Annotated in this window: 35 protein-coding genes and 1 pseudogene (1 of these 36 running past the window's edge); 24 read left to right on the plus strand and 12 right to left on the minus strand. The window is 72.8% G+C overall.

Annotated elements, in window-relative coordinates:
* Positions 1-4377 (minus strand): annotated as a pseudogene (locus tag ABGB16_RS15825) (hypothetical protein); the annotation flags it as partial.
* A gap of 737 nt (positions 4378-5114) precedes the next feature.
* Between ABGB16_RS15825 and ABGB16_RS15830 the strand changes: the two are divergent.
* Positions 5115-5294 (plus strand): hypothetical protein, encoded by a 180-nt coding sequence (locus ABGB16_RS15830; RefSeq protein ID WP_347668811.1) that lies wholly within the window; start codon positions 5115-5117, stop codon positions 5292-5294.
* Between the two features lie 872 nt (positions 5295-6166).
* On the opposite strand, the gene ABGB16_RS15835 is transcribed toward ABGB16_RS15830, so the two are convergent.
* The 6 genes from ABGB16_RS15835 to ABGB16_RS15860 form a co-directional block, all read right to left on the minus strand.
* Complete coding sequence (locus ABGB16_RS15835) at positions 6167-7066, minus strand: carbohydrate ABC transporter permease (RefSeq protein ID WP_347668812.1); 900 nt, start codon at positions 7064-7066, stop codon at positions 6167-6169.
* Positions 7063-8046 (minus strand): sugar ABC transporter permease, encoded by a 984-nt coding sequence (locus tag ABGB16_RS15840; RefSeq protein WP_347668813.1) that lies wholly within the window; start codon positions 8044-8046, stop codon positions 7063-7065. Before ABGB16_RS15840 ends, ABGB16_RS15835 begins: the two co-directional genes overlap by 4 nt.
* 73 nt (positions 8047-8119) lie before the next feature.
* Positions 8120-9406 (minus strand): extracellular solute-binding protein, encoded by a 1287-nt coding sequence (locus ABGB16_RS15845; protein WP_347668814.1) that lies wholly within the window; start codon positions 9404-9406, stop codon positions 8120-8122.
* A 745-nt stretch (positions 9407-10151) separates the two neighbouring features.
* Positions 10152-11528, minus strand: a complete 1377-nt coding sequence (locus ABGB16_RS15850) for an MFS transporter (protein WP_347668815.1) — start codon at positions 11526-11528, stop codon at positions 10152-10154.
* A gap of 174 nt (positions 11529-11702) precedes the next feature.
* Positions 11703-13199, minus strand: coding sequence for an NAD-dependent succinate-semialdehyde dehydrogenase (locus ABGB16_RS15855; RefSeq protein ID WP_347668816.1), 1497 nt, complete (start codon positions 13197-13199; stop codon positions 11703-11705).
* Complete coding sequence (locus ABGB16_RS15860; RefSeq protein ID WP_347668817.1) at positions 13196-14317, minus strand: alcohol dehydrogenase catalytic domain-containing protein; 1122 nt, start codon at positions 14315-14317, stop codon at positions 13196-13198. The genes ABGB16_RS15855 and ABGB16_RS15860 overlap by 4 nt, the downstream gene beginning before the upstream one ends.
* A gap of 473 nt (positions 14318-14790) precedes the next feature.
* On the opposite strand from ABGB16_RS15860, the gene ABGB16_RS15865 reads away from it, so the two are divergent.
* A complete protein-coding gene (locus ABGB16_RS15865; RefSeq protein WP_347668818.1) occupies positions 14791-16611 on the plus strand; it encodes a GAF domain-containing protein in 1821 nt (606 codons plus the stop codon).
* A gap of 521 nt (positions 16612-17132) precedes the next feature.
* Here the strand turns inward: ABGB16_RS15865 and ABGB16_RS15870 are convergent.
* Complete coding sequence (locus ABGB16_RS15870) at positions 17133-17804, minus strand: class I SAM-dependent methyltransferase (protein WP_347668819.1); 672 nt, start codon at positions 17802-17804, stop codon at positions 17133-17135.
* Positions 17805-17832: 28 nt separating this feature from the next.
* Positions 17833-18867, minus strand: a complete 1035-nt coding sequence (locus ABGB16_RS15875) for a LacI family DNA-binding transcriptional regulator (RefSeq protein ID WP_347668820.1) — start codon at positions 18865-18867, stop codon at positions 17833-17835.
* A 113-nt stretch (positions 18868-18980) separates the two neighbouring features.
* Between ABGB16_RS15875 and ABGB16_RS15880 the strand changes: the two genes are divergently transcribed.
* The 12 genes from ABGB16_RS15880 to ABGB16_RS15935 all read left to right on the plus strand — a co-directional run bounded on the left by ABGB16_RS15880 (position 18981) and on the right by ABGB16_RS15935 (position 31808).
* Complete coding sequence (locus ABGB16_RS15880) at positions 18981-20204, plus strand: amino acid ABC transporter substrate-binding protein (RefSeq protein WP_347668821.1); 1224 nt, start codon at positions 18981-18983, stop codon at positions 20202-20204.
* A gap of 7 nt (positions 20205-20211) precedes the next feature.
* Positions 20212-21099, plus strand: coding sequence for a branched-chain amino acid ABC transporter permease (locus ABGB16_RS15885; protein WP_347668822.1), 888 nt, complete (start codon positions 20212-20214; stop codon positions 21097-21099).
* A complete protein-coding gene (locus ABGB16_RS15890; protein WP_347668823.1) occupies positions 21083-22288 on the plus strand; it encodes a branched-chain amino acid ABC transporter permease in 1206 nt (401 codons plus the stop codon). Before ABGB16_RS15885 ends, ABGB16_RS15890 begins: the two co-directional genes overlap by 17 nt.
* Before the next feature lie 76 nt (positions 22289-22364).
* Positions 22365-23105, plus strand: a complete 741-nt coding sequence (locus ABGB16_RS15895; protein ID WP_347668824.1) for an ABC transporter ATP-binding protein — start codon at positions 22365-22367, stop codon at positions 23103-23105.
* A complete protein-coding gene (locus tag ABGB16_RS15900) occupies positions 23095-23844 on the plus strand; it encodes an ABC transporter ATP-binding protein (protein ID WP_347668825.1) in 750 nt (249 codons plus the stop codon). Before ABGB16_RS15895 ends, ABGB16_RS15900 begins: the two co-directional genes overlap by 11 nt.
* Positions 23845-23947: 103 nt before the next feature.
* Entirely contained in the window at positions 23948-24901 is a 954-nt protein-coding gene (locus ABGB16_RS15905; RefSeq protein WP_347668826.1) for a LamG-like jellyroll fold domain-containing protein, read from the plus strand.
* 37 nt (positions 24902-24938) lie between these two features.
* On the plus strand, positions 24939-27035 hold the full coding sequence (locus ABGB16_RS15910; RefSeq protein ID WP_347668827.1) for a PQQ-dependent sugar dehydrogenase: 2097 nt from the start codon (positions 24939-24941) through the stop codon (positions 27033-27035).
* A gap of 139 nt (positions 27036-27174) precedes the next feature.
* Complete coding sequence (locus ABGB16_RS15915; RefSeq protein ID WP_347668828.1) at positions 27175-28335, plus strand: Gfo/Idh/MocA family oxidoreductase; 1161 nt, start codon at positions 27175-27177, stop codon at positions 28333-28335.
* Positions 28332-29483 (plus strand): dihydrodipicolinate synthase family protein, encoded by a 1152-nt coding sequence (locus ABGB16_RS15920; protein ID WP_347668829.1) that lies wholly within the window; start codon positions 28332-28334, stop codon positions 29481-29483. The genes ABGB16_RS15915 and ABGB16_RS15920 overlap by 4 nt, the downstream gene beginning before the upstream one ends.
* Entirely contained in the window at positions 29480-30283 is an 804-nt protein-coding gene (locus tag ABGB16_RS15925) for a sugar phosphate isomerase/epimerase family protein (protein ID WP_347668830.1), read from the plus strand. Before ABGB16_RS15920 ends, ABGB16_RS15925 begins: the two co-directional genes overlap by 4 nt.
* Positions 30284-30450: 167 nt before the next feature.
* Entirely contained in the window at positions 30451-31287 is an 837-nt protein-coding gene (locus ABGB16_RS15930; RefSeq protein ID WP_347668831.1) for a transposase, read from the plus strand.
* Positions 31284-31808, plus strand: coding sequence for an MFS transporter (locus ABGB16_RS15935; RefSeq protein WP_347668832.1), 525 nt, complete (start codon positions 31284-31286; stop codon positions 31806-31808). Before ABGB16_RS15930 ends, ABGB16_RS15935 begins: the two co-directional genes overlap by 4 nt.
* A 63-nt stretch (positions 31809-31871) precedes the next feature.
* Here the strand turns inward: ABGB16_RS15935 and ABGB16_RS15940 are convergent, their stop codons facing one another.
* Positions 31872-33098: a helix-turn-helix domain-containing protein gene (locus tag ABGB16_RS15940; RefSeq protein WP_347668863.1), complete on the minus strand. Its 1227-nt coding sequence runs from the start codon at positions 33096-33098 to the stop codon at positions 31872-31874.
* Between the two features lie 85 nt (positions 33099-33183).
* Here ABGB16_RS15940 and ABGB16_RS15945 point away from each other — a divergent pair, with 85 nt between their 5' ends.
* Positions 33184-34275, plus strand: coding sequence for a ferredoxin reductase (locus ABGB16_RS15945; protein WP_347668833.1), 1092 nt, complete (start codon positions 33184-33186; stop codon positions 34273-34275).
* A gap of 14 nt (positions 34276-34289) precedes the next feature.
* Positions 34290-35432: an acyl-CoA desaturase gene (locus ABGB16_RS15950; protein ID WP_347668834.1), complete on the plus strand. Its 1143-nt coding sequence runs from the start codon at positions 34290-34292 to the stop codon at positions 35430-35432.
* Between the two features lie 53 nt (positions 35433-35485).
* On the opposite strand, the gene ABGB16_RS15955 is transcribed toward ABGB16_RS15950, so the two are convergent.
* Positions 35486-36193 carry a spermidine synthase gene (locus tag ABGB16_RS15955; RefSeq protein WP_347668835.1) on the minus strand — a complete coding sequence of 236 codons (708 nt, stop codon included), beginning with the start codon at positions 36191-36193 and terminating at the stop codon, positions 35486-35488.
* Positions 36194-36442: 249 nt separating this feature from the next.
* On the opposite strand from ABGB16_RS15955, the gene eccB reads away from it, so the two are divergent.
* Entirely contained in the window at positions 36443-37834 is a 1392-nt protein-coding gene (gene eccB, locus ABGB16_RS15960) for a type VII secretion protein EccB (protein WP_347668836.1), read from the plus strand.
* A gap of 88 nt (positions 37835-37922) precedes the next feature.
* On the opposite strand, the gene ABGB16_RS15965 is transcribed toward eccB, so the two are convergent.
* Entirely contained in the window at positions 37923-38531 is a 609-nt protein-coding gene (locus tag ABGB16_RS15965) for a class I SAM-dependent methyltransferase (RefSeq protein WP_347668837.1), read from the minus strand.
* 145 nt (positions 38532-38676) lie between these two features.
* Here ABGB16_RS15965 and ABGB16_RS15970 point away from each other — a divergent pair, with 145 nt between their 5' ends.
* From ABGB16_RS15970 to ABGB16_RS16000, 7 genes are all read left to right on the plus strand, one after another.
* A complete protein-coding gene (locus tag ABGB16_RS15970) occupies positions 38677-39075 on the plus strand; it encodes a DUF2267 domain-containing protein (protein WP_347668838.1) in 399 nt (132 codons plus the stop codon).
* Positions 39076-39407: 332 nt separating this feature from the next.
* Positions 39408-42884: an AMP-binding protein gene (locus tag ABGB16_RS15975; protein ID WP_347668839.1), complete on the plus strand. Its 3477-nt coding sequence runs from the start codon at positions 39408-39410 to the stop codon at positions 42882-42884.
* Complete coding sequence (locus ABGB16_RS15980) at positions 42881-46018, plus strand: thioesterase domain-containing protein (RefSeq protein ID WP_347668840.1); 3138 nt, start codon at positions 42881-42883, stop codon at positions 46016-46018. The genes ABGB16_RS15975 and ABGB16_RS15980 overlap by 4 nt, the downstream gene beginning before the upstream one ends.
* Complete coding sequence (locus tag ABGB16_RS15985) at positions 46000-48324, plus strand: lantibiotic dehydratase (protein WP_347668841.1); 2325 nt, start codon at positions 46000-46002, stop codon at positions 48322-48324. The genes ABGB16_RS15980 and ABGB16_RS15985 overlap by 19 nt, the downstream gene beginning before the upstream one ends.
* Positions 48325-48329: 5 nt before the next feature.
* Positions 48330-51830, plus strand: coding sequence for an amino acid adenylation domain-containing protein (locus ABGB16_RS15990; protein WP_347668864.1), 3501 nt, complete (start codon positions 48330-48332; stop codon positions 51828-51830).
* Between the two features lie 45 nt (positions 51831-51875).
* A complete protein-coding gene (locus tag ABGB16_RS15995; protein WP_347668842.1) occupies positions 51876-57383 on the plus strand; it encodes an SDR family NAD(P)-dependent oxidoreductase in 5508 nt (1835 codons plus the stop codon).
* A 25-nt stretch (positions 57384-57408) separates the two neighbouring features.
* Positions 57409-57671, plus strand: partial view of a TauD/TfdA family dioxygenase gene (locus tag ABGB16_RS16000; protein WP_347668843.1) — the beginning only. The gene runs 691 nt beyond the window's last position; only the first 263 of its 954 coding nucleotides appear in the window; it begins with the start codon at positions 57409-57411; its stop codon lies beyond the right edge, outside the window.

Raw genomic sequence — 57671 nt, forward strand, 5'->3', positions numbered from 1 at the left:
GTCCCGCACCAACACCGGATCAGCGACAACGAACGCCGACAACACGCAATACCCATCAGCCGGCACCGCGAACTCCAACACCGGCCGGCCAACCCCATCCACACCTTCCAGATCCAGAACCAGATCCGGGTCCGGGTCCAGAACCAGATCCGGGTCCGGGTCCAGAACCAGATCCGGGTCCAGGTCCAGATCCGGGTCCGGGTCCGGGTCCGGGTCCGGGGCCGGGGCCGGGTCCGGCATCCATAGATCCTGCGTGAATGCCGGGTTAAGAAGCGCCGGGTCAACAGAAGACAGGCCGTGATCTTCCGTATCCCGATCGTCCGGCGCGGTCACGTCGTCCCCCACCACCGACGGCCACGCAACACCCACCCCTGACACCCCAGACAGCGGGTACAAGGAATCGACCTGATCGCCCCCCGGCTCCCAGCCCTCATCGAGCGTCGGCGTACTACCCATTCGATCCAGATGACCCGGGTCCGGGTCCGGGTCCGGGCCCAGGTCCGGCATCCGCAGATCCTCCACGAATGCCGGGTCAAGAAGCGCCGGGTCAAGATAAGACGGGTCGTGGTCTTCCGCATCCCACTGTTGCGGGACCGCCGCGGTCGCGTTGTCCCCCCCCACCGACGGCGCCCACGCGACATCCACCTCCGGCACCCCAGACGGCGGGTACAAAGAATCGACCTGTTCGGTGCCGTCCGGTGGCGTCCACCCCCAGCCGGGCGGCAGTGCCGACAGTTCCACCCCTCCCGGACCTGGACCCACACCCAGGTCCAGGTCCGGGTCCGGGTCCGGGTCCGGGTCCAGGTACGGCATCCACAGATCCTCCACGAATGCCGGGTCAAGAAGTTTCGGGTCAAGATGAGACAGGTCGTGGTCTCCCGCATCCCGCTGTTGCGGGACCGCCACGGTCGCGTTGTCCCCCACCCCCAACGGCACCCACGCGACACCCATCCCTGGCATTTCGGACAGCGGGGACTGGACCTGTTCGGTGTCCTGCGGCGGCTCCCACTCGTCGAGCTTTGGTGTGTCCAGATCCATCCCATCCAGATCCGGGTCCCATACGTTCTGGAATTCCTGATCACCAGACGCCAGGCCAGACGGATCGCCGTTGCCCGCTTGACCGGATGGCAGTCCGCCGCTTGAAGAGTCGGCCGGGTCGGTGGAGGTGGTGAGCATCGCGTGGGACGGGCCGCGTGGCGGGCTGGTGGAGGCGAGCAGGAACGCGCTGGTGTCGGTGTCGGTCGTGGTTGTCGGTTGCGGGTGGCCGGTGGTCTGGCCGAGCAGGTCGGTGATGGTGGCGGGCCGGCCGTTCCCGTCGAACGCGGCCACCCGGGTGCTGGATGCGAACAGGTGTCGCAGCCACGGATCGCGTATCGGATCGTTCGGCTCGGGTCGGTCGGCGGCGTCGGGCAGTAGAGGGTCCCGCACCTGGATTCTCGGCGGCCCGGATTTTTGTGGCTGGCTGTGGAGGGCGAACACGTGCTGCGGTTCGTTCGGTGGCGCGGCCCTGACCACGACCATCGACCCCGGCGCCGCCTTCAGCGCGGCCAGCACGTCCTGTCCCGCGACCCCGTCGGGGTGGGCGACGCGCTCGGGTACCGTGTCGAGGATCTCCATCAGTTGCGGCCAGCCCATGGTGGGCGCGAGCCGGCCGTCCGGTCCGATGATCCGGTCGTCGAACACCGCCCGGTTGCCCAACCGTTTGTACACGGTGTGGAACACATCGAGAGTGGCCGCCACGCACCACCACAGGTTGCCGCTGCTGCCGGCACGCACCTGCTCCGCAGCGGCCCAGTTGGCGACCCGCTGCCCGGACTCGAACATCCCGACGGCCTGCCCAGTTGCCGCAACGGCCTGCCCGGTTGCCGCGACAGCCGGCTCGCCGTGTCTGCCGGGGTCGCCACTGACCGGTTCATCCCGCGACGAATCCGCGTCGCTGAGACCGTGCTTACCGGGCACCCCACCAAGCGACTCGTCCGGCGAGGACACGTCACTGATCGAAATTGTGTCGCTGGTGTCGAGGTTGCTGAACACGCCGTCGCTGGAGACAGACATGCCACTGGCGCTGTCACTGTCGCTGTCGTTGGCGTTGGCGTTGGCGTTGGTGTTGGTGTTGGTGTTGTGGTGGATCGGCGTGTCATCGGCGCGGGAGGCAGCGCCAGCCGGCACCGTGCTACGGGCGCTGGCCGCGTCCGGCGTCCCAGCCGTGCCCGGCGTGCCCGGCGTGCCGGGGGTGGCGCTGCCGGCGGCCTGGGCGAGGACCTGGTGGTATCCGTTGACCCAGTCCCGTTGGAAGGATCCGTGGCGGGCCGGCTTGACGCCGTACTGGTGGGCCAGGTCGGTGAACTGCTCTACTGCCTGGCGGGTCGCGGCTGCGGTGTGCTGCTCGGGCGTTATCGGCACGGTCGGCGCGCCGGCGCGCCCGCTTTCTTGAACGTCGACGGTAGCCAAGTTGGCGGCCGGTGCGGGGGCGCCGGGGATGGTCGCGGCCGTGAAACGGGCGGGCAGGTCGGTGACCGCCTGCCGGACCACGTTCACCACGGCACTCACCTGCGCGGCGTCGGGACCGGCCACCACAGCGGGCAGCACGGGTGCGGAGGTACCGAGGATCGCATCGAGGCTTCGGTCCACCCGGTCCCGCACGGCGCTCTTGACCGCCTCGATCGCGGCGGCGGACGGCACCGCCGCCCCGGCACCTGCCGGCACGCCGGCGCCTGTCGGCGTGCCAACGGCCCACGAGGTGCCAGCGGCCGTCGGTAGGCCGGCGGCGAGGTACCGGTCGATGTGGTGTTCGGCGGCCAGGTGCGCGATCGCGCGCAACGCCTCCAGGTCGAACGCCGCCGGCAGCGCCGCGACAACCTGCTCCGACCACACCTCGGCCGGGATCTGCTCACCCGCGGACGCCAACGCCTCGGCCATCCGGGCCACCGCCCGCTCCCGGACACCCGTCAGATACCCCTCGGTGAGCGCGGTACCCGGCAGACCGACCGCAGACAGGAAAGCCAGAACAGCCGGATCACCCTGCCGGGCGTCGACCCACCCGGCGAAAACCCGCTCGATCGGCACGGCAAGCGCAGCCATGCTCTTGCCCGCCCGAGCCACCCCGGCCAGCAGCCCACCGTAGCGGTCCACCAGATCCTGCTGGAACCGATACCACTGCTCGACCACCGGCACACCAGCTGCCACAACCCACTGCGGCGCCGGCGCAGCCGGCACCGACAGCGACGGCACCGACCACGACGGCACCGACGGGTCCGGGTTCGGCGTGGGCAACTCCAGGCTCAGCGGCGTGGGCGGCGGCGTGGGCAGGTTCGACGCCGGCCGCGGCGGCAGGGTGGGCGGCGGCGTGGGCGGCGCGGCCTGCGTGCCGGCACCCACAGCCGTCGGATCATCGACCCCAGTCTGGTAGCCCGCGGACGTGTCCCCACCAACCGGTGTCGCCCCCACCGGCAGGACCGGCCTACCGTCCGGCGTGAAATCGATACGAGGCACCTGCACCCGGGGCTGCATCACGGCGCGACTCAACACGAACCCGAGCCCGCTCGCGGCCGACCCCCCCGCCCCCGACAGCGCCCCGGCAACAAAATCCGCACCACTGACGGCGAAGTACCCGCCGACCATCAGGCCGGAAAGCCCACCGAAGAGCCCCTCCATACCGGTCTCCAACACGGGCCGCGTCAGCAGATCGGTCAACAGAATCCTGGTGGCATCCGACACGCCCAGCTTGCTGACAGCGCCGGCGACAGCGCCAGCGACCTTACCCAACGCCGGCCCCGCCACCGTGCCGAGGAACGCCACCGCCCCCGCGAACGCCGCCTGCTGACCGACCGCCGACCAGTTCACCCCGGACTGCAGACCATCGGTCATCATCGACACCTCGGCCAGCAGCGCAGAACCCGGCATGAACAACATCTGCATAGCCGTGCCGCTCGCCGCCGAGCGGACCAACGCCGAACGCAGGACCGCCTGGATGACGGACCGTGTCTGGGCGACGTGTGCCGCCGCCCCCACCGGATTCCAGAACCACATCGCGGCGGCGACGGCGAACTCGGCCTGCATGAAACTGAACATGGCCACCGCCAGACGCTTGCCCTTCTCCGTCTCGAGGAAGAACTTCTTCTCCGCCTCGATCACGGCGAGCAGCAGGTCAGCCGTCTCGGCCAACTTCCTCACGAACGGAACGGTCTGGGCCACGAACCGGTCGAAGACCTCGCCCTCACCCGCCTCCCCGACCGCCCTGATCGTCTGCTCCAGCAACGGACCAAGCACCGTACGCACCCGATGCTCCAGCACCTCGGCCGTGCCGATGTCACCCCACAACAACGGCAGCTTCGCCCGGGACAACTTGAACCCGGTGAACCCTTCCAAAACCCGCATCGAGCTCTCGTCGAGCTCAACGGTCGGAACGGCGGCGGCCAACGCGCAACGCTCCCTTCCCCGCCCCGGATCAGGGGCACCCAGTGCGGATCAGTCAACCGCGCTGACCGCCACCCAGCCCCCGACCACCTCGTCGGCGATGACCTCGGCACTGCCCCCACCCGGCGGCCGAGGCCCCAACTCCCCGCCCCGCAACCCGACCGACGCCTCCACCGCCACCCAAGATGTCGATCACCGAGAGCCACGCACCCCTCACCGTAAAGTGACGGTAGTCGACATCGGCGACACGAGCCATCCCCACCCACACGTGAACCACCACACATCCAGGCCAGCCGGCCGCCTGACCGCCCACCACACCACTCACACCGGCTCACGGCGCAGGTCACGGCCGGTTCTGTCAGCACACCCGCCGCCGCGACAGCCCCGGCCGGCCCGGCGGCGACCATCTGACCGCGAGCCGCCCTCCGCCCCTTCCGTCAGGGCTTCACCACGCCTTCACCACCGCGCACCCCGGAGCAGCACGCCAGGGCGCCGCCCGGTCGGCTCACAGCGCAGGTCAACGGCCGTCTGACAGACCCGGCCGACCAGGTCGCGAAAGCCAGACTCCCTCCCTGTGGGAGGGGGATCTCTCCTTCTCTCCCCATCGCGATCTACTGGCCGTGGTCGATCCCATGCCCCGTGGCGCTCCTTCCTCGTTGAACCGGTTCCAGGCCAGGGCGCGAAGGGAGTGCGAGAGCGTGGCGGCGGGCGAGGACCACCACGGCGGGCTGCCAGGCGGCGACGAGCCGATCAACGCCGGCCGGGGCTGGAAACGGCAGGGCCGCAACGACAACGGGTACCCGCGGCCATACGTCCTGCCGGTCAGTTCCCGGCTGCGCGGCAACCAGGGCCGCTTCCCGCGCGCCCGGCGTGGTTGAACGGCAGCGGTCCGCCCGGCCGGGACACGCCGGCGCGGCCCCCGCCGCGACGGCCGCTGATCTGGACGCCGAACTGGAACAGCTGCGAGCCAGGGCCGCACGCATCGCCAGCCAGATCGCCGCCCTCAACCGGCGAATGAGCGAACTGCGACGGCAGATCGAGGCCCACCAGCGACACCGCCACGGCTGACCACGGAAGGCGGTCACACCAAGGCATCGCGACCAAGCGGTCCAGCAGCCCCGCCGAGCTGTTCGATCCTGGCCGCAATGTCGGCCGGTCCCGGCCGCCGTGTCCGCCCAGGTTACGGCCGCTGGCTGCCTTGTACGCGGCACACCCTCTTGCATTCTCGGCCCGACCGCTAGGGGAGGGGCACGCGGTGCGGGGCGTGAGCTTCGAGGTGCGCGGCCAGCGTCGCGACGAAGAAGTTGTCGACCAGCGTTGCCAGGGCGTTGCCAACAGCCTGACGTGCCGCAGCGCGCCGACCGGCCCGGCGATTTACGGAAGCTCCCGAGGAACCTTCCGGGGCAGCTCTCGGGGAACCACCCGGGGACCGTTGCGCCGGGTGTCGCGTCCGGCTCAACGTTGCGGATGATCAGGCGGTGACCAACGGTCCGCAAGGCAGGTCCGGACGCTGGCGGGCCGAAGTGTCCGGACCTACGTTGCAGTTCTCCGACTCAGGTTCGCCGGCTGCGAACAGGCCCGTCCGAGAATGTCCTGGTCATCGCGTCGGCCCGCAATGTAGGCCCGGACTCCGCAAGGTCATCCGCAAGGTAAATCCGGACTCCGCAATGTTCGCGTGGACGCGACACCGGGAGTTGCTACCCCCCCCGGGCCCGTCGAGCATCGGTGGGCCCGGGGGAGGCGTCCCTCGTCAGCCCTTGACGGCGCCGCCCACGATGCCGCGGACGAAGTAGCGCTGCAGGAGGAAGAAGACCCCCAGCGGCAGGGCCATCGACACGAACGCCGCCGCGCCGAGCAGGTACCAGCCGCCGCCGAGGGAGTTGACGAGGTTGGCGATCGCCGCTGTCATCGGCAGGTTGTCCGAGTTCGCGAGCCCGATGTAGATCAGCGCGACGAGCAGGTCGTTCCATACGAACAGGAACTGGAAGATCGCCAGCGCGGCGAAGGCCGGCACGCTCATCGGCACCGCGAGCCGGAAGAACGCCGTGACGTGGGAGGCGCCGTCCATGTACGCCGACTCGAAGACGGCGCGCGGCAGGGAGCCCATGAAGTTGCGCAGCAGGTACACCGCGAACGGCAGGCCGTACCCGGTGTGGGCCAGCCAGACGGACAGGAACTGGCCGGTGAGCCCCCACTCGGCGAACAGCTTGAGCACGGGGATGAGGGTGGTCTGGAGCGGGACGACCAGCAGCCCGACGACCACCACGAAGAGCAGGTCGCGGCCGGGGAACTCCATCCAGCTGAACGCGTACGCGGCGAACGCGGCGACGAACAGCGGGATGATGGTCGCCGGGATCGCGATGAACAGGCTGTTGACGAACGCCTCGCCGATCCCGCTCTGCTGGAAGACGTCCCGGTAGTTGTCCATCGTGAAGTGGTACGGCGGGGCGAACGCCGTCCACCAGCCGGAGGTGGACAGCTCCGACTGCGGCCGGAACGAGCTGACCAGCAGCCCGACCGTCGGCACCGCCCAGAGGACCATCAGGGCGACGACCGCCAGGTGCAGCGCGAGGCGGCGGCGGGGGCGGGCCGGCCGGCGGGCACCCGCCCGAGCCGTGCCGGACGCTTTGGGCGTGGCGACTGCGGTCAACGGATCGACTCCTGGGTCCGGAACTTACGGATGTTGAACGCCATGATCGGCACGATCGCCAGCAGCAGGACGACGGCGACCGCGCTGGCCCGGCCGAAGTCCCCGAACGTGAACATCTGCTTGATCATGAGGTTGGCGACGACCTCGGTGTCGTAGTTGCCGCTGGTCAGCGTGTAGACGATGTCGAACATCTTGAGCGAGGTGATGATCATGGTGGTGGAGACCACCGCCAGGGTCGGCCCCAGCAGCGGGAGCGTCACCCGCCGGAAGACCTGCCACTCGCTCGCGCCGTCCACCCGAGCCGCCTCGAGCAGTTCGGGGTCGATCCCCTTGAGCGCGGCGGAGATGATGACCATCGCGAACCCGGTCCACATCCACACCATGACCGCGATCAGCGCGAACGTGCTGAGCCGGAACCCGGGCGACTGGAGCCACCCGACCGGCCCCAGCCCGAGCGTGCCGATCAGCGCGTTGACCGTGCCGGTCTGCGTCGAGCCCGGCGGCTTGTAGTCGTACATGAACTTCCAGATCACGCCCGCCGCGACCATGCTGATCGCCAGCGGCAGGAAGATGATGCTCTTGGCCAGGGCCTCGTACCGGACCCGGTCGACCAGCACGGCGACCAGCAGTCCGATCCCGACCGTGAAGGCGGTGAAGAAGACCAGCCACAGAACGTTGTTGAGCAGGGAGCCCAGGGCGTCCGAGTTGGTGAAGAACCAGCGGTAGTTGTCCAGGCCGACGAACTCCTGCTTCAGCTCGTTCTTGCCGTACATGCTCCGCATGATCGTGCGGATCGTCGGGTAGACGAGGAAGAAGCCGAGGAACCCGAGTGCCGGTGCCAGCCACAGCCACGGTCGGACGCGCCGCTGCCAGCGGTTCGAGGTCGCGGCGAGCAACCGCTCGGTGAGCCAGACGTACGCGATCAGCACCGCCGGGACACCCACCACCACCTGGACCGCGGTGATCAGGCGTGAATCCACTCGTACCTCCAGGTCGGAGCGCCGGACGAAAGGGGGGAGTGGGGGCGGTCCCGCCGCCCCCACCCGCGCCGGGTCAGGACTCGTACGCGTCCTTCTGGGCGTTGTCCAGGTCGCCGAGCACCTGGTCGATGTTCTTGCTGCCGTTGGTGAGCGCCACCGTCGCCTTCCAGAACGCGTCGTTCATCGCGGTCGGCATGCTGTCCGAGGCGTCGAACACGAAGGTCTTGGCGTTGGCCAGGATCTCGGCGGACCGCTTGCTGACGTCGTCCGGGTAGCTGGCGGCGTTCTTGTTCGCCGACAGGGCCCCGCCGGCCTTCACCCAGATGTCCTGCGCCTGCGCCGTCACCAGGTACTTCATCAGCGACTTCGCGGCCGGGGTGTCCTTGAACATGCCGAAGAGGTCACCCGCGCCCTCGACCGCGCCCGAGTACTGCGGGTCGATGTCGGGGAACGGCATGAAGTTGTAGTCCGTGCCCGCCTTGTGGGACTTGAACTGGCTGAACCCGGTGATGAAGCTCGCCTGGTGCAGGAACTGGCAGCCGGCCGGGCTGGCGAACAGCGGGTCGCCGGCGTTGCCGAAGTTCGTGGCCACCGCCGTCTTGCCGCCGCCGTAGCCGTTGGCGACGACCTCGTCGACGTACATCTGGAAGGCCCGGCGGATGGCCGGGTCGGACCACTTGACCTTGCCCTCGTACCACTTGACGTAGACCTCCGGGCCCGCGGTGCGCAGCACCAGGTCCTCGATCCAGTCGGTGGCCGGCCAGCCGGACGCGGCGCCGGACTCCAGGCCCAGGCACCAGATGTTCTTCGCCTTGCCCTGGTTGGCCTTCGCCTGGGTGGTCAGGTCGGCCCACGTCTTCGGCGGGTTCGCGCCGTAGTCGTACACCTTCGGGTTGTACCAGATCAGCCCCTTGATGGCGGCCTTGATGAAGACGCCGTGGATCTTGCCCTCGGTCTTGCCCAGCTCGACCAGCGCCGGCGCGGTGTCGGCCCGGTACGTGTCGATGTCCAGCACGTCGTCCAGCGGCAGCAGCTTGCCCGCCTTGGCGTACTCGGCCATCTGGCCGGGGCCGGGCAGCCCCGCGAGGTCGGGCAGGACGCCGGAGGCCACGCCCGTGGTCAGGACGGTGTTGATGTCCCGGGTGCCGGTGTACTTGACCTTGGCGCCGGTCTGCTGCTCCCAGGGCTCGACCATCTTGAGGAAGGCGGCCTGCTCGTCGCCGCCCCACGTGCCGATCACGTTGACGGTCTTGCCCTTGAGGTCGGTGTCGTCGGAGGACGAGCCGTCCCCGGTGGAACAGCCGGTCGCCGCGAGGGCAAGGACGGCCACCGGGACCATCCGTCGCAGCCACGGGTTCATGCGTACTCCTTCTGCTCGCTCGGTGCCTTGACTCCGCGGCCCTGCGGGAGCCGGGAGGGTAGGCCGCCCCGCGTCGCGCGTGGCGGGCACTCCCGGTCACCGGTCACCGTACGTCCCGTAAGGGGCCCAGCGCGTCGGCGTTTGTGCAGGCTGCGGTGGGTGCTGCCGGGATCGGTGCCGCTCGTGGCGGCCGAGAACCCTGAATGCCCGGGAGATTTAATCGAAGGTCACCGGGGTGTGCAAGGGACGCCGGAGCTCCACAGGGGACTGATGCCGGTTCGAGATCATGCTAATGCGCACAAGCCGCAGAAACCGGAGAGGTCCGCACGCGGGACCGCCGGACGCGCGGCGGCTCCGACCGGATCCGGCGGATCACGGTCGGGGCGCGGTGTCCACGTGGGAGTGTGTGAGCCGGTGAGTCGTCCGGCCCGCCACGGTCCTGCCAAAGCCAGGACCGTGGCGGCTCGGTAGGAACCAGACCCGGTCAAGCTGGATCAGCCTGAGCGCGTGATCGAAGCGCTCAAGCTGATCGCTGTTTCGCTTGCGTGGGCGCGGTCAGCGCGGCGGCCAGCCGGTCGCGCGCCGGCTCCGGCAAGGGCGAGGCGTAGGGATGGTGGGCACCCGCACTGCGCGCGACCGTCTCCGAATTCTCCGGAGATGGTGTTCGCCGGGTTACAGAGAGAGAACCGCCCCCGGTGGGAGCCGGAGGTGAGGAGGGCCGTGCTCCCTGGCAGCTTCTGCTCCGTCATGCATGGGCGCCGGCCTTCTCGTCGGCGAGGATCCGTGCGTCGGCCTCGTCGACAGATACGAGCGAGATGCCCTTGGTTTCCCTGGCGACGATGACGGCGACGCCGGTGACCAGGCAGGCGAGCGCCAGGTAGATAGCGATCGGAACGGACGAGTGGTACCTGCTGAGCAGGCTGGCCGCGATGATCGGCGCCAGCGAACCGGCCACGATCGACGTCACCTGGTAGCCGAGGGAGACACCCGAGTACCGCATGCGCGTCGGGAACATCTCGGCCATGATCGCCGGCTGGCCGGCATACATGAGCGCGTGGAACACCAGGCCGATGATGATCGCTGCGAGGATGACTGCGTTGTGCCCGCTGTTCATCATCGGGAAGGCGAAGAAGCCCCAGATGCCTGCGCTCAGTGCGCCGATCATGTAGACGGGACGGCGGCCGATGGTGTCGGAGAGGCGCCCGACGAGCGGGATCACCGCGAAGTGCACGGCGTGCGCGATCAGCATCCACCAGAGGATCTGCGCGGTGTCCGTGTGGACGACCACCTTGAGGTAGGTGATCGAGAAAGTCACCACGAGGTAGTACATGACGTTCTCGCCGAAACGCAGACCCATCGCCGTCAGCACGCCGCGTGGGTAACGCTTGAGCACCTCGAAGACGCTGAACGACGTCTCCTTGACGTGCTCCGCTTCTTTTTGCGCCTGGATGAAGATCGGGGCGTCTGTCACCTTCGTGCGGATGTAATAGCCAACGAGGACGATCACGGCCGACAGCCAGAACGCCACGCGCCAGCCCCAGCCGAGGAACGCCGAATCGGACAGTGTCGTCGTCAGGATCAGCAGGACAGCGGTCGCGACGAGGTTGCCTGCGGGTACGCCGGCCTGCGGCCACGACGCCCAGAAGCCGCGGGACAGGTTCGGGCTGTGCTCGGCCACCAGCAGCACCGCGCCACCCCACTCGCCGCCGACGGCGAATCCCTGGATGAAGCGGAGGGTGACGAGCAGGACGGGGGCCCAGTAGCCGATCTGACCGTAGGTGGGCAGGCAGCCCATCAGGAAGGTGGCCACGCCGACGAGGACGAGACTGAACTGGAGCAGTTGCTTGCGGCCGAACTTGTCGCCGAAGTGACCGAACACGATGCCGCCGAGAGGCCGGGCGACAAAGCCGACGGCGTAGGTTGCGAATGCCGCGATGATCGCGTCGAGTTCGTTGCCTCCGGCCGGGAAGAAGACCTTGCTGAACACAAGCGTCGCCGCGGTTCCGTAGAGGAAGAACTCGTACCATTCGACGACGGTGCCGGCCATGGATGCGCCGACCACCCTCTTTAGACCCGATGGTGGGGCTTCGCTCTCGGGTTTCGGCTTGTTGTCGACGCTCATCGTGGATTCCCTCTCTTTCAAATAGTGACAAACACCGCTACGTTGGACGTGAGTTGTCGTCCGCGTGCGCAGGATCCTGACGCCCAGGACGGGCGACAAAGTGGGTGAATCAGACTGGGGCACACCTGCCCGTCGGATGAACTCTGCGGGCGTGGCCCCTCTACTGGACGTAGGTCATAGTCCAGAGATGCCGACGTACATCGTCTCCAGGTATTCGTTGATTCCATCGCTTCCGCCCTCGCGTCCGATGCCGGAGTGCTTCACTCCACCGAAGGGCGCGGCGGGGTTCGAGATCACACCCGAATTCATGCCCAGCATCCCGGTTTCCAGACGCTCGGGGAGTCGGAGCCCGCGTCCTACGTCACGTGTGTACACGTATGCGACCAGACCGAATGGAGTGGCATTGGCCAATGCAACGGCCTCGTCCTCAGTGCGGAAGGTGACGACCGGTGCTACCGGGCCGAAGATTTCGGTGGACAGAATCTTCGCGTCGCTCGGTACCTCGGTCAGAATGGTCGGCTGGTAGAACCATCCGTCCCCCGGAATTGGGGAGCCGCCGGTCGCGACTTTGGCACCCCGGCTCACTGCATCGTCGACCAGGGCCGAAACCTTGCCGCGGCTCTTCTCGTCGATCAGCGGGCCCAGCTCCACACCTTCCTCGGTGCCGCGGCCTACGCGTTTGGCCTCGAAACGGGCGGCCAGGCGCTGCACGAACTCGCCGGCAACGTCCTCGTGCACATAGAAGCGGTTGGCCGCGGTGCACGCCTGTCCGATGTTGCGTAGCTTCGCCGCGAGCGCGCCTTCGATCGCCGCGTCGATGTCCGCGTCCTCGAAGACCAGGAACGGTGCGTTGCCGCCCAACTCCATCGACGTGCGCAGCACGTTGGCGGATGCCTGTTCGAGCAGTTTCCGGCCGACTGCGGTCGAGCCTGTGAACGACAGCTTCCGCAGCCGCGGATCAGCGATCAGCGGTCCCGCCGCAGCTCCCGCGTGAGTCGTGGGTATCACGTTGATCACGCCTGCGGGCACGCCGACTTCTTCGAGGATCTGTGCGAACAGCGAGGTTGTCAGCGGTGTAAGTTCCGAGGGCTTGACGACCATCGTGCATCCTGCTGCGAGCGCTGGGGCGATCTTGCGTGTCGCCATGGCGAGTGGGAAGTTCCACGGCGTGATCAGCAGGCAGGGCCCCACCGGCTTTTTCAGCACGAGCAGACGTGAATTGCCGTCGGGTGATCTCGTGTAGCGACCGTCGATGCGCACCGCCTCCTCGCTGAACCAGCGGAGGAACTCGGCACCGTAGGCGACTTCACCTTTCGCCTCGGACAGCGACTTTCCCATTTCCATGCAGATGAGGAGCGCGAAGTCGTCAACCCGGGCGAGGACCGCCTCGTACGCCTTGCGGAGTAACTCGCCGCGAACTCGCGGCGGCGTCGCTGCCCATAGCTCCTGTGCCGCCGTGGCCGCGGCGAGCGCGGCGCGTGCGTCGTCCGGTGAGGCGTCGGCAACCGACACCAATACCTGGGCAGTGGAGGGGTCGTCCACCGTGAATCTTGAACCGGTCGACGATTCACGCCATTCGCCGGCGATGAACAGCCCTGTGGGTATTGTCGCGAGAAGTTCCCGCTCGCGTGGTGTCCTCTTTTGTTGATGCCCAACAAGCTGTGCGGTCATGCGGTTACGCCGTTCTCGAACAGGATCACCTGGCGGACGGCGGTGCCGTCAGCAAGGTTGTCCATCGCCTGGTTGATCTCGTCGAGCGTGATCGTCGACGAGACGAGCACCTCGACCGGCAGCCTTCCCTTACGCCACAGTTGGGCGAAGATAGGGATGTCCCGTGAAGGGACGGCCGATCCGAGGTAGCTGCCGACGATGGTGCGCGCTTCCGCGGTTATCCCGAGCGGGGTGATCGTGGCTGTTGCGGTGGGCGCGGGCAAGCCGACAGTGATCGTTTTGCCGCCCGTGCCGGAAACCTGCACCGCAGTTTCGAATGCGCGGGCGTTCCCCGCCGCCTCGATGACGATCGGTGCTTTGAGGCCGGCCTCGATCGCTTCTTGCGGTGTGTACACGGCGGTCGCGCCCAGCTCACGGGCGCGCTCGAGTTTGTCGGCAACAGCGTCGATGCCGATCACCGGGCCGCGCCCGAGCGACACCGCGGTGATCAGTGCGGCCATGCCGACACCACCAAGTCCGACGACGACGACGGTGTCACCTTCCTGTGGATCACCGGCGTTGATGACGGCGCCGCCCCCGGTGAGGACCGCGCAGCCGAGGACGGCCGCAATCTGCGGTGGGATGTCGTCATCCACCGGCACGACAGAACGGCGGTCGACGACCGCATGGTCGGCGAAGCCGGAGACGCCCAAGTGATGATGCACGTCCCCACCGTCGCGGTGTAGTCGGCGGCCTCCTCCGAGCAGTTCGCCGGCGTTGTTCGAGGCCGAACCGGGAGTGCAGGGCAGCCTCCCGTTGGTCCGACAGTTCGCGCACTCGCCGCATCGCGGCAAGAACGCCATCACGACCCGCTGGCCTGGGCGCAGATCGTCCACTCCCGACCCGACCTCGACGACCCGCCCTGCGGCCTCGTGCCCGAGGAGCATGGGGACGGGACGGACCCGGTTGCCGTCCACGACGGACAGGTCGGAGTGGCACAGCCCCGCGGCCTCGATCTTGACCAGAAGCTCTCCAGGTCCGGGCGGATCCAGGTCGAGCTCACAGATGCCGATCGGCCGGGACTCAGCGTAGGGCCGCGACATGCCGATTTCCTCGAGTATGGCTCCGACGATCTTCACGCCGAATCACTCTCCTTGCAGTGGGTTTCTGTGTTGCATGGCCGTTGCAGCGACCGCCGCCAGATGTCGCGAGCGCGCTGGCAACGGATGCCTGGATGTCATCGCCGGCGCGGAGGGGGTGGTCCGCGAAGATCCCTTCGTGAGCGAGAACCGGGCGGCGGTCGCCGGCCAGCTCCCGGTACCGCTCTTCGAGTGCCTCACGCTGACGAACGAGCTTGTGCCGGTGGGCAGCGGTTTCCCTGTCGCCCTGCCTCACTGCCCGCCACGTGTTCGGCATTTGTTCGCGGCTAGGTCCCGGGTCTCCATCGCGCCGGTGGAGAGGACGTGCACCTTCATATCGACCACTGCAACCTCCTTCACTCCTGTGGCGCTTCTCACTCTGGCCGACAATTTTGGCCGCGGATACGGCGCAGAGTGACATATGGCATCCTGTAGAGATGGCAGTAGGTGACACAGGTGGGTTCGGGGGACCGATGCACGTTTCCAGCGATGTTTCGACTGTCGTCGACGTCACGCCACCCCAGACGACCCGGTCGACGCCGGTGCTCACCCCTCCGTCGACGGATGACGTCCGCCGTGCGCTCCGCGAGTGCGCGGAGGACCTCACCAGCGTCCGGGACCGTGGAGTGGTACTGCAGGGAATCCTGCGTCGGGCCCGGACCCTCTTGGCTGCCGATATGGCATATCTCAGCGTCAACGACCTGGACCGCGGCGAGACATGCATCGAAGAGGGCGTCGGCGTGCAGACCGACGCCTTCCGCTCCATCCGCATGCCGCTCGGGACCGGAATCCTCGGAGCCGTCGCTGCGGGGAACAGACCCGTTCAGACCAGTGACTACCTCACGGACCCGAACATGAACCATCTGCCCGGTATCGACGCGATCGTCCGAGGCGAAGGGGTTCGTTCGATCCTCGGGGCGCCGATCCGGGTTGGCGGCCGGGTGGTGGCAGCGCTTCTCGTTGCGTGCCGACGGCCCTGCGAGTTCTCCGAACAGTCGGTCGCCGCCTTGGTTGACATCGCCGCACAGGCTGGTGTCGCCTTCGAACACCTGCGCATCCGGCGAGAGGTCACAGGGTTGCGGACAGCGTTGTCCCAGACCGTGTCGTCGACGGAGCGCCGCCAGCACGAACTGGAGTCACTGCTACTCCTCGACGACCGTCTCATGGCCGCCCTACGCGGCTCCAGCGCCCTGGTGAGCATCATCGACGTGCTCGGTGAGTTCCTCGGCGCACCGGTGAGCATTCATGATCCTGATGGCAATCACGTCGTCGGGCAGGTAATAGCAGCCGACGGGTGGCTGTGCACGCCGGAGCTGCGGACGTCGGTGACAATCTCCCATCGCGAACAGGGCGCAGTTCCCGTCAAAGTCGGTGGCATGCCATTGCTCGTCATGGCGGTATCCGCGGGCGAAGAACATCTCGCGACTCTCGTTGCGAAGGACGGGCGGGGTCGACGCGAGATCATCTCCCGCGCATCGGTTTTCGTGTCCACGGCCTACCTGTTCGAGCGGACGTTGGAGGCCTCGTTCAATCGAGAACAGTTCGAACTGATCGAACTGTTGATGAAGGTGCGCGAACGCACCGAGCCTGCGCTACAACTGCGACTACAATCTTACGGCTTCAACAAGGGTGAAGCTCTCGAAGTGCACGTGTGCGAAGGAACGGCTTCGGTGCAGCAGAGCTCGACGGTCGCGGCGATCAAGACCGCGACGGCCAGCACCCCCGCTGTTGTCGCCGTGCATGAAGGACATATCTGCGTGCTCTGCCCGGCCACCGAATCGCACAAACGAGGCACAACGATCGCGGATACGTTGAAAGCCGCAGGGCTTACCGTCCTGGTCGGCAGTGCGAAAGCGTCCGGCGTTGCCGCAGTGCGAGCCGCGCACGACGAGGCGTGCGCAGTGGTCTCGGCGATGCGAGCACTGGGCCGGTCTCACGGATCTTCCGACGTTATAGACCTCGGTCTGGCAGGAGCGATTTCGGGGGCGCGAGATCAAAAGTGGGTGGCCCGCCTGATCGACCGCTTCCTCGGTCCGCTCATCTCGTACGACCAGGATCGTCACACGCAGTTGTGTGAAACTGCATGGCATTACTTTGAGAACGGTGGACACCTGGCCCGGACGGCCGCGGCACTCCACGTCCACATGAGCACCGTGCGACAACGTATTGACCGTATCGACACCATCCTGGGTGAGAGTTGGCGCCGCGCACCCAGCAGCCTCGACACGCACCTCGCCCTCCGCCTGTGTCGACTCCGCGCCGGGGATGAAGGGATCGATTCTCGGTCGTATTGATATCGATGGTTCATGCGGTGGCACTGCCACGTCGACTGAAAGATGCACCTTCGCCAGAACTGAGGGGACCCGTTTGGTGGTCCCGTCGCTGTGCGGAAGCGCCATGAGTTTAGCAGTTCATCGCGCAGCCTGCCGTTGAACGACTCGATCCAGGTGTCCCCTGCACGATCTTCGACAAATGGCGCATGATCCCGATCATCACGAGCATCGAGAACCCGATGGCGGCACGGGTGACCGACGTGGTCGAGACACTGTTCTGATCGCCCGGCATCGAACGGCGGCTGAGGGGACTGTCTGACCAACGGTGTGCGGGTCCGGCCTGACCGAAAGGACAGGTCGGTATGACGACCAGCGCAACACCTGTGCCGGAGGCCACGTGTGACACGGTGCCGATCAGCGCGACGCGTGACGGCGAGGCCGTGATGCTCGATCCCGTGACTGGAGAACCGATCGACCAGAAGGTGCTCTGGATCAGGTGCGATAGGCGGCCGGGTTGCCGGCGGCCGGCGGGGCGGTGCCGGTCAGCGGATCGCGGCGACCACCCGGTCGTCGAACTCCTGCCAGACCACGTCCACCGCGCTGAAGCCGGCGTCGCGCAGGGCGGCGAGGTGGAACTCCAGCACGGACTCGGGGTGGTCCCGCCCGACCGTGGCGAACCGGCGCTCCCGCTCCGCCGAGACGGCGGCGAGCGCGGGCTCGGCGGCGGCGGCCTCCCAGAACTCCCGCCAGCCGCTCGCCATGTCCTCGCCGAAGGCCGCCACGGCGTGCCGTGCCCGGCGAGCCTCGGCGAGCTGCTGGAAGGCTCCCCGTTCCCGCCCGAACGGGATGTTGTCCGCGTTGAGCAGTACGCCGCCGGGGCGGATCAGCCGGGCCATGCGCCCGTACACGCCGGCGAGCGCGTCGGACGGCAGCCAGTGCAGGGCGGTGCTGCTGAGCACCGCGTCGACCCGCTCCTCGCCGAGTACGTCGGCCAGGTCGGGCCGGCTGACGTCCGCCTCGACGAAGCGCAGCCGGTCGCCCAGCGCGGTGGAGGCGCGCCGGCCGATCTCGACCAGCACCGGGTCCAGGTCCACGGCCACGCACCGGGCCTGCGGGAAGCGCCGCAGCAGCCGGTGGCTGAGCGAGCCGGGGCCGCTGGCCAGGTCCACGGCGACGAAGTCCGCGGGCAGCAGTTCGGCGAGCACGTCGAGCACGGCGTCGATCGGGTATCGGCGGCGTCACTCAGCGGCGCGGCGCGGGGCCGGTGGAGTCCCGTACCACCAGCTCGTGCCCGGTGGAGCGGCGCCGGGGACGCGTGACGCGGGGCTTGAGCGCTAGGGTGAGGGCCATCCGGCCCATGTCGGTCATCGGCAGCCGTACGGTGGTGAGGCTGGGCGCGAGGTCGGCGGCCACGGACACGTCGTCGAAGCCGGCGACCGAGATCCGCTCCGGCACGGGGATGCCCCGGGCGCGCAGCGCCGACAGCACGCCGATGGCCATCGCGTCGTTGAGCGCGACGATCGCCGTCGTCTCCGGGTGCTCGCGCAGGATCCGCTCCGCCGCCACCCGGCCCCCGTCCCGGGTGAAGTCGGAGTGGACCACCGGCAGGCCGTCCAGGGAGAGCCCGTGCTGGCGCAGTGCGGCGGACACCCCGGCGAGCCGGTCGACGACGGTGGTGAGCCCCGGGGTGCCCGCGGCGACCGCGATGCGGCGGTGCCCCAGCGCCAGCAGGTGCTCGGCGAGGGCCCGGCCGCCGGCCTCGTTGTCGGGCAGGACCGCGTCGACGCCGAGCGCGTGCCGCCCGATGACGGCGACGCGGCCGCCCTGGCTCTGGAACGTCGACAGCTCGGTCCGGGCGTCCGCCTCCATGCGCGCGTCGTCGTAGCCCGATCCGGCGATCAGGATGATCCCCACGCGCTGGGCGATGAGGTGGCGCAGCTGCCGCAGCTCGTGCTGCGGGTCGCGGCCGGAGTGGCAGATCTGCACCAGCAGCCCCTCCTCGGCGGCGACCTGGATGACGCCGCCCGCGATCTCGGAGAAGTACGGGTCGTCGACCTGGTGGACGACCAGCCCGACGGTGGGGCTCGCGCCGCCGGCCAGGGTGCGGGCGTAGGGGTTGGCCACGTATCCCAGCTCCCGCGCGATGTCCCGGACGCGGTTGGCCACCTCCTCGCTGACCCCGTCGCGGCCGGACAGGGCGCGCGAGGCTGTCGCCAGGGAGACGCCGGCTCGCTCAGCGACGTCGATCAGGCGCAACCGCGGGCCAGGCTTGGGCATTCGCAACTCCCCAGAAACATCGACGCAACTATTGCCGGTGACGCGAGGCACAGTTTAGTGTACGGAAGCGCTTTCGTAAGCGCTTCCGTCCCCCGGCGAAGGAGTGTTGCGGGATGACGACCCGTTACAGGCGAACGCGATTGATGACGGCCCTCGGCGTGACCGTGACGCTCGCGCTGGGCGCCTGCGGTGGTGACGGCGGCGATTCCGCCGCGAACGACGACCCGATCGTGGTCGGGATCTCGCTCCCGCTGACCGGCGACTTCTCCGAGCCGGGCAAGGGTGTGCAGCGGGGGTACGAGGCCTGGGCCAAGATCACCAACGACAAGGGAGGCCTGCTCGGCCGCAAGGTCGAGCTGAAGATCCTCGACGACCAGTCCAACGCGGACCGGGTGGTCGCGGACTACGAGCAGCTCATCGGGAAAGACGAGGTGGACCTGGTGGTCGGCCCGTTCTCGACCCGGCTCGTGGTGCCCGCCGCCCGCGTCGCCGAGGAGTACGGCATGCTCTTCGTCGAGCCGGCCGGCGCGGCGAGGGAGGTCTTCCAGCAGGGCTTCAAGAACCTGTTCTACGCGGCCCCGGCGGTGGCCGACGACCACTACAACTACCTGGCCGAGTACCTGCTGGCGCTGCCGGCGGACCAGCGGCCGAAGACCGCGGCGTACGCGGCCATGGACGACCCGTTCGCGCAGGGCACGGCGTACGGGCTGAAGGCGAAGCTGGAGGCGGCTGGCGTCCGTACGGTCGTCGACGAGGTGTACCCGCCGAACACCACCGACTTCGGCAGCATCGCCGCCAAGATCGCCACGGCGAAGGCCGACCTCGTGGTGGGCGGCTCGCAGTACCAGGACGGCGTGAACCTGATCGTCGCCCTCCAGCAGTTGCGGTACCAGCCGAAGCTCGCCGCGTTCTCCACCGCGCCGACGAACCCCGAGTTCGCCGCCGCGATCGGGAACAAGACGGAGGGGATCATCGCGCCGACCGGCTACACGCAGAAGGCGCCGTACCCCAGCAACGTCGAGTTCGTCGAGAAGTACACGGCGCAGTTCGGCTCGCCGCCGGAGGAGGACGAGGCCAACGCGTACACGACCGGCCAGGTCGTCGCGGCGGCCGTCGCCGCCGCGGGCTGCGCGGAGCAGGGCGAGTGCCAGAAGAAGCTCGTCGACTGGCTGCGGAAGAACACGGTGGAGACCGTCGTCGGCCCGCTGTCCTGGGACGAGACGGGCAAGCCGAAGGGCGCCCACATGATCCAGCAGTGGGTGGGCGGCGAGATCCAGATCGTGCTGCCCGCGGACGCCCGGGAGACGACGCTCGTGTACCCGAAGCCGGCCTGGTAGGCGCGTCATGCCGTCCGGTGCGCTGCTCCTGCAGAGCGTCATCCTGGGACTGCTGCTCGGCGGGCTCTACGCCCTGCTGGCCGCCGGCCTGACGCTGTACTTCGGCATCATGCGGGTCGTGATGATCGCCCACTCGGCGTTCCTCATCCTGGCCGCCTACCTCGCCTGGTGGTCCCACTCCCGGCTGGGGATCGACCCGCTGCTGTCCATGGTCGTCACCGTGCCGCTGTTCTTCGGCTGCGGCGTGGTGCTGCAACGGGCGCTCCTGGCCCGGCTGCGCCCCGCCACCCTCACGATGATGTCCGTGCTGCTGACGTTCGCCATCGCGGTCGGCGTCGAGGGGCTGCTCGGGTACGCCTTCACCGGCACCCAGCGGCGCATCCAGCTCGGCTACGGCTCGGCGAGCATCGGCTTCTTCGGCGCCCGGATCGCCGTGGTCAAGCTGATCGCGTTCGGCCTCGCCGCCGTCGCGCTGGCGACCCTCTACCTGCTGATGAAGAAGACGACGCTCGGCTGGGCGCTGCGCGCGACGATCCAGCACCGCGACGCCGCGCGGCTCGTCGGCATCGAGACCGAGAAGGTGGCCGGGTACGGCTTCGGCATCGGCCTGGCCACGGCGGCGGTGGGCGGCACGGCGCTCGCGCTCGACACCACCATCTACCCGTCGCTGCACTGGCACTGGATCGGCCCGCTGATGGCCATCATCGTGGTCGGTGGCCTCGGCAGTGTGCCGGGCGCGGCCATGGCCGCGATGGTGCTCGGCCTGCTGCAGAGCCTGCTGCAGATCCCGCTCGGCACGACGTGGGCCCAGACCGTCTTCTACCTCGCCCTGTTCGCCACGCTGGCGTTCCGGCCACAGGGATTCTTCGGAGGTCGCCTTGCCCAGCGCTTCTGACCCCACGGCGACGGCGCCGACCGCCGCGGTGGCGGCCGGCCCGGCGACCGCCGGACCGGCGGCCCCCGCCACCGCCCGCCGGCGGTACGGCCGGATCGCCCAAGCCGTCGCGGTGCTCCTGCTCGCGGCCGCGGTGCTGGCGTTCCCGTCCCTGGCGCCCAACCCCTACGTCCTGTCGGCCGGCATCGTCGTGCTGAACTACGCGGTGCTGTCGACGTCGTGGAACTTCGTCGGCGGGTTCACCGGCTACATCTCGCTCGGCCACGGCGCCCTCGCCGGCCTCGGCGGCTACGGCACGGCCCTGCTCGTCACGCGGGCCGGCCTGCCCAGCTTCGTGGCCCTCGTCGTCGCGGCGCTGCTGGTGGCCGTGCTGGCCGTGCCGATCGGCTTCGCGGCGCTGCGGGTACGCGGCGCCTCGTTCGTGATCGTCTCGATCGCGCTGGTGCTGATCCTGCTGCTGGTCTTCCAGAGCTGGGCGTCGGTCACCGGCGGGTCGCGGGGGCTGGTCGTGCCGCGCCCGTTCCCGGGGCTGCTGCGTCCCGAGCACCACCGCGTCTTCTGGTTCCTGTTCGCCGGGCTGCTGGGGCTCGCCCTGCTGGCCTGGTGGCTCGTCGACCGCTCGCGGTTCGGCCTCGGGCTCAAGGCGATCCGGGAGGACGAGGACAAGGCGGAGGCGCTGGGCACGCCGACGTTCGCGTACAAGCTGGTGGTGTTCGTGGTGTCGGCGGCCTTCACCGCCCTGGCCGGCGGGCTCTACGCCCTCTGGTTCGGTGACCTCGACCCGGTCTTCCAGTTCTCGATCCTGACCGGCTCCTACATGGTGCTGATGGCCCTGCTCGGCGGCGTCCGGCACCTGTTCGGCCCGCTGGTCGGCGCCGTGGTCGTCGGGGTCGCGCTGGAGTATTTCAAGGTGGAGTTCGGCAACACGCCCCTGCACCTGGTGGCCACCGGCGTGCTGCTCGCCCTCGTGGTGCTGTTCCTGCCCGACGGCGTCCTGCCGGCGGTCGGCGCGCTGGCCGACCGGCTGTTCCGGCCGGCGCAGAGTTCCATCCGGGAGGTCACCGCCGCGCAGCTGCGCGACGAGCGCGCCGCCGCGGCGGCGGCATCGCGAGCCGCGGCGGACGGCCCGGGCGCGCCGGCCGCGGCCGCGGTCAGTGGCCGTCCCCAGTCTACGGAGGGTCGGGCATGAGCGAGCGCAGCGAGCGAATCATCGGGCTCAGTGCCGTGGTGGCTCATGACGGCGCGGAGCGAAGCGGAGGGCCGGCATGAGCGAGGTGAGAGGACTGGCCACCGAGGGCCTGACCAAGGCGTTCGGCGGTGTGGTGGCGCTCGACGGCGCCACGGTGACGTTCCGGCACGGCCAGGTCAACGCTCTGATCGGGCCCAACGGCTCGGGCAAGACGACGTTCTTCAACTGCGTCACCGGGATGATCCGGCCCGACGGCGGGCGGACCACGTACCGGGGGCGGGACATCACCCGCAAGCCGGCCCACGCCATCGCCCGCGTCGGTCTGGGCCGCACCTTCCAGCTGTGCCGGGTGTTCCCCCGGATGTCCGCGCTCGACAACGTGCTCGCCGCGGTCCGCCCGGCCGGCCTCGCCGGCCAGTTGCGGGGCGCACGCGCCCGCGCCGAGGTCGACCGGGCCCGGGGCTGGCTCACCCGGCTCGGCATCGAGCACCTCACCGACGTCGAGGCGCGCAACATGTCGTGGGGCCAGCAGAAGCTGCTGGAGCTGGCCGGGGTGCTGATGAGCGACCCGGAGACGGTCCTGCTCGACGAGCCGGCCGGCGGCGTCAACCCGGCGCTGCTCGACCGGATCGGCGCCCTGGTGCGCGAGCTGAACGCCGAGGGGAGGACCTTCGTGATCGTGGAACACAACATGGACCTGGTGATGAGCGTGAGCGACCACATCGTGGTGTTCGACCGCGGACGGCCGATCGCCGAGGGACCGCCGTCGCTCATCCGTTCCGACGAACGCGTGTTGGGGGCCTACCTTGGCGTCTGAGATCGAACTCGTCGACGTCCAGGCCGGGTACGGGCGCGCCGCGCCGGTGCTGCGCGGCCTCACCGTCTCCGTGCCCGCCGGCTCGATCGTCTGCCTCGTCGGGCCCAACGGCGCCGGCAAGTCGACCGTCCTGAAGGTGGCCAGCGGGCTGCTCAAGCCGCGCTCCGGCCGGATCCTCGTCGGCGGCGTGGACGTCACCGGCGCCGGCCCGCAGCGGATGCTCGCCGCCGGCGTGACGCACGTCCTGCAGGGCCACAGCGTCTTCCGCGAGATGACCGTGGCCGAGAACGTGCTGCTCGGCGGCTACACGCTGAAGGACAAGCGGCTGATCGCCGAGCGGACCGAGTTCGTCCGCGAGGTGTTCCCGGTGGTCGCGCAGCGTTGGAACTCCCTCGCCGGGCTGCTCTCCGGCGGCCAGCAGAAGCAGGTGGAGTTCGCCCGGTCGCTCATGGTCAACCCCAAGGTCGTGCTGCTCGACGAGCCGTCCATGGGGCTGGACCCGAAGGCCACGACCACCGTCTTCGAGCAGGTCGTGCGGATGCGCGACGCCGGCACGGCCGTCCTGCTCGTGGAGCAGAACGCCCGGCGGGCGCTGGAGACGGCCGACCTCGGGTGCGTGCTCGACCTCGGGCGCGTGCACATCTCCGGGCCGGCCGGCGACCTGCTGGCCGACCCCCAGCTCGGGGAGCTCTACCTCGGCGGCCGGCCGGCCGAGCCGCCGGTCACCACCAAGCGGTAGCCCACCCCGCGTGCAGCGGCGCGCGGGGACGGGTGCAGGTACGTAAGCGCTTACGGAAGCGGTTGCGTAACCCGACGTGGACACGACGAAAGAGGTGTACGCGATGACCAGAGCAAGACGGGCCGCCGTCCTGACCGCCGCCCTGCTGGCGGTGGGCCTGGCGGCCGGCGCCGCGGTGCCACCCGCGCAGGCGGATCCCGACCACCCCCGGGTGCACCCGGCCCTGCGACCCCACCTGGTCGCCTTCTACGACTTCGACCACCCCGTCGAGGGCGACCCCGCCCTCGAACGCGACCAGGGCCGCTCCGGCACCGAGATCGAACTGGTCAACGGCGGCGCCGCGATGCGCGTACCGGACCACGCGTACCCGGGCAGCGGCGACGCGCTGCAGACCCGGCAGATCAACCCGGCCACGGCCGGCAACGACGACTGGAAGGCCGGCACCTGGTCGGCCAGCGGCGTACGCACCCTGCGGGCGTTCGCCGGGACCGGCGGTACGACGGTGATGGGCTGGTTCAAGCGGGAGATGGACGGTCCGCTGCCCAACTCCACGACGACCAACCCCGACGACCGGTACAACGCGATCGGGCTGGCCGGGGTGCTCACCGGCGACTCCGACGGGCACGGCGTGCGGGCGTTGCTCGAACTGATCGACGTCAACGGCGAGCTGCGCCTGGTCGCGCTCGGCCGGCGGCTCGACGGGGGCAACTCGCAGACGTTCGCCGCCGCCGAGGACTGGCGCACCCTGCTGCCGAAGGGGGAGTGGGTGCACCTCGCCGCCACCTTCGACTTCGCCACGGGCGCCATGGCGTTGTACCGCGACGGCCAGCCCGTGCCCGGCTTCTACACCCGCGACGACGACCCGTGGCGTGTGTCCGGGCCCGGCCCGCACGTCACCACCGCCTCCGACCCCCGCGGCATCAAGATCGGCGGGAGCTTCCCGCAGGACACCCTGGAGCGCAACCCCTGCGACTGCCGCATGGACGGCCTGATGTTCCTCGACACCACCCTCCCTGCGGACGACGTCGCGAAGCAGTACCACCATATGGCTCGCTGAGCATCCTCGGCACCGTCCTACCGAGAAGGAGAACCGCGTGCGCACACCGACGACCCGCCGGGCCCGCCGGCCCGTGCTGACAGCCGGGCTCACAGCCGCCACCCTCGTCCTGTCCACCCTGGGCGCCGCGCCCGTCCGGGCCGTCGACGCCGTCTACGATCCCGTGCCCGACATGCCCACCCAGTCCCGGCTCGGGCTGGTGCTGACCCAGTACGCCAGCTTCCCGCAGTCGACGCCCACCCCGGCGCCGGTCGACCAGCGGCTCATGCGGACCGCCCGGATCAACACGATCATGGAGCTGCCCGACGGCTCCGGCCGCCGGGCCGTGCCGGACCTGAACGGCAACCTCTACCTCGTCGAGGACGGCGTGCCGCACGTCTACCTCGACGTGGCCGCGACCTTCGCGCCGCAGTTCTTCTCCGGCCGGGGCCTCGGCCAGGGCTTCGGCTACGTCGCGTTCCACCCCGAGTTCGGCAGCAACGGGCGCTTCTACACCCTGCACACCGAGCAGGCGTCGGCGACCACGAAGGTGCCCGACTACGCCCAGTCCGGCACCATCTACCACGGCGTCGTCACCGAGTGGACCGCCTCCGACCCGGCCGCGGACACCTTCGCCGGCACCCGCCGCGAGGTCCTGCGCATCGGCTTCGGCGGCCAGATCCACGGCGTCCAGGAGATCAACTTCAACCCCACGGCGAAGCCGGACGACGCCGACTACGGCCTGCTGTACCTGGCCGTGGGCGACGGCGGCCTGGGCGTGCGCAACGGCGACCCGCAGAACCTGGGCATGCCGCACGGCAAGCTGCTGCGCATCGACCCCCGCGGCACCGACTCCGCCAACGGCCGGTACGGCGTCCCGCCGTCGAACCCGTTCGTCGGCCGGGACGGCGCGCTCGGCGAGATCTACGCCGTCGGCTTCCGCGACCCGCACCGGTTCAGCTGGGACCGGGCCACCGGCCGGATGTACCTCGGCCACATCGGCGAGCACGCCGTCGAGGCGATCTACGAGGTCCGCGCCGGCGACAACTTCGGCTGGAGCGAGCGCGAGGGGTCGTACGTCTTCGACAAGACGGCCACCAAGGCCTGCGACAAGCTGCTGCCGCTGCCCGCCGACGACGAGCGGTACGGCTACACGTACCCCGTCGCCGCGTACGACCACGACCCCGCGCCCGGCTGGAACTGCACCTCCGACGTGGGCGTCGCGGTGGCCGGCGGCTTCGTCTACCGGGGACACGACCTGCCCGCCCTGCACGGCAAGTACGTCTTCGGCGACCTCGTCGACGGGCGCGTCCTCTACACCGAGGCGAACGAGATGCGCCGGGGCACCGGCCTCGCCCCGATGCACCGGCTCGCCCTGTTCGACGCCGCCGGCAACGCGGTGCGGATGCAGGACCTCTCCGGCCCCGGCGCGCCCGGCGACCCGAAGCGGGTCGACCTGCGCTTCGGCACCGACGCCGCGGGCGAGCTGTACCTGCTGGCCAAGGCCAACGGGAAGGTCTGGAAGGTCACCGGCACCCGGGTCTTCGCCGACGGCGACGTCGGCCACACGAAGCTGCGCGCCGACGGCGGGGCGGCCGACTGGGCCCCGGTGACGCCGGCGAAGTGGCAGTTCGACCGCCACGAGGTCGTCCTGGCCGAGGCCGGGGTCAGCCGGCCCGGCCCCCGCCGGCCCAACGAGTACGCCGTCCTGAGCGCCGGCCCGGCCTGGTCGTCGATGGAGGTCGAGGCGCGGGTACGGCTCGACACGCCCGTGGAGGTCAGCAACCGGGACGTGATCATCGTCTTCGGCTGGCGCTCGGACACGGAGTTCTACTACGCCCACCTGTCCACCGACAACACGATCTACCCGCACAACGGCATCTTCAAAGTGAACAACGCCGACCGGGAGCGCATCGACCACCAGTGGAACGGCCGCTCCCGCGGCGCGAACCCGGCGGTCACCGACGCCGACTGGCACAAGGTGCGCGTCGTCCACCTGCCGGCCACCGGGGAGATCGCCGTGTACGTCGACGGCAGCAGGGACCCGCTGATGACCGCGAAGGACACCACGTTCGGCTCCGGGCGGGTCGGCTTCGGCTCCTTCGACAACGTCGGGCGGCTGTGTCACCTCACGGTGACCGGCACGCCGGCCTGATCGGCCCGGCGGGGTACGGCGGCACCGGCGCCGCCGTACCCCGCCGGCAGTCGGCACCCGGGACGACCGGGACGAGTTCGCGGCGCCCGGGGAGGCAGTACCGGGCGCCGGAGGAAACCGCTACCTGGAGGGTTGGGCGATGACGGCACGGATCCCGATCGGGATCGTTCTCAACGGCGTGACCGGGCGGATGGGCTACCGGCAGCATCTGGTGCGGTCCCTGCTGGCGATCCGCGAGCAGGGCGGCGTCCCGCTGCGCGACGGCGGCCGGCTCTGGCCGGAACTCGTGCTGGTGGGCCGCAACGAGGCCAAGCTGCGCGAGGTAGCGGACCGGCACGGGCTGACCGAGTGGATGACCGATCTCGGCGTGGCGCTCGCCCGCCCGGACACCTCGATCTACTTCGACGCCCAGGTCACCAGCGAGCGGGAGAAGGCGATCCGGCAGGCGATCGACGCGGGCAAGCACATCTACACCGAGAAGCCCACCGCGACCACGCTGTCCGGCGCGGTCGAGCTGGCCCGCGCCGCCGACGCCGCCGGCGTCCGGCACGGCGTGGTGCAGGACAAGCTGTTCCTGCCGGGCCTGCGCAAGCTGGACCGGCTGGTGCGGGGCGGCTTCTTCGGCCGCATCCTGTCGGTGCGTGGCGAGTTCGGCTACTGGGTGTTCGAGGGCGACTGGCAGCCGGCCCAGCGGCCGAGCTGGAACTACCGGGCCGCCGACGGCGGCGGCATCGTCGTCGACATGTTCCCGCACTGGCACTACGTGCTGGAGCAGATCTTCGCGCCGGTGCGGGCGGTCACCGCGCACGTCACCACCCACGTCCCGCGCCGCTGGGACGAGGGCGGCCAACCCTACGACGCGACCGCCGACGACGCCGCGTACGCCATCTTCGAGCTCGACGGCGGCGTCGTCGCACAGATCAACTCCTCGTGGGCGGTGCGGGTCAACCGGGACGAGCTGGTCGAGTTCCAGGTCGACGGCACCGACGGCAGCGCGGTCGCCGGCCTGCGCCGCTGCCGCGTCCAGCACCGCGCCGGCACCCCCAAGCCGGTCTGGAACCCCGACCTGCCCTCCGGCGACGACTTCCGCGCCCAGTGGCAGGAGGTGCCGGACAACGAGGAGTTCGACAACGGGTTCAAGGCGCAGTGGGAGATGTTCCTGCGGCACGTCGCCGAGGACGCCCCGTACACCTGGGACCTGTGGGCCGGCGCGCGCGGCGTGCAGCTCGCCGAACTGGGGCTGCAATCGGCGCGCGAGGGCCGGCGCGTGGAGATCCCGGAACTCGGGGGCGGCGCGTGAACACCAGGGTCGCCCTGCCCGACGGGGTCCTCGCCCTCTCCGGCCGGGGCCGCGAGCACGCCACCCCCGGCGCCCGGTTCACCAGCCGCGTCGCGTACGCCGCCGCGCACGTCGTCGCCGACCCGCGCGCCGAGAACGTCCCCGGCGCGCCGGCCGTCCTGGACTGGGACGCCACGCTCGCGTTCCGCCGGCACCTGTGGTCGTACGGGTTCGGCGTCGCCGAGGCCATGGACACCGCCCAGCGTGGCATGGGCCTGGACCACGCCACCGCACGGGAGCTGATCCGGCGCTCGGCGGAGGCCGCCCGGGCCGAGGGCGGCGCGATCTGCGCGGGCGTCGCCACCGACCAGCTGCCGCCCGGCCCGGTCACCCTCGACGAGATCCGCAAGGCGTACGCCGAGCAGCTCGCCGACGTGCAGGACGCCGGCGCCCGGCCCGTGCTCATGTGCAGCCGCCACCTCGCCGCGGCGGCCCGCTCGGCCGACGACTACCTCGACGTCTACGGCCGCCTGCTCGACGAGGCGGACCAGCCCGTCGTGCTGCACTGGCTGGGCCCGGCGTTCGACCCGGCGCTGGCCGGCTACTGGGGCCACGCCGACCCGGCGCGGGCCGCCGACACGGTGGTCGCCCTGATCGCCGCGCACGCCGGCCGGGTCGACGGGATCAAGCTGTCGCTGCTCGACGAGGACTTCGAGGTCGCGCTGCGCCGCCGGCTGCCCGCCGGGGTGCGGCTCTACACCGGCGACGACTTCAACTACCCGGTCCTGATCCGCGGCGACGCCGACGGCCACTCCGACGCGCTGCTCGGCGTCCTGGCCGCCATCGCGCCGCCCGCCGCGGCGGCGCTGCGGGCGCTCGACGGCGGCGACGCGGCGGCGTACGACGGGCTGCTCGCGCCGACGCTGCCGCTGGCCCGGCACCTGTTCGCCGCGCCGACCTTCTACTACAAGACGGGCATCGTGTTCCTGGCCTGGCTCGCCGGCCACCAGGACCACTTCACGATGGTCGGTGGCCTGCAGTCCGGGCGTTCGCCGGTGCACCTGGCGCGGCTGCTCCGGCTCGCCGACGCGGCCGGCCTGCTGCCCGACGCCGAGCTGGCCGCCCACCGGGCGCGGGTGTACCTGGCCACGGCGGGGGTCGCGCAGTGAACCGGTTCGCGCTCAACTCGGCCACCACCCGCCGCTGGCCGCTGCCGGACCTGCTCGCCGGCTGCGCCGACGCCGGGGTGGCCAACGTCGGGCTGTGGCGGGAGGACCTGGCGCCGTGCGGCGTCGAGCGGGCCGCCGCGCTGGTGCGCGACCACGGCCTCACCGTCACCTCGCTGTGCCGGGGCGGCTTCTTCGCCGAGCCCGGCTGGTACGACGAGAACCGCCGCGCGATCGACGAGGCGGCCGCGATCGGCGCCCCCGCGCTGGTGCTGGTGTCCGGCGGCCTGCCGCCGGGCAGCCGGGACGTCGACGCCGCCCGGGCCCACGTCGGGGAGGCGATCGGCGCGCTCGTGCCGCACGCGCTCGCCGCCGGGGTGCGGCTGGCGATCGAGCCGCTGCACCCGATGTTCTGCGCCGACCGGTGCGTGGTCGCCACCCTCGGCCAGGCGCTGGACCTGGCGCGGCCGTACCCGCCGGAGGCGGTCGGCGTCGTGGTGGACACGTACCACCTGTGGTGGGACGACCAGGTGTGGGCGCAGCTCGCGCGCGCCGGGCGCGAGGACCGCATCGCCTGCTTCCAGGTCGCCGACTGGGTGACGCCGCTGCCGGCCGGGGTGCTGCTCGGCCGCGGGCTGCCCGGCGCCGGCTGCGTCGAGCTGCGCCGCTTCCGGGAGGCGGTGGACGCCGCCGGGTACACCGGCCCGATCGAGGTGGAGGTCTTCGCCGAGGAGGTGTGGTCCCGCCCGGGCCGCGAGGTGCTGGACGAGACCATCGCCGGCTACCTCGCGCACGTGGCCTGACGGGTCCCGCGTGGTGGTGGTCGCCGGGCGGGGCGGCCACCACCCGGGCCCGCGAGGGCCGACCGGTAGCCTCGGCCCGTGACGGTCGCCACCGGTGCACCGGGCGCGTCCGCCTCGGCGCGGCGCGACCGGCGCTTTCCCGTGTTCTGGTCCGCGCAGATGTCGGCGTGGTCCGGTTCCGCTGGTCCGGGCCGATCCCCGGCGTCGGCCGTGAACCCGGCCGCACCACCGGTGCCCGGCTCGTCAAGGACGCGCTCGGCTGGCACCTCGTGTTCCGTACCGAAGTGGAGGTGGGGACACCAGCGCAGCACCAGGGGCCCGCCGTCGGGATCGACCGGGGCGTCAACGTCGCCCTGGCCCTGTCCGACGGCAACGACCAGCACCACGGACCGTGGTTGCGGCCGAAGGAGGCCGAACGGCTGCTGCGGCTGGAACGCAAGGCCGCCCGGCAGAAGCGGGCCCGCAATCCGTTCGAGCGTACGTCGAAGCGTCTGCACCGCACCTACGACCAGATCGCAGGGTTACGCGCGAGAGCCAAGCGCCGCCGCTACGACTGGCAGCACCAAACCACCACGACTATCGCCGAGAGGTACGGCATCGTGGCGGTGGAAGAACTGCGGGTGAAAAACATGACCCGCTCTGCGAGAGGCACCATCGCCGAGCCGGGCCGCAACGTGCGGCAGAAGGCCGGGCTGAACCGGGTCATGCTCGACGAGGCCCACGCACGCACCGTTGAACTGCTGGCGTACAAGCTGGCCGAGCGGGGCGGGCAACTGCTGAAAGTGCCAGCAGCGTACACGTCGCAAACGTGCTCAACCTGCGGGCACCGTGACCCCCGCTCCCGTAACGGCGTCGCGTTCACCTGTACTTCGTGCAGGCACCTCGACCACGCCGATACCAACGCGGCCCTGAACATTCTCAACGCGGCCGGGCTTGGTCGTGTACGGACGTGGAGCCCGGCACCTGTGGGCTGCGAAGCGTCAACCACCCGGCGTGCCTCATGAGCGCCGCCAGGAATCTGCCCTCTTCAGGGGGCAGAGGAAGTCAACACCTCAAGCACGATCTCGGGCAACCCGACGGCACCGTGGGCCTGGTGCTCACGGCCGGCGCGGCGGGGACGGTGACCGGCTCCCTGCTCGTCGCGCCGCTGCGCCGCCGGTTCGGCTTCGGGGCGTGCTGGATCGGCTCGGTGGCGCTGGCCGGCGTCGCCGTCGCCACCCTGGCGCTGACCGGCCGGCCCACCGAGGTCGGCGCGCTGGTGGTGGTCTGGTTCTGCTGCGTGAGCGTGGGCGGCATCTGCTCGCTGTCGCTGCGCCAGGAGGTGACGCCGGAGCACCTGCTCGGGCGCGTCACCGCGGCGTTCTGGACGATCCACTTCTCGCTCGGCGGCCTCGGCGCGGCGGCGTTCACCTGGCTGGCCCAGGGGCACGGCGCCACGGTGGCGTTCGCGCTGGCCGGAGCGGGCTGCCTGGCCGTCGCCCTCGCCGCCCTGTTCACGGCCGTCCGCCACCCCGCCCCTGCCTGACCCGCCCCGCGCCCCGCCCCCGCCCCCGCGATCTTGCACTTTCTGCCCGGCCGGGTGGCGGGGTCAGGCAGGGGCCGGTCCGGGGAGGACCGCCAGGGCGAGGGTCAGGTCGAGCACCGTCGCCGGGTCGTGCAGCCGGTCGCCGTACAGCTCCCGCACCTTGGCCATCCGGTACCGGACCGTCTGCGGGTGCACGAACAGGTCCGCCGCCACGTCGTCGCGGCGTCCCTGATGCAGCAGCCAGGAGCGCAGGGTCTCGGCCAGCCGGTGGGCGGTGGCCGGCGGCAGCGACGACAGCGGCCGCAGCACCTGCGCGCGCAGGTCGGCCAGGGCGTCGGGGTCCATGCTCAGCAGCAGCCGCGCGAGGTGCTGCTCGGTGTCCAACGGCGCGTCCGGGTCACCGCGGCGCAGCCCCAGCGGCAGCGCCCGGGCCGCCCGCTCGTACGAGGCGGCCACCCGGTGCCACGGCCGGGCCGGCCCCAGCACCGCCCGGTGCCCGTGCAGCACCCGGACGAGCTGCCGCCGCCGGCCGCCGTGCATGTCCGGCACCAGCAGCACGGCCAGCTCCTCGGCCGGGTCCACCCCCGGCATGTCCTCCCCGCTCTCCAGCGTCTGCGGGCTCAGCGCCGCCAGCACGGCCCGCAGGTTGCTGCGGGGCAGCAGCACCACGGTCAACGTCTGCGGCGGGGGCCAGTCCGCCCGCTCGGCGCTGCGGCGCAGCACCTCCTCGGACTCGCCGGCCAGCAGCTGCTTGGTGAGCCGCTCCAGGTACCGTTGGCGGGCGCGGCCCGCGCTGGCCAGCTCGTCGGCGTGCCCCGCCACGCTGGCCGCGGACAGCTCGTCGATGTAGGCGAACATCAGCTCGGCGAACTCGGCGACCGTCCCGGCGGCGAGCCCGCTGCGCACGGTCGTGGCCGAGACCTCCCGCCACGCCACCCGCGCTCCCACCCGGTACGCCGCGAGCAGCGCGTCCATGCTGCGGCCGGAGCGGGCCTCGCCGCTGCCCAGGGCGTATGCGGCCTCCAGCGCGGGGGTGAGCGGGGTGCCCGGGTCGGACCCCTGGGGACGCTCGAGGAGCTGGAGGAACGTGCCCAGCGCGATCCGTACCGCGTTTTCGATCTTGTCCCGCATCTGCCCGGTGAGGGTGCCGGAGTAGGCGGGCACCTCGGCGGTGATCGCGGTGACCGTGCGCTCGGCGACCACGGGCAGCGCGGCGCGGAGTCCGGTTGCGGTCCGCTCGTCCAGTTCGAGGTGGGCGGCCCGGCGGGTGGCGCCCGAGCGATCCGTGATCAATTGTTCTCCCCGAACAAGTACCTGCGGCTTATTCACCTTTGCCGGTCAAGATGTTATGCGATCGCGCCGCCAAGCTGGTGTTATGACCACCACCGTCCCGCGCCCGCCCGGCAAAATCACCTTCCGGGACAGGCTGCTCCGGCTCGCCGAGACGGTCACCACGCCGGTGCTGCCCGGGGACTACCTCGACATGGTCGCGCCGCTGCGCGCCGGGGCCACCCTCCGCGGGCGGATCGTCGACGTCCGCCCGGAGACGCGGGACGCGGCCACCGTGGCCATCCGGCCGGGCCGCGGCTGGCGCGGGCACACCCCCGGGCAGTACGCCCGCCTGGGTGTCGACGTCGACGGGGTGCGGCAGTGGCGGACGTACTCGCTCACCTCGGCCCCCGGCCGCGCCGACGGGCTGATCACGGTCACCGTGAAGGCGATCCCGGACGGCCGGGTCAGCAACCACCTGGTCCGCCGGATCCGGCCGGGCACCCTCGTGCAGCTCGACCAGGCCGAGGGGGACTTCGTCCTGCCCGCCGCGGTCCCGGAGCGGGTCCTGTTCGTCACCGCCGGCAGCGGGATCACCCCGGTCATGGGGATGCTGCGCTCCGGCGCGCTCGCCGCGGCGGACGTCGTGCTGGTGCACTCCGCGCCGACCCCCGACGACGTGATCTTCGCCGAGGAGCTGCGCGGGCTGGCCGCGCGCGGCGCGATCCGCCTGGTGGCGCGGCACACCGAGGCCGACGGCCGGCTGGGCGTGGCCGAGCTGGCCGGCCTGGTGCCCGACCATCTGGAGCGGCAGACCTGGGCGTGCGGGCCCGGTGGCCTGCTGGACGCGGCCGAGCGGCACTGGGCCGCCCACGGGGTGGCCGACCGGCTGCACACCGAGCGGTTCCGGCCGACGGTGATCTCGCCCGGCGCGGGCGGCGCCGTCACGTTCACCCGGGCCGGGGTGACCGTCCAGGCCGACGGCGGCACGGCCCTGCTCGACGCGGGCGAGGACGCCGGGGTGCTCATGCCGTCCGGGTGCCGGATGGGCATCTGCTTCGGCTGCGTGGTGCCGCTGCGCCAGGGCGCGGTCCGGGACCTGCGCAACGGGGAGATCACCACCGCCGTACCCGGCGACGGCGTGCTCGTCCAGACCTGCGTGTCGGCGGCGGCCGGTACCTGCGACATCGACCTCTGACAGGAGAACCGCGCGTGACCGCGATGCAGAAGAAGCGCGTCAACCCGATCGCCCACCTCACCGCCGAGGACATCGAGAACCTGGGCCGGGAGCTGGACGCCATCCGCGAACGGGTGATCGCCAGCCGGGGCGAGCGCGACGCGAGGTACATCCGCCGGGTCATCTCCACCCAGCGCAAGCTGGAGCTGGGCAGCCGGGCGGTGCTGCTGTTCTCGCTCTTCCCGCCGGCCTGGGTGGTCGGCACCGCCGGCCTCGCGGTGGCCAAGATCCTGGAGAACATGGAGATCGGCCACAACGTCCTGCACGGCCAGTGGGACTGGATGCGCGACCCGAAGATCCACTCGACCACCTGGGACTGGGACCACGTCTCCCCGCCCGAGCAGTGGAAGCGCTCGCACAACGAGCTGCACCACCGGTACACCAACGTGCTCGGCAAGGACAACGACCTCGGGTACGGCATCATGCGCGTCGACGAGGACCAGCCGTGGCACCCCGTGCACCTGGGGCAGCCGCTGTGGAACCTCATCAACGCCTGCTTCTTCGAGTACGGCATCGCCGCGTACGACCTGGAACTGGGCGAGAACCTGCGCGACGGCCGGCACAAGCGCCCCGAGTTCCGGGCCCGGGTACGGGCGGTCGGCCGCAAGATCCGTAAGCAGGTGCTCAAGGACTACGTCGTGCACCCGCTGCTGTCCGGCCCGTCGTTCCTCAGCACCCTCGCGGCGACGTTCACCGCCAACCTGATCCGCAACCTGTGGAGCCACTCGGTGATCATGTGCGGGCACTTCCCGGAGGGCGTGGAGACCTTCGAGAAGACGTCCATCGAGGGGGAGACCCGGGGCGAGTGGTACCTGCGGCAGATGCTCGGCTCGGCCAACATCAGCGGCCCCCGGCTCCTGCACATCATGACCGGGAACCTGTCGTTCCAGATCGAGCACCACCTCTTCCCCGACCTGCCGAGCAACCGGTACCAGGAGATCGCGCCGGAGGTACGGGCGCTGTTCGCCAGGTACGGGCTGACGTACGTCACCGGTTCCCTGCCCAGGCAGGTCGCCTCCGCGTGGTGGAAGGTCATCCGGCTGTCGCTGCCCAACCGCTCGACGCCGGCGCCGCGCCCCGCCGACGACCTGCCGGTCCCCGCGCTGGCCGACGCGTAGCGCCCACCGTCCCTTGGGGTGGGCCCCTCCTCTCACAGAGGAGGGGCCCTTCCTCATCGGCGGGCGACGTAGACCGTGTTGGCGCACTCGCGCCGCTGCAGCGGGTTGGGGAACCGGACGACGTGGGCCAGCGACGTCGGGAACACCCCGGTCAGCACCCGCTGGAACTCGGTGTCCGGCGGGTCGTTGGACCACAGCGCGAAGACGCCGTCCGGGTGCAGGTGGTCGGCGAGCCGGCGCAGGCCCTCGGCGGTGTAGAACGGCGCGTGGCCGGGGTGCAGCAGGTGCCGGGGGGAGTGGTCCACGTCCAGCAGGACCGCGTGGAAGCGCCGTCCCGGCTCGTCCGGGTCGAGGCCCGTCCCGTCCTGGACCGCCGCGAAGAAGTCCGCCCGGACGAAGCGGGTGCGCGGGTCGGCGGCCAGCCCGTCCGCGAACGGCAGCAGGCCCCGCCGGTGCCAGTCGATGACGTCCTCGATCGCCTCCACCACCAGCAGGGACCGCACCCGGGGGTCCTCCAGCGCGGTGCGGGCGGTGTACCCGAGGCCGAGGCCGCCGACCACCACGTCGAGGGCCTCGCCGCCCAGCGGCGCCAGCCCCAGCCGGGCCAGCTCGATCTCCGCGACCGGGAAGAGGCTGGACATCAGGAACTCGTCGTCGAGCTTGACCTCGTACACCTCGCGGTCCAGCGCGGGGTCGTGCCGCCGGCGCAGGCTGATCTCCCCGATCGGGGTCTCCCGCCAGGCCAGTTCCTCGAATCGCACGCCCACGGGATCCTCACTTCGGGCCGGGTCCGTGCGGATGTTACCGCCCGCGCCGGCCCGGACGCCGGAACACCGCGCACCCGGTACGCATCCCGCTGCGGTCCGGGGCATCCCGGCCGCGCGCCGCCCCCGTCCCACCCATGATCACCGGGGCGGGGGTGGGGTGGGCTGGGGGTGGTGACGGAGGGTCTTCGGGGGATCGACGGACCGCCTATCCTGTGCCCCGACCGATCCGTCGGAGGGGACCGCATGCCGTCGCGGCAGGACCAGTTGCACTCGTACCAGTTCACCGTCCAGCGGGCCGTCGCCGCCCTGGTGATGCGGGAGACCGACCCGGCCCGGTCGCCGTTCCGCCGGCTCGCCGGCGCGGGGCTGGCCAGCGTGCTGGTCGCCGCGATCGCCCTCGGCGGCTTCGCCCTGTACGGGCTGTTCGCCGGCGGCGGCACCAAGTGGCGCGATCCCGGCGCGGTGATCGTGGAGAGGGAGTCCGGAGCCCGGTTCGTCTACCGGGAGGGCGCGCTGCACCCGGTGCTCAACTACGCCTCCGCGCTGCTGATCATCGGCGCCGAGCAGCCGCGGACCGTGCTGGTCTCCCGCCGCTCGATCGAGGGGGTGCCGCGCGGGCTGCCGCTGGGCATCGCCGACGCGCCGGACTCGCTGCCGGACCGGGGCCGCCTGTCGACCGCGCCGTGGACGGTCTGCTCCGTCGTCACGGGCGAGGGCGGGCGATCAGTACCCCGGTCGGCGCTGCTGATCGGGGTGGCCGCGACCGGCGGACGCGACCCGGGCGACGACGGGTTCCTGCTGCGGCACCCCGACGGCAGCCTGCACCTGGTCTGGCACGGTCGACGCCACCTGCTGCGCGACCCGGGCCGGGTGCTCGCGGCGCTGGCGGCGACCCGGCAGCGCGCGGTGCCGGCCGCGTCGGCCCTGGTCGACAGCTTTCCGGCCGGCGCCGACCTCGCCCCGCTGGACCTGCCCGACCTCGGGCGCCCCGCGGCGCGGGTGTCCGGCGCGGTGATCGGCGAGGTCTTCCTCGTGCGCAACTCCGGTGGCGGCCGGCAGTACGCGGTCGCCCTGGCCGGGGGTCTCGCCGGCATCACCGAGTTGCAGGCCGGCCTGCTGCTCGCCCGCACCGGCCAGGGCGAGCCGGTGGGGATGACCCTCGGCCGGTTCGCCGTCCTGCCCAAGCTGCCCGACCTGGCGCCCACCGGGCCGGCCGCCCCGCCGCCCGGCCCGCCCCGACTGGCCGCTCCGGACGACGGGGCGCTCTGCGCCCGGGTCGGCGACGACGGCGGGGTGCGCGAGGTCCGGCTCGGCGCCGCCGTGCCCGACCTGTCCGGCAGTCCCCGGACGGCGGGGGCGACCGTGCGCGGCGGCACCCTCGCCGACCATGTCGTCGTCGAGCCGGGGCACGGCGCGGTCGTCGAGTCGTCCGCCGCGCCCGGGGCGTCCGGCGGCGCGCTCTCCGTGGTCACCGACCTCGGCCGGCGGTACGTCCTGGCCGACGCCGATGTGCTCGGCATGCTCGGCTACCGGGACGTGCGCCCCCTGCGGCTGCCGGCCAGCCTGGTGGGTCTGGTGCCTGCCGGCAGCCCACTCGATCCGGCGGCAGCCCGCGCGGTCGCCGCCCCGGCGTGAGCGACCTGATCGCCTGCGTGGACAGACTGTCTCGCAGGTGCCAGGCCAGATTCGGCCTCAGCGGCGCGGCGGGCGCGCCCGGTCCAGCTCAGTCGGCGGCCGGGCGGCGCAGGACGGTGACGGCGAAGTCGGCGTCGTCCCGCCAGGGGCGCAGGTCCCAGGTGGCGAAGCGGTGTTCCAGACGTAGCCCGGCGGCCACCGCGTCGGCGTCGAAGTCGGTGAGCGGGTAGCCCCGATCGGTGCCGAACCCGACCGCCACCACGCCGTCCGGGCGCAGGTGGGCGGCGACGCGACGGAGCACCTGCCGTTCCGTGCCGGGTGCGACGAACGCCATCACGTTGCCGGCCACCACGGCCGCGTCGAACGGCTCGGGCTCGCCGGCCGCCGCGAGGTCCAGCTCGGCCAGGTCGCCGACCAGCCAGCGTGCGCCCGGGTGGTCGGCGCGGGCCGCCTCGACCAGCGCCGGGTCGGCGTCCACCCCCACGACCGTGTGACCACGGGCGGCGAGGACGGCGCCGACCCGCCCGGTGCCGCAGCCCGCGTCGAGGATCCGCGAGCCCGGGGCGACCAGCGCGTCCAGCAGCCGGGCCTCGCCGGCCAGGTCGGCGCCCTCGGCCGCCAGCCGCCGGAACCGGTCGATGTACCACTGCGAGTGCTCCGGGCCGGTGTCGGTGGCCCAGCGGGTCGGGTTCGCCATGCGCCCACGCTATCCGCCGTCGGCCGGCGGCTCGGCCGGGCCCGCGGCAAGGCGCCGCGTCCAGCCGGCACCGCTCCGGCGAGCCGGCCGTTTGCCGGTGCCGGGGTCGGGTAAGCGCCGGGCCGGTGTGAGGACGGGAGGACTGGTGCTGTTTCCCCGCTTCGTCGACGCGGTGTCCCGGCGGGCCGGCGTCACCGTGGCCCAGGCCGCCGCGGTGACCGGGGCGGTGCTGCGGACGATGGCCGAGCGGGTCGACGGCGACCCGTCGGGAGAGGACAGCCGGCCGCTGCCCGAGCGGGTCGGCGGCTACCTGGTCGACCCGGCGGAGCCCGCCGGCCCGGCCGGCGCCGCCGACGACGACTTCCTGGCCCGGGTCGGGGCGCGGGCGGGGGTCGACGCGGCGACCGCCCGGGCCGGGACGGAGGCGGTGTTCGCGACGCTGCGCGAGGCGGTCACCGTGCAGGAGTTCCGGCAGCTGGTGGCCCGGGTGCCGCGCGGTGGGACCGGCGCTGGCGGGGCGGACCCGCCACCGTACGATGGCTGACGCGCCCGCCGGGCAGAGTGCTTCCTGAGCTGCCGTTCAACATCGGCTACATAGGAAAAACCCCGGCCGCTGGGCACTTTCGCCGGAAAACTTACTTGACGGTAGCGCCCTAGGTTGAAACTCCTCTAGGCGCTAGGGGGATGATCGGACGATTTTCGCCGTCCGACGTCGGAGGGGTCGTTCGGCTCTTCGGCCCGACCTCCGATCGACGATCTTCCCAGCCAGGGATCCAGCCCTATGCTTCATCCATTGTGAAGTCCTGGGGGGGATCGTGAACACGTTAGACGGATGTCGGGTGCCGGCCGGCGGTGTGGCGTATCCCCTCCCCTGACATGGCGACGCACACGATCATCCATCGATTCGCCGACCTGGCGGCCACGATTCCGCACCGACCGGCCCTGCTCGGCGCGGGCCCCGCGGTCGGCTACGCGGAACTCGCCTCCGCCGCCGGGGGACACGCCGCCCTGCTCGCCGCCGCCGGCGTCCGCCCCGGGGACCGGGTCGCCCTGCTGACGCCGCACGGCGCGCCCACGGTCGCGGCGATCCTCGGCACCCTCGCCGCCGGCTGCGCGTACGTGCCGCTGGACCCCGGGTTCCCGGTCGACCGGCTGCGCCACATGGTCGCCGCCGCCGACGCGCGGACCGTGCTGGCCGCCCCGGAACACCGCGAGCTGGCGGACCGGTTGACCGTCGACCGCCCCGGCGCCGACGTCGTCGTGCTCGACCAGGTGCCACCGGCGCCGCTGCGCCCCGTCCCGGTGGACCCGGACGCGCTGGCGTACGTGCTGTTCACCTCCGGCTCGACGGGCGTGCCGAAGGCGGTCGGGCAGACCCACCGCAACCTCGCGCACGTCGTCGACAACCAGATCGCCGCCCTGTCCATCGGCCCGGACGACCGGCTCAGCCTGCTCGCCTCGTTCAGTTTCGACGCGGCCATCCCCGACCTGTACCCGGCCCTGCTCACCGGCGCCGCCGCCATCCCGGTCGACCTGCGCCGGCACGGGCTCGCCCACGCCCTCGACCTGCTCGTCCGGCACCGGGTCACCGTCTACCACTCCACCCCGACCGTCTACCGGTTCCTGCTCGACGCCCTCGGCGAGTCGCGACTGGACACCGTCCGGGCGGTGCTGCTCGGCGGCGAGCAGGCCACGTTCGCCGACGCCGCGCGGGGCCGCGGCCGGTTCGCCCCCGACTGCGTGCTGGTCAACGGATACGGCGCCACCGAGATGACGTTCGCCGCCCGGTACGCGGTGCCGCTGGCCGACGCCGACCCCGCCGCCACCGGCCCGCTGCCGATCGGCACCGCGCTGCCCGGGTACGAGGTGGACCTCGCCGGCGACACCGGCGAGATCGTGGTTCGCGGCCGGCACGTCGCGCCCGGCTACCTCGACCGCGCCGACGACCGGTTCAGCCGGGAGGCCGACGGGGTCTGGTCGTACCGGACCGGCGACCTCGGCGCGCGGCTGCCCGGCGGCGAGCTGGTCTGCCTCGGCCGGCTGGACCGCCAGGTCAAGGTGCGCGGGTTCCGCGTCGAGCTGACCGAGATCGAGGCCGTCCTCGCCGCGCAGCCCGGCGTCGGGGCCGTACGCGCCATCGCCCGCGACGGCGAGCTGCTCGCGTACGCCCGGCCGGCCGGCGGGGCGCTCGACCCGGCGGCCCTGCGCGCCGCCCTCGCCCGGCGGCTGCCGGAGTACGCCCTGCCCCGGGCCGTCGTGGTGGTCGACGAGTTCCCGCTCACCGTCACCGGCAAGGTCGACGAGCGGGCGTTGCCCGACCCGGCCCCCGAGGTGCCGCCGGGGGAGGAGCCGGCCACCGCGACCGAGCGGGCCGTGCACGACATCTGGTGCGCGGTGCTGGGCCGTCCGGCGGTCGCCCGCACGGCCAGCTTCTTCGACGTCGGCGGGCAGTCGCTGCTGCTCGGCGTGGTGCAGCAGCGGCTCGCCGACCGGTTCGGCGTGCGGCTGCCGATGGTGCGGCTGTTCGAGAACCCCACGGTCGCCGCGCAGGCCCGCCTGGTCGACGCCCCGCCGGTGGCCCAGCGCGCCCCGGTCGGGCCGGCCCCGACCGCCCCCGCCACCGCCGCCCGCGAGTACACCGGCGACGAGATCGCCGTGGTCGGCCTCGCCGGCCGCTTCCCCGACGCGCCGGACGTGGCCACGTTCTGGTGGAACCTGCTGGCCGGTGTGGACGCGATCCACGACCACACCCACGACGAACTGGTTGCCCTGGGCATCGGCCCCCGGCTGCTCGCCGACCCCCGGCACGTGCGGGCCGCCGGCCGGCTCGACGACGTGGCCGGCTTCGACGCCGAGTTCTTCGCCTTCGGCGAGCAGGAGGCCGCCCGCACCGACCCGCAGCACCGGCTGTTCCTGGAGACCGCGTGGGAGGCACTGGAGGACGCCGGGCACGACCCGTCCCGGTTCCCCGGGCTGGTCGGCGTCTACGCGGCGGCCTCCGCCAACCGGTACTTCCTGTTCCACCTCATGGACAATCCCGCCGTGGTCGGCGACGTCGACCCGGACGACTGGGAGGCCCGGCTGGTCGGCCGGCAGGCCACCGACCACCTGCCCGGCCAGGTCGCGTACCGGCTCGGGCTCACCGGCCCGGCCATGTCCGTGCAGAGCGCCTGCTCCAGCTCCCTGGCCGCCGTCTGCGTCGCCGCGCAGAGCCTGGCCGACTACCAGTGCGACATCGCCCTGGCCGGCGGGGTCAACGTGACCTGGCCCCGGTACCGGCACACCCCGGGCGGGATGGCCTCCCCGGACGGGCGGTGCCGCGCGTTCGACGAGGCCGCCAACGGCTCCGGCTTCGGCTCCGGCGTCGGGGTGGTGGCGCTGCGCCGGCTCGCCGACGCGCAGGCCGACGGGGACCGGATCTACGCGATCCTGCCCGGCTGGGCGGTCACCAACGACGGCGCGGACCGGGCCGGCTTCGCGGTGCCCGGCCCGGCCGGGCAGGCCGCCGCCGTGGCCGGCGCGCTCGCCGCCGCCGAGGTGGACCCCGGCGAGGTCCGGTTCATCGAGGCGCACGGCAGCGGCACTCCGCTGGGCGACGCCCTGGAGGTCGCGGCCCTGCACGAGGTGTACGAGGGCGCGGCGCCCGCCGAGTCCTGCGCGCTGGGGTCGGTGAAGACCAACATCGGCCACCTCGACGCCGCCGCCGGCATCGCCGGGCTGATCAAGGCGGTGCTCGCCGTGCAGCACGGCGTCATCCCGCCCAACCTGCACTTCACCCGGCCGCACCCGGAGATCGACCTCGACGCCGGCCCGTTCTACGTGCCGACGAAGGCCCGGGACTGGCCCGAGGGCGGCCGGCGGGTGGCCGGGGTCAGCTCGTTCGGGCTCGGCGGGACGAACGCGCACGTGGTGGTCGAGCAGCCGCCCCCGGCGGAGCCGGTCGACGCCCCGGACGCCGCGGCCCACCTGCTGCCGGTGTCGGCGCGTACGCCGGCGGCGCTGCGGGCGGCGCTGGCCCGGCTGCGCCGGCACCTGGCGGGTGCCGCACCGGCGCTGGCCGAGGTGGCCGCCACCCTCGCGCTCGGCCGCCGGGAGTTCGGCTGCCGGGCGGCCGTCGTCGCCGCCGACCTCGCCGACGCCCTCGCCGGGCTGGATGCCCTGCTGGAGGGCGGCGAGCGGATCGCCGGCCCGCCCGGCGAGCTGCGGGACCTGGCCGCCGACTGGGTGGCCGGCCGGGACGTCGACTGGGCGGCCCTGCACCCCGAGGGCGGCTTCCGGCGCACCGGGCTGCCCACCTACCCGTTCCAGCGCCAGCGGTACTGGATCGACCCCCATCAGAGAGGTCTGCGGTGAACTGGTTCGTCTCCGCCGGTAAGCGCCCCGAGGCGCCGGTGCGGTTGTTCTGTCTCCCGTACGCCGGGGGCGGGGCGAGCGTGTTCCGGCGCTGGCAGCAGGAGCTCGGCGACGAGGTCGAGGTGCTGCCGGTGCAGCTGCCCGGCCGGGAGAACCGGATCGGCGAGGACCCGAACTTCACCGTCGCCGACGTCGCCGCCGCGATCGCCGAGCGGGCCGACCGTCCGTACGCCATCTACGGACACTCGATGGGCGGGCGCGTCGGGTTCGAGGTCGTCCGCGAGCTGCGCCGGCTCGGGCAGCAGCTGCCGCTGCGGCTGTACGTGGGCGGCGCCCGCGCCCCCCACGTCGACGACAACAGCCTCTTCGACGGTCTGTCGACCGTGGACGACGACGAGTTGCTGCGCCGGCTCGGCGAGGGCGGCGGGTTGCCCGCCGAGGTGCTGAACCACCCCGAGCTGGTGGAGCTGCTGCTGCCGCTGCTGCGCGCCGACTTCGGCCGGGTCGACAGCTACCGGTACGTCCCCGGCGAGCCGCTGCCGATGCCGATCGTGGCGTTCAGCGGCCGGCAGGACCGGGCGGTCAGCCACGCGCAGAGCGCGGCCTGGGGGCGGCACACGGCCGCCGGGTTCACCCTGCACGAGATCGACGGCGGGCACTTCTTCCTGCACGACCAGCTCCCCGAGGTGGCCGCCGCGATCCGCGCCGACCTCGCCGCCGCCCTGGCGTCCGACGGGTCGCCTGTTTCCGTTGATCAAGAGGTTTGCGTCGGGGAAACGTACTCCCCTGACGCAAACCTCTTGATCAACACGCCCGGGCCTGGCGGGCACCGGGTCCCGCTGGGCGACACGGGTTGGTCGGTGTGGCGTGATGCCATCCTGCGTGGGACCGGGTTTCCGGCCGAGGGGCTCACCGCCCTCAGCGCCCCGCAGGCCGCGGTGGCCGCCGACGAGCTCCTCGCCACCGGCGAGGGCGCCGAACGGTTCGACAAGGAGTTCACCGAGGCGGTGACCGCCGCCGCCGGCCGGCTCTCCGCCCTGGCCGCCGACCCGCTGCTGCGCGAGGCCGTCACCTGGCAGAACCGCAACGCCCTGCTCGCCCTCGACGGGCTGGCCCGCGGCGGCGCCGACGCGCCGCGCAACGTGCGCCGCCGCGACCGCGAGCGGGCCCTGCTCAAGTACTGGCAGCGCTACTGCGGCAAGAACGAGACGGTCGGCTTCTTCGGGCCGAGCTGCTGGGTCACCATCGACCCCGACCAGGCCGAGACCGCCCGGGTGCGCACCGGCGCCGGGCTGACCCGGCGACGCTGGGTGTGGTTCGAGTCGTGGGCGCTGTCCGCGTACGCCGACACCATCGGCGCCGACCTGGCGGTGCGGCAGTGGTGGCCGCCGATGCTCCAGCCCCACCTGAGCCTGCGGGACCGCTCCGTGCTGCGGCCCGGCCGCCCGCCGGTCACGCTCACCCCGGTCGAGGCGGCCCTGCTCGCCGCCGCCGACGGCCACCGCTGCGCCCGCGACCTGGTCGCCGACCCCGCCGTCGGGCTGCGCCGGCCCGAGGACGGGTACGCCCTGCTGGAGCGGCTGGTCGAGCGGGAGTTGATCACCTGGGACGCGGCCCTGCCGGTCAGCCCCGACGCCGAGGACGTGCTGGCCGCCCGGATCGACGGCATCGCCGACGAGCCCGTCCGGCGGGCCGCGCGGGCCGGGTTCGACCGGCTGCGCGCCGCCCGTGACGAGGTGGCCGCCGCGGCCGGCGACCCGGAGCGGCTGCGCGCCGCGCTCGACCGGCTCGACGCGACCTTCACCGAGCTGACCGGCCAGCCGCCCCGCCGCCGCGAGGGCCAGATGTACGCCGGCCGCACCCTCTGCTACGAGGACACCAGCCGGGACCTCGACATCGTCTTCGGCGCCCCGCTGCTGGCCGAGCTGGCCGCCCCCCTCGCGGTGCTGCTGCGGGCCGCCCGGTGGCTGGCCGGCGCGCTGGAGGAGGCGTACGGCGCCGCGTTCCGCGAGCTGTACGACGAGCTGCGCGCCGAGGCCGGGGACGGCCCGGTCTCGCTGGCCGACCTGTGGTTCCTCGCCCAGGGCATGTTCTGGGGCACCGGCGAGCGGCCCGTCGACGGCGTCGCCGCCGAGTTCGCCGCCCGCTGGGCGGGCCTGTTCGGCCTGGCCGACCTGCCCGCCGGCACCACCGAGGTGCGGCTGCCGGTCGCCGAGCTGGCCGACCGGGTCGCCGCGGCCTTCCCGACCGGCCCCACCGACTGGTCCGGCGGCCGCCTGCACAGCCCGGACCTGCAGATCTGCGCCCCCGACGTGGACGCGCTGACGCGTGGTGACTACACGGTCGTGCTCGGCGAGCTGCACGCCGGCTGGCCGTCGTTCGACTGCCAGGTGTTCACCCCGTCGCACCCCGACGTCGAGCGGCTGCGTACGGCCCTCGCCGACGACCTCGGCGAGCGGCGGGTACGGCTGCTGTTCCCCGCCGACTGGCCCCGGCGCACCAGCCGCACCGCCGAGGCGCTCACCGGCCCGACCGACGTTCAGCTGGCCTTCCAGCCGGCGCCGGGCGCCGACCCGGACCGGGTCCTGCCGACCGTCGACGTCACCGTCGACGACTCCGACGGCCGGCTCGTGGCCACCGCCCTGGACGGGCAGCGGTGGCCGCTGACCGAGGTCTTCTCCGGGCTGCTCGCCGCCCACGCGGTCGACGGGTTCAAGCTGGTCGCCGCCGCCCCGTACACGCCCCGGATCACCCTGGACCGGCTGGTGGTGGCGCGGCAGACCTGGCGTACCACGGTGGGGGAGTGCGGCCTGGCCGACGTCACCGTCGAGCGGGACCGGTTCCTCGCCGTCCGCCGCTGGCGGCGCGAGCTGGGCCTGCCCGAGCAGGTGTACGTCAAGCTCGGCACCGAGACCAAGCCCTGCTTCGTCGACCTGAGCAGCCCCGCGTACGCGGCGATGTTCTGCGCGATGGTCCGGGCGGCCCGCGGCGACGGCGGCGACGGGGTGTCGCTGGTCGTCAGCGAGATGCTGCCGACACCCGGGCAGGCGTGGGTGCCCGACGGCGCCGGCCGGCGCTACTTCAGCGAGCTGCGGCTGCACATCGTCGACGAGGAATGGCGGGCCGACCGGTGAGCCACCTGCTGCCGCTGGGCGACACCGGCTGGTCGGTGTGGCGGGACGTGCTGCTGCGCACGGCCGGCTTCCCCGCCGCCGGCCTCGACCGGTTCGCCGCGCCGGAGGCCGCGACCGCCGCCGACGGCCTGCTGGCCGGCGAAACCGCTGCCGAGGTGTACGACAAGACGCTCACCGCCGCCTTCGCCCGCTCGTCGGCCGCGCTCGGGGAGATCTGCGCCGACCCGCTGCTGCGCGAGGCGGTCACCTGGCAGAACCCCGACATGCTGGTCGCCCTCGACGGGCTGCTGCGCACCGACCCGGCCGCGCGCAACAAGCCCCGCCGCAAGCGGGAGATCGCCGTGCTGCGCTACTGGCAGCGCTACTGCGGCAAGGCCGAGACCATCGGCTTCTTCGGGCCGGTCTGCTGGGGCGTGTTCGACCCGGACAGCCCGGCGACCCGGCTGGCACCCGGCCCCGACCTGGTCGACCGCCGGCAGGTCCACTTCGAGGCGTGGGCGCTCATGGCGTACGCCGACCGGCTCGCCGACGACCTGGCGGTGCGCCGCTGGTGGGCCCCGGCGCTGCCGCCCCACCTCACCGTCGAGGGCCGCCGGCTGCGCCGGCCGCTGCACCCGCCGGTCGAGCTGTCCGTGCTGGAGGCCCGGCTGCTGGCCGGCTGCGACGGCCGTACCCCCGCCCAGGAGCTGGTGGAGCGGGTCCGCGCCGACGGCGACACCGGCCTGCGCGGCACCGCCGACGGGTTCCTGCTGCTGGACCGGCTGGTCGAGCGGGGCCTGCTGACGTGGGACGCCGGCCTGCCCAACAGCCCGCGCGCGGAGCGGGTGCTCGCCGAGCGGATCGCCGCGATCGGCGAGGAGACGGTGCGCGCCGAGGTGGCCGCCGGCTTCGACCGGCTCCGGGCCGCCCGGGACGCCGTGGCGGCCGCCGCCGGCGACCCCGACCGGCTGGGCGCCGCGCTGGCCGCGCTCAACGCCGAGTTCACCGCCGTCACCGGCCGGCCGGCCACCCGCCACGGCGGACAGATGTACACCGGCCGCACCGTGCTCTACGAGGAGACCACCCGCGGGGTGGAGCTGGCGGTGGGCTCGGCGGTGCTCGACGCGCTGGCCGACCCGCTGGCCATCGTGCTGCGGGCGGCCCGCTGGCTCACCGCCGAGGTCGGCGCCGGGTGCGAGCGGATCCTCGCCGACCTGTACGCCGAGCTGTCCGCAGACGGGCCCGTGCGGCTGGCCGACGTCTGGTTCCTGTCCCAGGGGCTGCTGCTCGCCCCGGACGGCCCGGTCGCGGCCGCCGGCGCCCGGTTCACCGCCCGGTGGGCGGAGCTGTTCGGGCTCGCCACCGTCGCCGCCGACCAGCCCGAGCTGCGGCTGCGCAGCGCCGACCTGGCCGACCGGGCCGCCGAGCTGTTCCCGGCCGACGCGCCCGGCTGGCCGAGCGCCCGCGTGCACAGCCCGGACGTGCAGCTCGGCGCGGCAAGCGTCGACGCGCTCAACCGGGGCGAGTTCCAACTGGTCCTCGGCGAGCTACACCCGGCGATGACGCCGTTCGACAGCGCCGTGTTCGCCCCGTTCCACCCCGACCCGCAAGCGCTGCGCGCCGCCCTCGACGCCGACCTCGGGCCGGCCCGGATCCGGGTGCTCTACCCCGAGGGCTTCCCCCGGCAGACCACCCGCACCACCTGGCACTCCCGGGAGCCGGGGGACCGCCAGCTCGGCATCGACACCGCCCGGGGCGCCGACGTGGAGCAGCTCGTCGCGGCCACCGCCGTACGCGTGGAGGACGTCGACGGCCGGCTGACCGCGGTGCTGCCCGACGGGGCCCGGTGGCCGCTGGTCGAGATCTTCGCCTACCTGCTCGGCGCCCTGCTGCTGGACAGCTTCAAGCTGCTGGCCCCCGCCCCGACCACCCCGCGGATCACCATCGACCGGCTGGTCGTCGCCCGGCGCACCTGGCGGACCACCGTCGCCGAGAGCGGGCTGGCCGGGCTGAGCAACGAGTCCGAGCGGTACCTCGCGGTGCGCCGCTGGCGGCAGCGGCTGAACCTGCCCGAGCGGGTTTTTGTGAAGCTCGGCACCGAGGTCAAGCCCTGCTACGTCGACCTGACCGGCCCGCTGTACGCCCAGTCGCTGTGCGCCATGGCCGACGCCGCCGCGAGGTCCGGCCCGGACGTCACGCTCACGGTCAGCGAGCTGCTGCCCGCCCCGGCGGACGCCTGGGTGACCGACGCGGCCGGCCGCGGCTACGTCAGCGAGCTGCGTCTGCAGATCACCGATCCAGCCACCTACCGGGGAGAACACGGGTGACCGACATGTTGTCCATCAGCGCCGCGCACGGGGAGCCGCTGCCGTGGCCGGACGCCACCCTGGCCGACCTGATCGTCGCCCAGGCCGCGCGGACCCCGGGGGCCGTCGCCGTGCGTCAGTGGGACGACCGGCTCACCTACCGGGAGCTGGTCGGGCGGGCCGCCGGCGTCGCCGCCGCGCTGCGCGCCCGGGGCGTCGGCCGGCAGAGCCGGGTCGGGGTCTGCGGCGAGCGCCGGCCCGACATGGTCGTCACCCTGCTCGGCGTCCTGCTCGCGGGCGGCTGCTACGTGCCGCTGGAGCCGGGCGGCCCCCGGCGGCGGCTGCGCGAGATCGCCGAGGACGCCGGGGTGCGGATCGTCGTCGGCGACGCGGCCGAGGCCGAGTTCGGCGACGTGCCCGGCGTCGAGGCGGTCGGGCTGCCCGGTCCGGCCCCGCTGGCGCCCTGCCCGGCCCGCCCCGGCGACCCGGCGTACGTGCTGTTCACCTCCGGCTCCACGGGACGACCCAAGGGCGTTGTGGTCAGCCACCGGTCCGTGGTCGAGTTCGCGACCGGCCTGGCGAGGGTCGCCGGCGCCGACGCGGACGTCCGCGGCCTCTGCGCGTCCTCGTTCGGCTTCGACGCCGCCGTCCTGGACCTGTTCGTCCCGCTGCTGCTCGGCGGGGCGGTGCAGCTGGCCGGCGCCGACGACCGGACCGACCCGGTCCGGCTGGCGCGGTTCATCGCCGCGCACGAGGTGACCTGGGGCCTCCTCACGCCGGCGGTGCTGGCCCTGCTGGACCCGGCCGACGTGCCGGCCTGGCGGACGGTGCTCTGCGGCGGCGAGGCGGTGCCGGCCGGGCTGGCGGCCCGCTGGGCCCCCGGCCGCCGGTTCGTCAACGCGTACGGGCCGACCGAGGTGACCGTCGCGGCGGTCGCCGGCGACCTGCTCGCCACGGAGACCGACCCGGTGCCGATCGGCGTCCCGCTGCCCAACCACCGGGCGTACGTGGTCGACGCCGAGCTGCGGCCCATGCCGCCGGGGGAGACCGGCGAGCTGCTCATCGGCGGCCCCGGCCTGGCCGATGGCTACCTGAACCGGCCCGGGCTGACCGCCGAGCGGTTCGTGCCCGACCCGTTCTCCGGGCTGGCCGGGGAGCGGCTGTACCGCACCGGCGACCTGGTCACCCAGACGTCCGACGGGACGATCGTCTACCACGGCCGGCTCGACCGGCAGGTCAAGGTCCGGGGCCAGCGGATCGAGCTGGGCGAGGTGGAGGCGGTGCTCGCCGGGCACCCGGGCGTGGACCGGGCGACCGTGGAGGCCGTCGACGGGCCCGCCGGCATCGAGCTGGTCGCCTTCCTCACCCCGGCCGACGCCCCCGACGACGCGGCGCTGGCGGCGTACGCCGAGTCCCGGCTGACCGCCGCGATGCGGCCGGCCCGGACGGTGCGCCTGGCCGAGCTGCCCGTCAGCCCGACCACCGGAAAGCTGGACCGGCCCGCGCTGCGGGCCCTGGCCGCCGCCGCCCGCCCCGCGCCGGCCGCCGACGAGCCGGTCGACGGCGATCCCGTGACCCGGGCGGTGGCCCGGGCGTGGGCCCGGCTGCTCGGGGCGACCCCCGGCCCGGACACCGACTTCCTCGCCGCCGGCGGGAACTCCATCGCGGCGATGCGCCTGGTCGCCGCGCTGCGGGCCGAGCTGGGCAGGCACGTCGACACCCGGGACGTGTTCGCCGGGCGCACCCTGACCGGGCTGGTGCAGCGGATCACCGCCGCCGCCCCGGACGCCGAGCACGGGCTCACCACCGGCAACCCGCCCACCCTGTCCCCGCCGCAGCGGCGGCTGTGGTTCGTCGACCAGATCGCGCCGTCCAGCGCGCCCTACAACATCGCGGTGGCCCACCGGCTGCGCGGCGACCTGGACGTTCCCGCCCTCGGCGCGGCGCTGCGGGCCGTGGCGGAACGGCACGACGTGCTGCGCTGGCGCATCCCGCAGACGGCAGGGGTGCCGTACGCGGTGTGCGAGGAGCCGACCGACGTGGCGGTGCCGGTGGTCGACCTGACCGGCGGCGGCGACCCGGAGGCGGAGCTGGCCCGGATGCTCGCCGCGGGCGCCGGGCACGCCTTCGACCTGGCCACCGGCCCGCCCTGGCAGGTCACCGTCTACCGGGTCGGCCCGGCCGAGCACGTGCTGGCGATCACCTGGCACCACGCGGTCTTCGACGGCTGGTCCGAGGCCGTGTTCTACGACGACCTCGCCGCCGCGTACGGGCAGGCCGCCGCCGGCGAGGCGCCCGGGCTGCCCGCCCTGACGGCCCGGTACGCCGACTACGCCGTCTGGCGGGCCGAGCGGGACCGGCGCCGCGGCGCCGAGGACCTCCAGTGGTGGGCCGCGCACCTGCGGGACGCGCCGATCGTGCTGGACCTGCCCCGGGACCGACCCCGCCCGGCCGTGCAGACGTACACCGGCGCGGAGGCCGCCGTCACCCTCTCCCCGGAGACGGACCGGGCGGTGCGGGAACTGGCCGAGCGGCGCGGCACCACGGTCGCCGCCGTGCTGCTGGCCGGCTTCGGTGAGCTGCTCACCCGGCTCACCGGCGCCGACGACCACGTCGTCGGCGCGATCGTCGCCGACCGCCGGCTGTCCGCCCTCGACGACGTCGTCGGATTCTTCATCGACACCGTTCCGGTGCGGGTGCGCACCGGCGCGGCGACGTTCGCCGAGCTGGTCGACCGCTGCGCCGACGAACTGCACGAGGTGACCGCCCACCCCGGCGCGCCGCTGGAGAAGATCGTCGAGGCGCTCGGCGTCGGCCGGGACACGTCCCGGGCGCCGCTGGTGCAGGTGCTGTTCAACGTGCTCAACTTCGTCCAGCCCCGGCTGGCGCTGGCCGGCCTGGCCGCCGAGCCGGTGCCGGTGCCGAAGCCGGGCTCGCCGTTCGACATCACGGTCTACGTGGTCGAGCGGGCCGACCGGCTCGGCGTCGAGGTGGTCTACAACCCCGACCTGTTCGACGCCGACCGGATCGAGGCGCTGCTGGCCGACCTGGCCGGCCTGGTCGGCGCGCTGACCGCCGACCCGGCGGCGAAGGCCGCCGAGGCCGCCCCGGAGCTGCCCCGGCCGACCGTACGCACCGCCCGGCTCGGCGCGATGACCGTCGCCGCCGAGCCCGCCCGCGCGGTCGTCCTGCCGGCCGGCCCCGACGCGCTCACCGAGACCGAGGAGCTGATCGCCGGCATCTGGCGCGAGGTGCTCGAACGCGACCGCGTCGGGGTGACCGACAACTTCTTCGACATCGGCGGGCACTCCATGGCACTGGCCGCCGTGCACGCCCGGCTGACCGCCGCCACCGGCCGGTCGATCGCCATGCTCGACCTGTTCCGCCACCCCACCGTCCGGGCCCTCGCCGCGCATCTCGACGGCGCGGTCGACCGGCCGGAACTGGCCCGCGCCGCGCTGCGGGCCGCCGCCCGCCGCAACCGGGCGCGGCGTAACCCACCCCGCCGCCCCGGCGGCACAGCCTAGTTGACCCTGCCGCCTCCGGCGGCGCACCCCGATAAGGACAACCTGATGGACAACGCGATCGAAACCGACAACCCCGCCGACGACGGCATCGAGCCGATCGCGATCGTCGGGCTCGCCGCCCGGGTGCCGGGCGCGGCCGACGCGCAGCAGTTCTGGCGCAACCTGGTCGACGGCGTCGAGTCCGTCACCGAGCTGACCCGGGAGGAGCAGCTCGCCCGGGGCGTCAGCCCCGAGGAGGTCGACGACCCGGGCTGGGTCAACAAGGCCCCGCTGGTCGACGGCTACGACGAGTTCGACGCCGGCCTGTTCGCCATGACCGCCCGCGAGGCCGAGCTCACCGACCCGCAGCACCGGCTGTTCCTGGAGGCCTGCTACACCGCGCTGCAGGACGCCGGCTACGACCCGGCCCGCTACGACGGGGCAATCGGCGTGTACGCCGGCACCGGCGGCAACATGTACCTGCAGAAGAACGTGCTGCGCAACAAGCGGGCCGGCGGCAACCCGCACAGCCAGGTCTCCATCGCCACCAGCAACTCGCCCAACTACGTGGCGACCAACGTGTCGTACCGGCTGGACCTGCGCGGGCCGAGCCTCACCGTGCACACCGCCTGCTCCACCTCGCTGGTCGCCTTCCACCTGGCCGTCGAGGCGCTGCGCAACGGCGAGTGCGACATGGCGCTCGCGGGGGGCGTCAACATCGAGCTGCCGCACGCCGGCTACCTCGGCATGGACGGCTTCACCTCCCCCGACGGGCGGTGCCGGCCGTTCGACGCCGGCGCGAACGGCACCGTGTGGGGCAGCGGCGTGGGCGTGACCCTGCTCAAGCGGCTCTCCGACGCCGTCGCCGACGGCGACCACGTCCGCGCGGTGGTGCTCGGCAACGCCATCAACAACGACGGCGCCGGCAAGGTCGGCTTCACCGCCCCCAGCGTGGACGGGCAGACGGAGGCGATCGCCCAGGCCGTCGGGATGGCCGGGATCGACCCGCGCAGCATCACCTACGTCGAGGCGCACGGCACCGGCACCGCCCTGGGCGACCCGATCGAGGTCGCCGCCCTGTCCGCCGTGTACACGAAGGACACCGACGACCGGGGCTGGTGCGGCATCGGCTCGGTCAAGTCCAACATCGGCCACCTCAGCCAGCCCTCCGGCATCGTCAGCGTCATCAAGACGGTGCTGGCGATGCAGCACGGGCTGATCCCGCCGACCATCAACTACGAGACCCCGAACCCGGCCATCGACTTCGCCGACACCCCGTTCTACGTCGCGAACGCCCTCACCAAGTGGGACACCGACGGGGTGCCCCGCCGGGCGGGCGTCAGCTCCTTCGGCATCGGCGGCACCAACGCCCACGTGGTGCTGGAGGAGGCCCCGGCCGGGTACCGGGCGGACCGGCGGGTGCGCCCGGCGCAGCTGCTGCACGTCTCGGCGAAGACCGACACCGCGCTGGAGACGGCTGTGGAGCGCCTCGCCGAGCACCTGGCCGGCAACCCCGACGGCGGCGCCGCGCACCTCGCCGACGTCGCGCACACCCTCCAGGTGGGCCGCCAGCAGTACCCGCACCGGGTCGCCGTGGTCGCCACCGACCTGCCCGACGCGGTCGCCGCGCTCCGCGATCCCCGGCGCGGACATCGCGGGTTGACCGACCGTCCAGCACCAAACGTAGGCTTCCTCTTCTCAGGGCAGGGATCGCAGTACGCGGGCATGGGCGCGCAGCTGTACGCCGAGGAGCCCGGCTTCGCCGCCGTGGTCGACGAGTGCGCCGAGCTGCTCCGCCCCGAGCTGGGCCTGGACATCCGGGACCTGATCCTCGGCCGGGACCCGGAGGCGGCCGAGAAGCTGCTCCAGACCCGCTACACCCAGCCCGCCCTGTTCGTCGTCGAGTACGCCCTGGCCAGCCACTGGCAGCGGTCCGGCGTCCGGCCGGCGGCCATGGCCGGCCACTCCATCGGCGAGTACGTCGCCGCGGCGGTCGCCGGGGTGCTCGACCTGCCCGACGCGCTGCGGGTCGTGGCCGCCCGGGGCCGGCTCATGCAGTCCCTGCCGGCCGGTTCGATGCTGGCCGTGCCGCTGGACGAGTCGGTGGTCGCCGGGCTGCTGCCCGAGGGCGTCTCCATCGCCACCGTCAACGGCCCCGGCACCTGCGTGGTGGCCGGTGAGCCCGACGCGGTCGCCGCGTTCGCCGAGACGCTGAAGACCAGCCACAAGGCCAAGGGCAAGGCGCTGCGCACCTCGCACGCCTTCCACTCGCCGATGATGGACCCGATCCTCGGCGAGTTCACCGCGCTGATGGCGACGGTGCCGCTGCGGGCGCCGCGGATCCCGTTCCTGTCCAACGTCTCCGGCACCTGGATCACCGACGCGCAGGCCACCGACCCGGCGTACTGGGCGGCGCACCTGCGCCAGCCGGTGCGCTTCGGCGACTGCGTGGCCACCCTGCTCACCGAGGGCACCTGGGCGCTGGTCGAGTGCGGCCCGGGGCGGCAGCTGGCCAACCTGGCCCGGATGCAGGTCGCCAAGGGCTCGGCGCAGCAGCGGGCCCTCGTCCCGCTGGGCAGCCTGCCCGGCCCGGGCGAGTCGACCGGCGACCTGGCCACCCTGCTGACCACCGCCGGGGCGCTGTGGTGCGCCGGCGTCGCCGTGCGCACCGGCTCCGACCCGGACGCCCGTCGGGTGCCGCTGCCGACGTACCCGTTCGAGCGGCGCCGGTACTGGGTCGACCCGGACCCGGTGGAGCAGGTCGCCGCCGCGCCGGCCGACACCGGCCCGCGGGCGCTGCCCGAGTGGTTCTCCGTGCCGGTGTGGCGGCAGGCCGCGCCCGAGCCGCGCACCGCGCCCTTGGGCCGCTGCCTGGTGCTGGCCGACGGCCCGCGCGGCGACGCGCTGGTCGCGGCCCTGCGCGTCGCCGGCGCCGAGCCGGTCGAGGTACGCGCCGGCGACGCCTTCGCCGCCACGGAGACCGGCTGGCGGCTGCGGCCCGGGGTCCGCGACGACTACGACGCCCTGGTCGCCGCGCTCGGCGACGACCTGCCGGAGCGGCTGGTGCACGCCTTCGCCCTCGACGGCGAGCCGGTCGGCACCGACATCGCCGCCGGCTGGGCGGCGCAGGACCGCGGCTTCTTCAGCGCGCTGCACCTGGTGCAGGCGCTGGCCGGGGCCGGCCGGACCGCCGACGAACGGGCACTGACCCTGGAGCTGGTCACCGCCGGCATCGGCGACGTGACCGGCACCGACCTGACCCGGCCCGAGCACGCCACCCTCACCGGCCTGGCCCGGGTGCTGCCCGTCGAGGTGCCCGGCCTGACCGTCCGGCTGCTCGACGCCGACCCCGCCGCCACCGGCGTGGACGCCCTGGTCGCCGAGCTGCGCCGCCCGGTCGACGCGGAGCACGCCGAGGTGGCGCTGCGCGGCAGGCGCCGCTGGGTGACCGGCTACGAGCAGGTGACCGTCGACGCCGAGGGGGAGCCCGGCGCGCTGCGCGAGGGCGGCCGGTACGTCATCACCGGCGGCCTCGGCGGCATCGGCATCACCCTCGCCGAGGACTTCGCCCGGCGGGCCCGGGCGAAGCTGGTGCTGCTGGCCCGCTCGCCCCTGCCACCGCGCGAGCAGTGGGACGACCACCTCGCCGTGCACGGCGCGGACCCGGCCGACCGGGTGGGCCGGGCGATCGCCGCGATCCGCCGGATGGAGGCCGCCGGCGCGTCCGTGCTGGTGCTCTCCGCCGACGTCACCGACCCGGCCGACCTGCGCCGGGTGCGGGAGGCGACCGAGGCCGAGTTTGGCGGGATCGACGGGATCGTGCACGCCGCCGGCCTCCCGGGCGGCGGCATGGCCGAGGTCAAGGACCGCGCCGAGGCGGAGAAGGTGCTCGGCCCGAAGCTCGCCGGCCCCCTTGCCCTGGCCCAGGTGTTCGGCGAGCTGCCGCTGGACTTCGTGGTCCTGTGCTCCTCGATCACGGCGGTCATCGGTGGCTTCGGCCAGGTCGACTACTGCGCGGCGAACAACTTCCTCGACGCGTACGCCCGCGCCGGGGCCGGCTGGAACGCGCCGGTGGTGTCGCAGAACTGGGGCGGCTGGGCCGAGGTCGGCATGGCGGCGGAGAGCAACGCCCCGGCCGGCTTCCGGGCGCTGACCCGCGACACGGTCACCACCACGGTCGACCACCCGGTGCTCACCACGAAGGTGGTCGGCCCGGAGGGCACGGTGCTGCACGGCCTGGTCTCCGCGACCACCCACTGGCTGCTCGACGAGCACCGCATCGGCGGGGTGCCGGTGGTGCCGGGCACCGCCCACCTGGAGTCGGTGCGGGCCGCCGTGGCCGCCGCGGTCCCCGCGCCCGGCCCGGACGCCGCGGTGGAGCTGCGCGACGTGGCGTTCCTGGAGCCGTTCGCGGTCCCGGACGGCTCGGTCGCCCAGTACCGGGTCACGCTGACCGCGGCCGAGGACGGCACCCACGACTTCGTGGTGCAGAGCCTCGCCGCCGGGCAGCTGCGCACCCACGTACGCGGCACGGCCGGCTGGACCGACGAGCCGGCGCCGGCGGCCCGGGACCTCGCCGACGTGGTGGCCCGGTCCCGCCGGGTCGACGACGACTCGTCCTTCGGCCGGGGCCGCACCAGCATGCTGACCTTCGGCCCGCGCTGGAACTCGCTGCGGGAGCACCACCTCGCCGAGGGCGAGGAGCTGGCCCGCGTCGAGGCGCCCGCCGAGGCCGCCACGGACCTGGGCGCGTGGGGGCTGCACCCGGCGCTGCTGGACGTGGCGACCGCGTTCGGCCGCGGCCAGGGCTCCGGCACCTACCTGCCGCTGTCGTACGGGCGGATCGTGGTGCGCCGGGCGCTGCCGGCGGTGTTCCTCAGCCACCTGCGCCACCGCGACGGCGGCACCGACGAGGTCGTCTCCGCCGACCTGTCCCTGCTGGACACCGAGGGCCGGGAGCTGGTCGCGATCAGCGACTTCGTGCTGCGCCGGGTGGACTCCTCGGCGGTGACCGGCGGGCTCGCCGCCGACGCCGCCCCGGCCGAGGAGGCCCCCGCGGCCGCCGAGGGCCCCAGCGAGGACATCCGGCCGGTGGACGGCGCGGAGGCGTTCCGCCGCAGCCTCACCGCCGGGCTCGGCGCCCAGGTGGTGATCACCACCCGGTCGGTGGCGGACATCCGGCGGCGCGCCGCCCGGGTCACCACCGAGACCCTGGAGTCGGAGACCGACCCGGCGGTGTCGGCGCAGACCGCCGCGGCGGGCGGCTCGGCGGCCCCGCGCACCGAACTGGAGGCCGTCATCGCGCAGGTCTGGCGCGACGGGCTCGGGGTGCCGGTCGTCGGCGTGGACGACGACTTCTTCGCCCTCGGCGGCAACTCGCTGGTCGCGGTGCAGCTGATCGCGGCGATGCGCAAGGCCACCGGCGTGCGGCTGCCGATGCGCAGCCTGTTCGAGACGCCGACCGTCGCCGGGCTGGCCGCCCGGATCGAGGAACTGCGCGCCGAGGCGTCCGCCGCCGACGAGCCCCCGGCCCCGGCACCGACCACCAGCATCCCGCGGCTGCCCCGCGCGTGACCAGTACGAACAGGAGCACACAGCGATGAGCGACACGATCACCACACTGCCGGTGGTCGTCGAGAACGACGGCCGGGCGTTGACCGACCTGATCGACGCCCGGCGCGCCGAACTGCGGGCCAGCCTCGTCGAGCACGGCGGGCTGCTGTTCCGCGGCTTCGACGTCGGCGGCGTGGACGGCTTCGACGCGGTGGTGCGGGCGTTGGCCGGCGAGCCGCTGGTCTACACCGAGCGGTCCTCGCCCCGGCACTCCATCAAGGGCCGGGTCTACACCTCGACCGACTACCC

It is taken from the genome of Micromonospora sp. B11E3, from assembly GCF_039871625.1.
Taxonomy (GTDB): domain Bacteria; phylum Actinomycetota; class Actinomycetes; order Mycobacteriales; family Micromonosporaceae; genus Micromonospora.

Excerpts from the sequence above, each read along its gene's own strand:
- ABGB16_RS15855 (WP_347668816.1), bottom strand. The coding sequence starts at position 13,199 with ATGACCGCACAGCTTGTTGGGCATCAACAAAAGAGGACACCACGCGAG.
- ABGB16_RS15965 (WP_347668837.1), bottom strand. The coding sequence starts at position 38,531 with ATGGCGAACCCGACCCGCTGGGCCACCGACACCGGCCCGGAGCACTCG.
- ABGB16_RS15865 (WP_347668818.1), top strand. The coding sequence starts at position 14,791 with ATGCACGTTTCCAGCGATGTTTCGACTGTCGTCGACGTCACGCCACCC.
- ABGB16_RS15915 (WP_347668828.1), top strand. The coding sequence starts at position 27,175 with ATGACGGCACGGATCCCGATCGGGATCGTTCTCAACGGCGTGACCGGG.
- ABGB16_RS15885 (WP_347668822.1), top strand. The coding sequence starts at position 20,212 with ATGCCGTCCGGTGCGCTGCTCCTGCAGAGCGTCATCCTGGGACTGCTG.
- ABGB16_RS15985 (WP_347668841.1), top strand. The coding sequence starts at position 46,000 with ATGGCGGGCCGACCGGTGAGCCACCTGCTGCCGCTGGGCGACACCGGC.
- ABGB16_RS15945 (WP_347668833.1), top strand. The coding sequence starts at position 33,184 with ATGACCACCACCGTCCCGCGCCCGCCCGGCAAAATCACCTTCCGGGAC.
- ABGB16_RS15935 (WP_347668832.1), top strand. The coding sequence starts at position 31,284 with ATGAGCGCCGCCAGGAATCTGCCCTCTTCAGGGGGCAGAGGAAGTCAA.
- eccB (WP_347668836.1), top strand. The coding sequence starts at position 36,443 with ATGCCGTCGCGGCAGGACCAGTTGCACTCGTACCAGTTCACCGTCCAG.
- ABGB16_RS15850 (WP_347668815.1), bottom strand. The coding sequence starts at position 11,528 with ATGAGCGTCGACAACAAGCCGAAACCCGAGAGCGAAGCCCCACCATCG.
- ABGB16_RS15895 (WP_347668824.1), top strand. The coding sequence starts at position 22,365 with ATGAGCGAGGTGAGAGGACTGGCCACCGAGGGCCTGACCAAGGCGTTC.
- ABGB16_RS15880 (WP_347668821.1), top strand. The coding sequence starts at position 18,981 with ATGACGACCCGTTACAGGCGAACGCGATTGATGACGGCCCTCGGCGTG.
- ABGB16_RS15875 (WP_347668820.1), bottom strand. The coding sequence starts at position 18,867 with ATGCCCAAGCCTGGCCCGCGGTTGCGCCTGATCGACGTCGCTGAGCGA.
- ABGB16_RS15975 (WP_347668839.1), top strand. The coding sequence starts at position 39,408 with ATGGCGACGCACACGATCATCCATCGATTCGCCGACCTGGCGGCCACG.
- ABGB16_RS15845 (WP_347668814.1), bottom strand. The coding sequence starts at position 9,406 with ATGAACCCGTGGCTGCGACGGATGGTCCCGGTGGCCGTCCTTGCCCTC.
- ABGB16_RS15990 (WP_347668864.1), top strand. The coding sequence starts at position 48,330 with ATGTTGTCCATCAGCGCCGCGCACGGGGAGCCGCTGCCGTGGCCGGAC.
- ABGB16_RS15995 (WP_347668842.1), top strand. The coding sequence starts at position 51,876 with ATGGACAACGCGATCGAAACCGACAACCCCGCCGACGACGGCATCGAG.
- ABGB16_RS15905 (WP_347668826.1), top strand. The coding sequence starts at position 23,948 with ATGACCAGAGCAAGACGGGCCGCCGTCCTGACCGCCGCCCTGCTGGCG.